52 protein-coding genes, 2 tRNA genes and 1 pseudogene (2 of these 55 cut by a window edge) are annotated in these 57671 nt (G+C 31.3%); 30 read left to right on the plus strand and 25 right to left on the minus strand.

Annotated features, from left to right (window positions below; translation table 11 throughout):
- The 3 genes in view from pseC to dcd are tightly spaced (at most 50 nt apart) and all read right to left on the minus strand, a layout consistent with a single transcriptional unit that may run on beyond the window.
- A protein-coding gene (gene pseC, locus ACOTU8_RS00280) for a UDP-4-amino-4,6-dideoxy-N-acetyl-beta-L-altrosamine transaminase (RefSeq protein WP_422341285.1) crosses the window boundary here: on the minus strand, nucleotides 1–1060 show its 5' portion. Its footprint begins 71 nt before the window's first position; only the first 1060 of its 1131 coding nucleotides appear in the window; the start codon lies at nucleotides 1058–1060; the stop codon falls past the left edge of the window.
- 1 nt (nucleotide 1061) lies between these two features.
- The gene (gene pseB / locus ACOTU8_RS00285; protein ID WP_422341286.1) at nucleotides 1062–2066 is read right to left on the minus strand and encodes a UDP-N-acetylglucosamine 4,6-dehydratase (inverting); all 1005 of its coding nucleotides are present in this window, start codon (nucleotides 2064–2066) and stop codon (nucleotides 1062–1064) included.
- 50 nt (nucleotides 2067–2116) lie between these two features.
- Nucleotides 2117–2677: a dCTP deaminase gene (dcd, locus tag ACOTU8_RS00290; protein ID WP_422341287.1), complete on the minus strand. Its 561-nt coding sequence runs from the start codon at nucleotides 2675–2677 to the stop codon at nucleotides 2117–2119.
- 145 nt (nucleotides 2678–2822) lie between these two features.
- Between dcd and accB the strand changes: the two genes are divergently transcribed.
- Nucleotides 2823–3272, plus strand: a complete 450-nt coding sequence (gene accB / locus ACOTU8_RS00295; RefSeq protein ID WP_038401555.1) for an acetyl-CoA carboxylase biotin carboxyl carrier protein — start codon at nucleotides 2823–2825, stop codon at nucleotides 3270–3272.
- 1 nt (nucleotide 3273) lies between these two features.
- Complete coding sequence (gene accC, locus ACOTU8_RS00300; protein WP_422341288.1) at nucleotides 3274–4605, plus strand: acetyl-CoA carboxylase biotin carboxylase subunit; 1332 nt, start codon at nucleotides 3274–3276, stop codon at nucleotides 4603–4605.
- Between the two features lie 26 nt (nucleotides 4606–4631).
- Here the strand turns inward: accC and salC are convergent, their stop codons facing one another.
- On the minus strand, nucleotides 4632–5447 hold the full coding sequence (gene salC, locus ACOTU8_RS00305; protein WP_422341289.1) for a peptidylprolyl isomerase SalC: 816 nt from the start codon (nucleotides 5445–5447) through the stop codon (nucleotides 4632–4634).
- 64 nt (nucleotides 5448–5511) lie between these two features.
- Between salC and gltX the strand changes: the two genes are divergently transcribed.
- The 4 genes from gltX to ACOTU8_RS00325 are packed head-to-tail and all read left to right on the plus strand — an operon-like array spanning nucleotide 5512 to nucleotide 9440.
- Complete coding sequence (gene gltX, locus ACOTU8_RS00310) at nucleotides 5512–6903, plus strand: glutamate--tRNA ligase (protein WP_422341290.1); 1392 nt, start codon at nucleotides 5512–5514, stop codon at nucleotides 6901–6903.
- 1 nt (nucleotide 6904) lies between these two features.
- Nucleotides 6905–8140 carry a malic enzyme-like NAD(P)-binding protein gene (locus ACOTU8_RS00315; protein WP_422341291.1) on the plus strand — a complete coding sequence of 412 codons (1236 nt, stop codon included), beginning with the start codon at nucleotides 6905–6907 and terminating at the stop codon, nucleotides 8138–8140.
- Nucleotides 8137–8763 (plus strand): uracil phosphoribosyltransferase, encoded by a 627-nt coding sequence (gene upp / locus ACOTU8_RS00320; RefSeq protein WP_422341292.1) that lies wholly within the window; start codon nucleotides 8137–8139, stop codon nucleotides 8761–8763. The genes ACOTU8_RS00315 and upp overlap by 4 nt, the downstream gene beginning before the upstream one ends.
- A 5-nt stretch (nucleotides 8764–8768) precedes the next feature.
- The gene (locus ACOTU8_RS00325; RefSeq protein ID WP_422341293.1) at nucleotides 8769–9440 is read left to right on the plus strand and encodes an MqnA/MqnD/SBP family protein; all 672 of its coding nucleotides are present in this window, start codon (nucleotides 8769–8771) and stop codon (nucleotides 9438–9440) included.
- On the opposite strand, the gene ktrA is transcribed toward ACOTU8_RS00325, so the two are convergent.
- Both ktrA and ktrB read right to left on the minus strand, forming a co-directional pair.
- The gene (gene ktrA / locus ACOTU8_RS00330; RefSeq protein WP_422341294.1) at nucleotides 9437–10087 is read right to left on the minus strand and encodes a potassium channel family protein; all 651 of its coding nucleotides are present in this window, start codon (nucleotides 10085–10087) and stop codon (nucleotides 9437–9439) included. The two genes, ACOTU8_RS00325 and ktrA, sit on opposite strands and share 4 nt — an antisense overlap.
- Before the next feature lie 10 nt (nucleotides 10088–10097).
- Nucleotides 10098–11441, minus strand: coding sequence for a TrkH family potassium uptake protein (ktrB, locus tag ACOTU8_RS00335; RefSeq protein ID WP_422341295.1), 1344 nt, complete (start codon nucleotides 11439–11441; stop codon nucleotides 10098–10100).
- 140 nt (nucleotides 11442–11581) lie between these two features.
- On the opposite strand from ktrB, the gene ACOTU8_RS00340 reads away from it, so the two are divergent.
- Nucleotides 11582–11657 (plus strand) — tRNA-Phe (locus ACOTU8_RS00340).
- Nucleotides 11658–11760: 103 nt separating this feature from the next.
- Here the strand turns inward: ACOTU8_RS00340 and ACOTU8_RS00345 are convergent.
- Nucleotides 11761–11837: transfer RNA gene (locus ACOTU8_RS00345), tRNA-Ile, on the minus strand.
- A gap of 53 nt (nucleotides 11838–11890) precedes the next feature.
- Nucleotides 11891–12991: an FtsW/RodA/SpoVE family cell cycle protein gene (mrdB, locus tag ACOTU8_RS00350; RefSeq protein ID WP_422341296.1), complete on the minus strand. Its 1101-nt coding sequence runs from the start codon at nucleotides 12989–12991 to the stop codon at nucleotides 11891–11893.
- 77 nt (nucleotides 12992–13068) lie between these two features.
- On the opposite strand from mrdB, the gene ACOTU8_RS00355 reads away from it, so the two are divergent.
- The 17 genes from ACOTU8_RS00355 (at nucleotide 13069) to hydD (ending at nucleotide 32623) form a co-directional block, all read left to right on the plus strand.
- A complete protein-coding gene (locus ACOTU8_RS00355) occupies nucleotides 13069–14037 on the plus strand; it encodes an RluA family pseudouridine synthase (RefSeq protein ID WP_422341297.1) in 969 nt (322 codons plus the stop codon).
- Entirely contained in the window at nucleotides 13982–15214 is a 1233-nt protein-coding gene (locus tag ACOTU8_RS00360) for a fibronectin type III domain-containing protein (RefSeq protein WP_422341298.1), read from the plus strand. Before ACOTU8_RS00355 ends, ACOTU8_RS00360 begins: the two co-directional genes overlap by 56 nt.
- Nucleotides 15214–16392 (plus strand): tRNA (guanosine(46)-N7)-methyltransferase TrmB, encoded by a 1179-nt coding sequence (trmB, locus tag ACOTU8_RS00365; protein WP_422341299.1) that lies wholly within the window; start codon nucleotides 15214–15216, stop codon nucleotides 16390–16392. Before ACOTU8_RS00360 ends, trmB begins: the two co-directional genes overlap by 1 nt.
- A gap of 69 nt (nucleotides 16393–16461) precedes the next feature.
- Nucleotides 16462–17127: a cell division ATP-binding protein FtsE gene (locus ACOTU8_RS00370; RefSeq protein ID WP_002856386.1), complete on the plus strand. Its 666-nt coding sequence runs from the start codon at nucleotides 16462–16464 to the stop codon at nucleotides 17125–17127.
- The gene (locus ACOTU8_RS00375; protein ID WP_422341300.1) at nucleotides 17114–17920 is read left to right on the plus strand and encodes an ABC transporter permease; all 807 of its coding nucleotides are present in this window, start codon (nucleotides 17114–17116) and stop codon (nucleotides 17918–17920) included. The genes ACOTU8_RS00370 and ACOTU8_RS00375 overlap by 14 nt, the downstream gene beginning before the upstream one ends.
- Complete coding sequence (locus ACOTU8_RS00380) at nucleotides 17917–19104, plus strand: murein hydrolase activator EnvC family protein (protein ID WP_422341301.1); 1188 nt, start codon at nucleotides 17917–17919, stop codon at nucleotides 19102–19104. Before ACOTU8_RS00375 ends, ACOTU8_RS00380 begins: the two co-directional genes overlap by 4 nt.
- Nucleotides 19105–19155: 51 nt before the next feature.
- Complete coding sequence (gene pyrH, locus ACOTU8_RS00385) at nucleotides 19156–19875, plus strand: UMP kinase (protein ID WP_422341302.1); 720 nt, start codon at nucleotides 19156–19158, stop codon at nucleotides 19873–19875.
- 10 nt (nucleotides 19876–19885) lie between these two features.
- Nucleotides 19886–20110 carry a DNA-directed RNA polymerase subunit omega gene (gene rpoZ / locus ACOTU8_RS00390; protein WP_422341303.1) on the plus strand — a complete coding sequence of 75 codons (225 nt, stop codon included), beginning with the start codon at nucleotides 19886–19888 and terminating at the stop codon, nucleotides 20108–20110.
- Nucleotides 20094–22289: a RelA/SpoT family protein gene (gene spoT, locus ACOTU8_RS00395; RefSeq protein ID WP_422341304.1), complete on the plus strand. Its 2196-nt coding sequence runs from the start codon at nucleotides 20094–20096 to the stop codon at nucleotides 22287–22289. Before rpoZ ends, spoT begins: the two co-directional genes overlap by 17 nt.
- Nucleotides 22290–22299: 10 nt before the next feature.
- Nucleotides 22300–23505: a tyrosine--tRNA ligase gene (gene tyrS / locus ACOTU8_RS00400; RefSeq protein ID WP_422341305.1), complete on the plus strand. Its 1206-nt coding sequence runs from the start codon at nucleotides 22300–22302 to the stop codon at nucleotides 23503–23505.
- On the plus strand, nucleotides 23502–24593 hold the full coding sequence (locus ACOTU8_RS00405; protein WP_422341306.1) for a nitronate monooxygenase: 1092 nt from the start codon (nucleotides 23502–23504) through the stop codon (nucleotides 24591–24593). The genes tyrS and ACOTU8_RS00405 overlap by 4 nt, the downstream gene beginning before the upstream one ends.
- A complete protein-coding gene (amiA, locus tag ACOTU8_RS00410; protein WP_422341307.1) occupies nucleotides 24593–26572 on the plus strand; it encodes an N-acetylmuramoyl-L-alanine amidase in 1980 nt (659 codons plus the stop codon). The genes ACOTU8_RS00405 and amiA overlap by 1 nt, the downstream gene beginning before the upstream one ends.
- Entirely contained in the window at nucleotides 26569–28410 is a 1842-nt protein-coding gene (gene mnmC / locus ACOTU8_RS00415) for a bifunctional tRNA (5-methylaminomethyl-2-thiouridine)(34)-methyltransferase MnmD/FAD-dependent 5-carboxymethylaminomethyl-2-thiouridine(34) oxidoreductase MnmC (RefSeq protein ID WP_422341308.1), read from the plus strand. Before amiA ends, mnmC begins: the two co-directional genes overlap by 4 nt.
- Before the next feature lie 119 nt (nucleotides 28411–28529).
- Nucleotides 28530–29669, plus strand: coding sequence for a hydrogenase small subunit (gene hydA / locus ACOTU8_RS00420; protein ID WP_422341309.1), 1140 nt, complete (start codon nucleotides 28530–28532; stop codon nucleotides 29667–29669).
- 2 nt (nucleotides 29670–29671) lie between these two features.
- Nucleotides 29672–31387, plus strand: a complete 1716-nt coding sequence (gene hydB, locus ACOTU8_RS00425; RefSeq protein ID WP_422341310.1) for a nickel-dependent hydrogenase large subunit — start codon at nucleotides 29672–29674, stop codon at nucleotides 31385–31387.
- 10 nt (nucleotides 31388–31397) lie between these two features.
- Nucleotides 31398–32090, plus strand: coding sequence for a Ni/Fe-hydrogenase, b-type cytochrome subunit (gene cybH, locus ACOTU8_RS00430; protein WP_422341311.1), 693 nt, complete (start codon nucleotides 31398–31400; stop codon nucleotides 32088–32090).
- Nucleotides 32087–32623 carry a HyaD/HybD family hydrogenase maturation endopeptidase gene (gene hydD, locus ACOTU8_RS00435; RefSeq protein WP_422341312.1) on the plus strand — a complete coding sequence of 179 codons (537 nt, stop codon included), beginning with the start codon at nucleotides 32087–32089 and terminating at the stop codon, nucleotides 32621–32623. The genes cybH and hydD overlap by 4 nt, the downstream gene beginning before the upstream one ends.
- Here hydD and recR read toward each other — a convergent pair.
- Genes recR through racR form a run of 3 tightly spaced genes read right to left on the minus strand, consistent with a single transcriptional unit; the run spans nucleotide 32620 to nucleotide 35095 of the window.
- The gene (recR, locus tag ACOTU8_RS00440; RefSeq protein ID WP_422341313.1) at nucleotides 32620–33192 is read right to left on the minus strand and encodes a recombination mediator RecR; all 573 of its coding nucleotides are present in this window, start codon (nucleotides 33190–33192) and stop codon (nucleotides 32620–32622) included. The two genes, hydD and recR, sit on opposite strands and share 4 nt — an antisense overlap.
- Complete coding sequence (gene racS / locus ACOTU8_RS00445; protein ID WP_422341314.1) at nucleotides 33192–34427, minus strand: ArsS family sensor histidine kinase; 1236 nt, start codon at nucleotides 34425–34427, stop codon at nucleotides 33192–33194. The genes recR and racS overlap by 1 nt, the downstream gene beginning before the upstream one ends.
- Nucleotides 34424–35095 carry a response regulator transcription factor gene (racR, locus tag ACOTU8_RS00450; RefSeq protein WP_422341315.1) on the minus strand — a complete coding sequence of 224 codons (672 nt, stop codon included), beginning with the start codon at nucleotides 35093–35095 and terminating at the stop codon, nucleotides 34424–34426. The genes racS and racR overlap by 4 nt, the downstream gene beginning before the upstream one ends.
- Before the next feature lie 154 nt (nucleotides 35096–35249).
- Here racR and dnaJ point away from each other — a divergent pair, with 154 nt between their 5' ends.
- A complete protein-coding gene (dnaJ, locus tag ACOTU8_RS00455) occupies nucleotides 35250–36374 on the plus strand; it encodes a molecular chaperone DnaJ (RefSeq protein ID WP_422341316.1) in 1125 nt (374 codons plus the stop codon).
- A gap of 114 nt (nucleotides 36375–36488) precedes the next feature.
- Here dnaJ and porA read toward each other — a convergent pair whose 3' ends face one another.
- Nucleotides 36489–37766 carry a major outer membrane protein gene (gene porA, locus ACOTU8_RS00460; RefSeq protein WP_422341317.1) on the minus strand — a complete coding sequence of 426 codons (1278 nt, stop codon included), beginning with the start codon at nucleotides 37764–37766 and terminating at the stop codon, nucleotides 36489–36491.
- A gap of 251 nt (nucleotides 37767–38017) precedes the next feature.
- Nucleotides 38018–38473: a low molecular weight protein-tyrosine-phosphatase gene (locus tag ACOTU8_RS00465; RefSeq protein ID WP_422341318.1), complete on the minus strand. Its 456-nt coding sequence runs from the start codon at nucleotides 38471–38473 to the stop codon at nucleotides 38018–38020.
- A 53-nt stretch (nucleotides 38474–38526) separates the two neighbouring features.
- Here ACOTU8_RS00465 and ACOTU8_RS00470 point away from each other — a divergent pair, with 53 nt between their 5' ends.
- Both ACOTU8_RS00470 and ACOTU8_RS00475 read left to right on the plus strand, forming a co-directional pair.
- Nucleotides 38527–39711: an MFS transporter gene (locus tag ACOTU8_RS00470; protein ID WP_422341319.1), complete on the plus strand. Its 1185-nt coding sequence runs from the start codon at nucleotides 38527–38529 to the stop codon at nucleotides 39709–39711.
- 17 nt (nucleotides 39712–39728) lie between these two features.
- Nucleotides 39729–40390: pseudogene (locus tag ACOTU8_RS00475) on the plus strand (DUF4230 domain-containing protein).
- A 36-nt stretch (nucleotides 40391–40426) separates the two neighbouring features.
- Here the strand turns inward: ACOTU8_RS00475 and ACOTU8_RS00480 are convergent.
- From ACOTU8_RS00480 to guaA, 7 genes are all read right to left on the minus strand, one after another.
- Nucleotides 40427–40909 carry a DNA-deoxyinosine glycosylase gene (locus ACOTU8_RS00480; RefSeq protein ID WP_422341320.1) on the minus strand — a complete coding sequence of 161 codons (483 nt, stop codon included), beginning with the start codon at nucleotides 40907–40909 and terminating at the stop codon, nucleotides 40427–40429.
- Nucleotides 40906–43065 (minus strand): polyribonucleotide nucleotidyltransferase, encoded by a 2160-nt coding sequence (pnp, locus tag ACOTU8_RS00485; RefSeq protein WP_422341321.1) that lies wholly within the window; start codon nucleotides 43063–43065, stop codon nucleotides 40906–40908. Before pnp ends, ACOTU8_RS00480 begins: the two co-directional genes overlap by 4 nt.
- Nucleotides 43066–43134: 69 nt before the next feature.
- A complete protein-coding gene (locus tag ACOTU8_RS00490; protein WP_422341322.1) occupies nucleotides 43135–45183 on the minus strand; it encodes an LPS-assembly protein LptD in 2049 nt (682 codons plus the stop codon).
- Nucleotides 45173–45625: an RDD family protein gene (locus ACOTU8_RS00495; protein ID WP_422341323.1), complete on the minus strand. Its 453-nt coding sequence runs from the start codon at nucleotides 45623–45625 to the stop codon at nucleotides 45173–45175. Before ACOTU8_RS00495 ends, ACOTU8_RS00490 begins: the two co-directional genes overlap by 11 nt.
- Entirely contained in the window at nucleotides 45622–46872 is a 1251-nt protein-coding gene (purD, locus tag ACOTU8_RS00500; protein WP_422341324.1) for a phosphoribosylamine--glycine ligase, read from the minus strand. The genes ACOTU8_RS00495 and purD overlap by 4 nt, the downstream gene beginning before the upstream one ends.
- Before the next feature lie 239 nt (nucleotides 46873–47111).
- Nucleotides 47112–48572, minus strand: a complete 1461-nt coding sequence (locus ACOTU8_RS00505; protein ID WP_422341325.1) for a hypothetical protein — start codon at nucleotides 48570–48572, stop codon at nucleotides 47112–47114.
- Between the two features lie 85 nt (nucleotides 48573–48657).
- Complete coding sequence (gene guaA / locus ACOTU8_RS00510; protein ID WP_422341326.1) at nucleotides 48658–50193, minus strand: glutamine-hydrolyzing GMP synthase; 1536 nt, start codon at nucleotides 50191–50193, stop codon at nucleotides 48658–48660.
- A 138-nt stretch (nucleotides 50194–50331) separates the two neighbouring features.
- Between guaA and ACOTU8_RS00515 the strand changes: the two genes are divergently transcribed.
- From ACOTU8_RS00515 to ACOTU8_RS00525, 3 genes are read left to right on the plus strand one after another with little or no spacing between them, the layout of a single operon-like run.
- On the plus strand, nucleotides 50332–50826 hold the full coding sequence (locus ACOTU8_RS00515; protein WP_422341327.1) for a hypothetical protein: 495 nt from the start codon (nucleotides 50332–50334) through the stop codon (nucleotides 50824–50826).
- Nucleotides 50819–52621, plus strand: coding sequence for an excinuclease ABC subunit UvrC (gene uvrC, locus ACOTU8_RS00520; RefSeq protein WP_422341328.1), 1803 nt, complete (start codon nucleotides 50819–50821; stop codon nucleotides 52619–52621). The genes ACOTU8_RS00515 and uvrC overlap by 8 nt, the downstream gene beginning before the upstream one ends.
- A gap of 1 nt (nucleotide 52622) precedes the next feature.
- The gene (locus tag ACOTU8_RS00525; protein ID WP_422341329.1) at nucleotides 52623–53819 is read left to right on the plus strand and encodes a hypothetical protein; all 1197 of its coding nucleotides are present in this window, start codon (nucleotides 52623–52625) and stop codon (nucleotides 53817–53819) included.
- Here ACOTU8_RS00525 and ACOTU8_RS00530 read toward each other — a convergent pair.
- The 5 genes from ACOTU8_RS00530 to pdxA all read right to left on the minus strand — a co-directional run.
- Nucleotides 53816–54718 carry a radical SAM protein gene (locus ACOTU8_RS00530; RefSeq protein ID WP_422341330.1) on the minus strand — a complete coding sequence of 301 codons (903 nt, stop codon included), beginning with the start codon at nucleotides 54716–54718 and terminating at the stop codon, nucleotides 53816–53818. The two genes, ACOTU8_RS00525 and ACOTU8_RS00530, sit on opposite strands and share 4 nt — an antisense overlap.
- On the minus strand, nucleotides 54715–55737 hold the full coding sequence (gene hemE, locus ACOTU8_RS00535; RefSeq protein ID WP_422341331.1) for a uroporphyrinogen decarboxylase: 1023 nt from the start codon (nucleotides 55735–55737) through the stop codon (nucleotides 54715–54717). Before hemE ends, ACOTU8_RS00530 begins: the two co-directional genes overlap by 4 nt.
- Nucleotides 55738–55921: 184 nt before the next feature.
- Nucleotides 55922–56242: a hypothetical protein gene (locus tag ACOTU8_RS00540; protein WP_422341332.1), complete on the minus strand. Its 321-nt coding sequence runs from the start codon at nucleotides 56240–56242 to the stop codon at nucleotides 55922–55924.
- Nucleotides 56243–56297: 55 nt separating this feature from the next.
- A complete protein-coding gene (locus tag ACOTU8_RS00545) occupies nucleotides 56298–57497 on the minus strand; it encodes an MFS transporter (RefSeq protein WP_422341333.1) in 1200 nt (399 codons plus the stop codon).
- Nucleotides 57498–57543: 46 nt separating this feature from the next.
- Nucleotides 57544–57671, minus strand: partial view of a 4-hydroxythreonine-4-phosphate dehydrogenase gene (pdxA, locus tag ACOTU8_RS00550; RefSeq protein ID WP_422341334.1) — the 3' portion only. 970 nt of this gene lie beyond the right edge of the window; 128 of the gene's 1098 nt are visible here — the last part of the coding sequence; its start codon lies beyond the right edge, outside the window; the stop codon is at nucleotides 57544–57546.

The raw sequence follows: 57671 nt of genomic DNA on the forward strand, positions 1-57671 counted from the left end.
TTAAACTCATTTCTTGGTGACAAGGTATGCTAAGCTCGGCTTTGTAAAAATTATCCGCATTTTGAAGTTTTATTTCTCCTAAGAGTTTTTTATAAAAACTAAACTCATAAGTTGGTTTATAATGTACCTGTACGCCAATTCCTGCATGAAGTAAGCTTTCAAAAAGTTCTTCTTTTTGACAATAAAACTCAGGAAAAAGCAAAATAGGATATAAATGTCTCGAGCTTTTTTTATAGTCTTTGATTTTTATCGTAGAAAAATAAGGATTTTTTTCAAATTCTTTATCGTAAAAACTTGCGATTTCTTCTCTTTTTTCAAGATTGTGATCGAGTTTTTTAAGCTGATTTATCCCTAAAGCACAAGCAACATCACTTAAGCGGTAATTATAGCCAAGTTCTACCATATCGCTATCCCAAAGCCTTTTTTTAACGATGCCATGACTTCTTAAAAGCTTGATTTTAGCTATAAGCTCTTCATTATCGCTTACCACAGCTCCACCTTCAAAGGTAGTGATAGGCTTAACAGGGTGAAAAGAAAAGATAGAAAGATCGGCTTTTTTTCCTACTTTTTCACTTTTATACAAAGCACCTAAAGCATGGCTTGCATCATCGATTAAAGGAATATTGTATTTTTTAGCAAGGTTTGAAATTTCATCCATTTCAACGCTATTGCCCGCAAAATCTACTACGCTAATAGCTCCTATATTTTTGCTATCTTTTAAAAGTCTTGCTTCTAGTTTTTTTTCATCGATATTGCCATTGTTTTTAATGTCGATAAACTCTATCTTAGCCCCAGTCATTAAGGCTGCATTAGCCGTAGCAGCGAAGGTTAAAGGAGTGGTTAAAACGATTTTTTCTTGGACACCTAGTACTGTGTAGGCAAGATGAAGGGCTGAAGTGGCTGAGTTTAATACACAAGCGTGTTTTACACCCACATATTCACAAAGGGCTTCTTCAAATTCATCTACCTTTTTACCTCCTGTTAAAATTTCATCTTTTAAAGCTTTTATAAGTGTATCTATATCGCTTTGATCGATGTTTTGATGAGAATAAGTAAGCATTTTAAAAACCTTCGGTGTGATTGATGATTTCTAAAAGTTCTTTTTCGCTTGCCCATAAAGGATTGTTATCCGAACTATAAGAAAAACCATCTTTTACTTTTTGTCCTTTTTCGCCTATGGCATTGATACTAAAGTCATTATCTTTATCTACAAATTTAATACTTGGGCTTATAGCATAGTAGTTTTCAAATTCATAGGTTAAATGACTATCATCGCTTGAAATCATGATTTCATGTAGTTTTTCTCCTGCTCTTATGCCTATGATTTTATGGCTTAAATTAGGAGCTAAAGCATGGGCTAGATCGGTGATTTTCATCGAAGGAATTTTAGGGATGAAAATTTCTCCTCCGTGCATTCTTTCAAAATTACTCAGTACAAATTTCACTCCATCTTCAAGGCTGATCCAAAAACGAGTCATTCTTGTATCGGTAATAGGAAGTTCTTTAGCTCCTTCGCTGATGAGTTTTTTAAAGAAAGGCACTACTGATCCTCTTGAGCCAACAACATTGCCATATCTTGTAACGCTAAAGCGTGTTTGTTTGTTACCCGCTATGTTGTTTGCAGCGACAAAAAGTTTATCACTTGCAAGTTTGGTTGCGCCGTATAAATTCACAGGATTGCAAGCTTTATCTGTACTTAAAGCAATGCATTTTTTAACCCCATTTTCAAAACACGCATCAATGACATTTTGTGCGCCATGGATGTTGGTTTTTATACATTCCATAGGGTTATACTCAGCAATAGGCACATGCTTCATCGCAGCAGCATGGATAACAAAATCCACATCACGCATAGCAGCACTTAAACGTTCTTTATCTCTTACATCTCCTATAAAATAACGCATACAAGGTTTATTAAAAATACTTGCCATTTCAAATTGTTTAAGCTCATCGCGAGAATAAATGATGATTTTATTAGGTTTATAGTTTTCTAGCAAAACCTTAGTATAGGTTTTTCCAAAAGAGCCTGTTCCGCCTGTGATTAAGATATTTTTTCCATTAAACATTTTGCTTTCCTTAATCTTAAGTTTTTTTAAAATTAAAGCAACAAGTGTTCCTATTTTAAAATTCTTGGCAAGGTTATGCCAGTTTGGGCCTGATACTTGCCTTTTTTGTCTTTATAGGTGGTGTCGCATTTTTCATCGCCTTGCAAAAACAACACTTGTGCTATGCCTTCATTGGCATAAATTTTTGCAGGTAATGGAGTGGTATTTGAAATTTCTATAGTGATATGCCCTTCAAAACCTGGTTCAAAAGGAGTAACATTGACGATGATACCGCATCTTGCATAAGTGCTTTTGCCAAGACAAATAGCTAAGACATCATCAGGCATTTTAAAATACTCTATAGTTCTAGCTAGGGCAAAAGAATTTGCAGGAACTATACATACATCGCCTTCAAAATCTATCACATTTTCTTCTACAAAATTTTTTGGATCTACCACGGTTGAATTAATATTAGTAAAAATTTTAAACTCACGTCCTACGCGTATATCATAACCATAGCTTGAAAGTCCATAACTTACTACACCTTTTCCTATATTTGCTTCGCAAAATGGTTCGATCATCTTGTGTTCTAGTGCCATTTTTCTTATCCAATTATCCGCTTTTAAGCCCATTTTTAACCTTTTAATATTTGTAATTTTTTATAAGGATTATAACCTAAAAAATCTATATTTTTTATGATTTTTTTCTTTTTTAAAGTTAAATTTTAAGTTTTTTTATATAATACAAGATTAAGTTCTTAAATTTTAGGAGAATTTTATGACAAAAGAAGAAATTAAAGAGTTAGTAAACCTTTTTGCTGAAGCAAATATTAGTAAAATTAAGATCAAAGAACAAGATGGTTTTGAAATAGAACTTGAAAGAGATATGTGTTGTGACGTTCCAGCTCCTGTTTGTCCTCCAGCTCCACAACCTATCAATGTAAGTGTTGTAAATGAAGCTCAACCTAGCCAAAGTGCAAAATCAAATAAACCAAGTATAAACAGCCCTATGGTAGGAACTTTCTATCAAGCTCCAAGCCCAGGTGCAGCACCTTTTGTAAAAGTGGGCAATACGGTTAAAAAAGGCGATACTATAGCTATTATCGAAGCGATGAAAATTATGAATGAAATTGAAGCAGAATTTGATTGTAGGATTGTTGAAATTTTAGTTGCTGATGGACAGCCTGTGGAATTTGGAATGCCTTTATTTGCGGTGGAGAAATTATAAAATGGAAATTAAAAGCATATTAATTGCTAATCGTGGAGAAATAGCACTACGCGCTTTAAGAACAATTAAAGAAATGGGCAAAAAAGCAATTTGTGTGTATTCTGAAGCAGATAAAGATGCTTTATATTTAAAATACGCTGATGCAAGTATTTGTATAGGTAAGGCAAGAAGTTCTGAAAGTTATTTAAATATCCCAGCTATCATCGCAGCAGCTGAAATAGCAGAAGCTGATGCGATTTTTCCAGGATATGGATTTTTAAGCGAAAATCAAAATTTTGTTGAAATTTGTGCTAAACATAACATTAAATTCATAGGTCCTTCTGTAGAAGCTATGAATTTAATGAGTGATAAATCAAAAGCTAAACAAGTAATGCAAAGAGCAGGCGTACCTGTAATCCCAGGAAGTGATGGAGCTTTAGCCGGAGCTGAAGCAGCTAAAAAACTTGCCAAAGAAATAGGCTATCCTGTGATTTTAAAAGCAGCCGCAGGTGGTGGCGGTCGTGGTATGCGTGTGGTTGAAAATGAAAAAGATCTTGAAAAAGCATATTGGTCGGCTGAAAGCGAGGCTATGACAGCATTTGGTGATGGAACTATGTATATGGAAAAATACATACAAAATCCACGTCATATAGAAGTGCAGGTTATAGGAGATAGTTTTGGTAATGTGATCCATGTTGGCGAAAGAGATTGTTCTATGCAAAGACGTCATCAAAAGCTTATTGAAGAATCCCCCGCGATTTTACTTGATGAAAAAACACGTACCAAACTTCATGAAACTGCTATTAAGGCAGCTAAAGCTATAGGATATGAGGGTGCGGGAACTTTTGAGTTTTTAGTAGATAAAAATTTGGATTTTTATTTTATAGAAATGAATACGCGTTTGCAAGTTGAACACTGTGTAAGTGAAATGGTAAGCGGGATTGATATCATAGAACAAATGATTAAGGTAGCAGAAGGCTATGCTTTGCCAGATCAAGAAAGTATTAAATTAAACGGGCATTCTATAGAATGTAGAATCACAGCTGAAGATTCTAAAACTTTCTTGCCAAGTCCAGGTAAGATTACTAAATACATTCCACCTGCAGGACGCAATGTCAGAATGGAAAGTCATTGTTATCAAGACTATAGCGTGCCACCTTATTATGATTCTATGATAGGTAAGCTTGTAGTTTGGGCAGAAGATCGCAATAAAGCTATTGCAAAAATGAAAGTAGCTTTAGATGAGTTGCTTATAAGTGGGATAAAAACAACTAAAGATTTTCATCTTTCTATGATGGAAAATGCTGATTTTATTAATAATAACTACGATACAAATTATCTTGCAAGACATTGAAATTTCCCTATTAAAGGGAAATTTCCTTATCTTAAATATTCTATATTGATCTTAGAGCGGAGTTTATCAAAATAATCCTGTATGAAATTTTGTCTTTGTTCGCTTACATAAGCGTTTAAAACTTCATTTTTAACTTGTTCATATTCAGGAGTTTGTGCTCCATCTTTGCCTTTAACTTCATAAAGTTCATAGCCATTTTTTCCATTTAAAACAGGGGAAAAGCCTCCAACAGGAATTTGCGATAAAAGCCCTAAAAGTCTTGGATCGGCATTGCTTGTGTTTAAAGATGCATTTTGTGGTTTAAGGATTGTTTTTTTTGTATTTTTGATATTTTCTAAAGTTTGAGGATTGTTTGATAAATAAATATTTGCATTAATTTGTGTATAAAAAGTGAATTTATCTTTATTCTGTTCGAAAAATTTTTTTGTTCCTTCATCACTAAAATCAGTTTTTGCTATACTTGCGATTTTTTCATAAAGCTTTCTTTTTTCTAAATCTTTTTTAAAATTTGCACGAAATTGTTCATAGCTTTGGTTTTTGGATTTTAAATTTGCTTTGAAAGCATTTAAGGTGGTTTTGTTTTGAGTAAGCATTTTATTTATAGCATCATCAAGCTCTAGATCATTGACCACAATACCCAGCTGTTTCATTTGTGAAATTTCCATTTTTTCATTGATGAGTATGCCTAAGGCTTCGTTTCTATCAATTTTAAGCGCTTTCATAGTTTGATCTATATCATAAGTTGTGATAGGCTCTTTGTCTACAACTACAGCTATAGCATTAATGGTATTTGCGCTAGCTAAACTTGCAAAAAATGCAAAACTTAATAAAATTTTTTTCATTTCAAACCTTTATTTAAGTATAAATATCGCATTATATCAATAAAAATTTAAGAAAAGGCAAAAAATGCACGAAAAACTTACAACGCGTTTTGCTCCAAGCCCAACAGGGTATTTGCACATAGGTGGACTTAGAACAGCTCTTTATAATTATTTATATGCTAGAAAAAATGGTGGAAATTTTTTACTTCGTATTGAAGATACGGATTTAAAAAGAAATTCCAAAGAAGCTACCAAAGCAATTATCGAAGCTTTTAAATGGTGTGGTTTAGAACATGATGGAGAAGTAACCTACCAATCAGAGCGTTTTGAACTTTATAAAGAATATGTGAAAAAGCTTTTAGATGAAGGTAAAGCGTATTATTGTTATATGAGTAAAGAAGAATTAGAAGAATTGCGTGTCAAGCAAGAAGCCGCTAAAGAGCGCCCAAGATATGATGGAAGATATAGAGAATTTACAGGTACGCCACCTCAGGATATAGAACCTGTTGTGCGTATTAAAGCACCTCAAAGCGGTGAGATTGTTTTTGAAGATGGGGTTAAAGGCGAGGTGAGATTTAAAGCAGAGGATATAATGGATGATTTTATCATTGCAAGAAGCGATGGAACCCCAACTTATAATTTTACTGTAGTAATTGATGATGCTTTAATGGGGGTAAGTGATGTGATTCGCGGGGATGATCACCTTTCAAATACTCCTAAGCAAATTGTACTTTATGAAGCATTGGGTTTTAAAATTCCTAAATTTTTTCATGTGGCTATGATACATGGAGAAGATGGTAAAAAGCTTTCAAAAAGACATGGAGCAACTGATGTTATGGAATACAAAGAAATGGGAATTTTGCCTCAAGCTTTGCTTAATTTTCTTGTGCGTTTAGGTTGGAGTCATGGTGATGATGAGATTTTTTCATTAGAAGAATTGAAAAAGCTTTTTGATCCTTATCATATTAATAAAAGCGCATCTTGTTATAATACTAAAAAGCTTGAATGGCTTAATGTCCATTATATTAAAACTTTGCCTTTTGAAGAGATTAATCGTCAACTTAAAGATCTTGGCTTTGATTTATCTGTTTATGAAAAGGCAGGATTTTTACTTGATTTATTAAGAGAACGTGCAAAAACCTTGTATGATATTATCAATGGTGCAAAAAGCATAGTTAATACGCCGCAAAATTATGATGAAAATGCAGTGCAAAAATTTGTTAACGAAAATAATTTAGAATTGCTCCAAGCATTTGCTAATACACTTAAAGATCAAAAAACAAGTAAAGATTTTGAAGATTTTACAAATGATTTTTTAGAAAAAAAAGAAGCAAAGTTAAAAGATTTGGCTCAACCTATACGCATAGCTTTAACAGGGAGTGCGGTAAGTCCTAGTATTTTTGAAGTATTAGAATTTTTAGGGGTTGATGAGTGTAAAAAAAGAATAGAAAATTTTTTAAAAGTTAGAGGAAAATAAAATGAATTTAAAAGAAGAAGCTTTAAAATACCATTTAGGTGGAAAAATTGATATTGTGCCAAGTAAGCCAATGGCTACAAGTTATGATCTATCTTTGGCGTATAGCCCAGGAGTTGCAGAACCTTGCCTTGAAATCGCTAAAGATAATGAGCTTGCTTATACTTATACAAATAAGGCTAATTTAGTAGCTATAGTTAGCGATGGTTCTGCTGTTTTAGGACTTGGAAACATAGGAGCACAGGCTTCAAAACCTGTTATGGAAGGTAAGGCTTGTTTGTTTAAAAAATTTGCAAATGTCAATGCTTATGATATAGAAATTGATGTTCATAGTATAGAAGAAATTGTAAAATTTTGCAAAGCTTTAGCTCCAACAGTAGGCGGGATAAATTTAGAAGATATTGCCGCGCCAAAATGTTTTGAAATCGAAGCGGCTTTGCAAGATTTAGGAATCCCTGTAATGCACGATGATCAGCACGGAACAGCTATTATTTCAACTGCAGGGCTTATGAATGCTATGGAAATAAGCGGTAAAAAATTTAAAGACATTAAAGTAGTTGTAAGTGGCGCAGGTGCCGCAGGTATAGCAAGTGCTAAGATGTATAGAAATTTAGGGGTTGAAAATATTATTTTAGTAGATAGCAAAGGAGTGATTTCTAAAGATAGAAATGATTTAACTCCTCAAAAGCTTGAATTTGCTATTGATTCTAAGGAAAAGACTTTAAAAGAAGTTTTAAAAGGAGCTGATGTTTTCCTAGGACTTAGTGCGCCAAAAATTCTTGATGATGAAATGATCTTAAGCATGGCAAAAGATCCTGTGATTTTTGCTTTAGCAAATCCTATCCCTGAAGTGATGCCTGAAGATGTGGCTAGACTTAGAAAAGATGCGATTATAGGAACAGGAAGAAGTGATTATCCAAATCAAATCAATAATGTTTTAGGTTTTCCTTTTATTTTCCGTGGAGCTTTAGATGTGCGTGCAAGTAAAATTACTGAAAATATGAAAGTAGCAGCTGCTAAAGCATTAGCAGATCTTGCAAAACTTCCTGTAAGTGATGCGGTTAAAAAGGCTTATAATTTAAACACCTTAGAATTTGGAAGAGCTTATGTTATACCAAAACCTTTTGATGAAAGAGTAAAAGCTGCAGTAAGTACAGCTGTAGCAGCAGCTGCGGTAAAAGATGGCGTTGCTAAGGTGAAAAATTTTGATGAGAAAGCTTATTTTGAAAGCTTAAAATGAAAAATATTTATTGTATCAATCATCCATTGATTGAACATAAGTTAGGAATTTTAAGGGCTAAAGAAACAAAGCCCTTTCAATTTCGTATGTTAATCGATGAAATTTCATCTTTTTTGCTTTTTGAAGCGAGTAAAGGTTTTTCTTTAAAAGAAATTGAAATTTCAACACCTATACAAAAAACTACAGTAAAAAAACTTGATGAAAAGATTATGATTTGTCCTATTTTAAGAGCTGCATTAGGAATGCTTGAAAGCGTTTTTAAGATGATTCCTGATGCAAGTGTTGGATTTTTAGGATTTGTGAGAAATGAAGAGACTTTAAAGGTGGATTTTTATTTTCAAAAACTTCCCAAAGATGCAAAAAAACGCACTGCTATTGTCATAGATCCTATGTTTGCTACAGGTGGGACTGCTATAGAGGCTTGTAATTTTTTAAAAAGCCAAGGAGTTAAAAAAATAAAATTTATATCCATACTTGCTGCTCCACAAGGTTTGCAAAAATTTAGCCAAATGCATGACGATGTAGAAGTTTTTGTGGCTTGTATTGATGAAGGTTTAAATGAAAAAGGTTATATTATCCCAGGGCTTGGAGATGCAGGAGATAGAGTGTTTAACACTCTATAAAAGAGATGATTTTTGGAAAAATTGATTATATTAATCTTTTACCTTTGCATATATATCTTAAGAAATACCCCTTACCTAATGGTTATAAAGCAAGTATGGAGTATAAAAAAGGAGTTCCAAGCAAGCTAAATAAAGATTTATTTTATAGAAGAATTGATGCAGCTATCATTTCAAGCATAGAAAGTGCTAGAAAAAAATATAAAAATTTAGATTTGGGTATTTGTGCTAATAAAAGAGTTTTAAGTGTTTTAGTAGAAAAAAATACATCAAATGCCAAGGATCCAAGTTCAGCAACTTCAAATGCTTTGGCTAAAGTTTTAAAACAAGATGGAAAAGTAATTATAGGTGATAAGGCTTTAAAACTTTATCTAAAAGATCCTTCTAAATATATCGATTTATGTGCAAAATGGCACGAAAAAACAGGATTACCTTTTGTTTTTGCTAGATTTTCTTGTGTGCAAAAAAAAGCTTTATATAAACAAATTTTGAAAAAATTTCCAAAAACAAAGATTAAAATTCCTTATTATATGCTTCAAAAATATGCCAAAACAAGGGATTTGGATATAAAAGATGTTAGATATTATTTAGATGAAGTTATATATCATAAAATTTCCACTAAAGAAAAAACAGCCTTAAAGCGTTTTGTAAAGGCTTGCAAGACTTTGAATCTTGCTTAGTGTTCAAATTCTCTAAGTTCTTTAACTGTTCCAAGGAGTATTACAACATCTCCACTATAAACAGTTGTAGTTTCTAAATCAGGAAGTATTTCCCAGTCGCTATTTAATTTTTTATAAGAAATCACTTTCATGTTTTGTGCTACATGTTTTAAAGAATTTCCTGCTAATTTTTCATCTATATTGATCTTAATAGCTCGTATAGTATTTGCTGAAAGATCAAAAACTTCATAATCAGCATCTTTAGCTAAAAATTCTTTTACTAGTCTTTTGGCACTTTCTTTTTCAGGATAAATAACCTTTGTTGCACCTAACTTAGAAAGAATTTGACCATGAATATTAGAAGTAGCTTTAGCGATAATATTTTTAACACCTATATCTTTAAGCGCCATAAGAGTAAGGATTGATTTTTCAACATTTTCTCCTATGCTAACAATGACTACTTCAACATCATGAAATCCTGCTTCTTTTAGGGCTGAAATATTTGTAGAATCTAAAATATAAGCATAGCTTGGAGGATTTTGTATACTTTTTAAAGCTTCTTCATCTTTATCCGCAACGATAACAGTATGACCTCCAGCAATGAGTTCATCTGCTACAACTGAGCCAAATTTTCCAAGTCCTATGATTCCGTAATTAAGATTTTTCATAATTTTACCTTTATAAATTTACTTTTCCTTCAGGGAATTTTAGATGTATGGCTTTATCTTGTTTAAATACGGAGAGTAAAAAGGCAAATACGCCTAATCTTCCGCTTAGCATCATAATGATAATAATTACCTTACTAGGATCGCTAAATAAAGCACATAAAGATAAAGTTTCACCATTTCCAACTGAAATTCCTACAGTTGCAAAAGCTGAAGAAGTTTCAAAAAGCAAAGCTATAAAATCAAATTTTGATTCTAATAAAGAAAGTAAAATAACAGCTATTATTATATAAACAGCTGAGCCTACAGCTATAATAAAAGCTTTGGATATAGTTTCTCTTGAAATTTCATATCCAAAAATTCTAACCCTTCCATCGCGGATACTCCAATAAGCATAGAGCAATAAAACCATTACAGTAGTTACTTTCATACCTCCAGCTGTTCCACCTGGTGCACCACCAATAACCATAAATAAAGATCCAAAAAATAAGCTCGCATCATGCAAATGCCCTATATCCAAGGTATTAAATCCTGCAGTACGGTAATTAATAGCGATAAAATATGAGCTTAAAATTTTATCAAAAAATGAAAAATGTCCTATAGTTTGAGGATTTGAGTATTCAAAAGTAAAAATAATAAGTGTTGAAGAAATTATAAGAAAAATACTTGCAACAACAACCATTTTTGTATGTAGGCTTAAATTTTGCAATTTTTTTCTTTGAAAAAAGTATAATTCAACTAAAACAAAATATCCAAGCCCTCCAATGATGATTAAAGAAGTGATAATAAGATTAATTGCTATATCATGTTTATAAGCTATAAGCCCATGCTCAAATATAGTAAATCCAGAATTATTAAAAGCACTAATAGAGTGAAAAATTCCAAACCATAAAGCTTTCTTAAAGTTCATTTCAAGGGCAAAACGCATGGTAAGAAGTATAGCACCTATCAATTCTATAGTAAAAATGAACAGCAAAACCTTTTTAAAAAATTTAAATAAACCATCCATAGATGGATAAAATAAAGACTCTTTTAGTAAATTTCTTGCACTAAAACCAACTTTTTTGCGTATGAGTATATAAACAAACAAACCTATACCCATATATCCCAAGCCTCCAATTTGCACCAAAGCTAAGATAATAATTTGCCCTACTAAGGTAAAATCAACCGCAGTGTTCTTAACTACTAATCCTGTCATACTAACAGCAGATGTGCTTGTAAAAAAGGCATCTAAAAAATCAATAGGAGTTGTATGTGCCCAGCTTGAATGTAGCAATAAAGCCCCAAACAATGCAATAATAATATAACCAGCTAGTAAAATTTTAAAAGTTCGTCTATCTAGTCCAAATTGTTTCAAAAAATTTCCATTTGATAATGATCTAAAGCGGGTATTCTATCTTATTAAAACTTTAAGGGAAATAAAATTTTATTTTTGTATTTAAACTTAAATTAAAGAAAAAAAGATACAATTACATTTTTACTTTAATTAAACATTGTGGTTGGATAGCTCAGTCGGTAGAGCAGCAGACTGAAAATCTGCGTGTCGGCAGTTCGATTCTGCCTCTAACCACCACTTTGTCTTTCAAAAAATCACATCACATGCTTTTTTATATAAGATTGAAATATTTAAAGAACTAAAAGTTATTATTTAAAAAAGTTGATAGTTTATAGTAGAATGGTGGATTTAGCAGGACTCGAACCTGCGACCAACCGGTTATGAGCCGGTTGCTCTAACCAACTGAGCTATAAATCCGTCTAAGTTGAATTAAAACGTAAAATTATATCTTATTAATGCTTAAAAATATTTTATTTAGCCTTTATATCCGTCCAAAAATATCTAAAAGTGATTAAATGCTGTAAAATTCCAAAAAAAATCATAAAAATAGTAAAAGAACTTCCACCATAACTAAAAAACGGCAAAGGGATTCCAACTACTGGTGCAAAACCTATAGTCATTGAGATATTTACTGCTGCATAAATAAAAATGAATAATGCAACACAATTGATAGCAACTCTGGCAAAATAATCATCTTTAAGTTTATAATTTAAACTAAGTAGATGAAAAATAAGTAAAATATAAAATATAATTAATGTTAACCCTCCAATAAATCCAAATCTTTCTATCATATAAGCAAAGATAAAATCGCTAGTTGAAATAGGTAAAAATTTAAAATGCGTTTGAGTGGCTTCATCTTGAGATTTTCCAGTTAAACCACCATTTCCAATAGCTATCATTGATTGAGCTACTTGATAACTTGGTTTTTCTGAAATAAAATCATGAATTCTTTGTTTTTGATATGGTTTTAAAAGGTGTGTGTAAATAATAGGAGAGCTAATGCTTATAACTATAGCAATACTAAGCCAAATTTTATAATGAACCCCCATAATAAAAAGTACTCCAAAACCAACAAGTAGTAAAACCATTGCACTTCCTAAGTCAGGCTCTTTTGCAATGAGTAAAAAGGGCAAAATGATGTAAAAGCTAAGTTTGATGAATTGTTTAAGTTTATATCCGTTTTTTGGCGGAGGATTTTGATAAATAAGATAGGCAAGCATTAAAATAAAACTAGGTTTAAAAATTTCAGAAGGTTGTATAGTAAAGTGAGTAAAAGGAATTTCAAGCCATCTTTTAGCACCTAATTTTTCAACCCCAAAAATATCTACGCTTAGCAATAAAAAAATATTAATCCAATAAGCAACAGGAATAATCCAAATAAATTTCCTTATAGGAAAGAAGAAAAAAATCATAAAAGCAAACAATCCTACACAGGCATAAACAAACTGTTTTTCTGCTAGAAAAGGATTGGCTTCAAAGATTAAGAAAAATGAAGTAAGAATTATAGGTAAAAATAAAATGGGTTGCATATAGTCAAAATGAGTTAAAATTCTTCTATCTAATCTAAACAAAATTTGCCTTCAGTTGGTAATATAAAGCTATAATTATAAACTAAAATTTTAAATTTTTAAAAACTTCTAAGGAAAAAATGCAAACTTTTTTAGTGGATGAAAATTTAAGACTTGATGTGTTTTTGGCTAAAAAATTAAACCAAAGTCGGAATCAAGTTACCTTGCTTATAGAAAAAGATTGTATACAGGTTAATGATAAAATTCAAGATAAAAATTCATTTAAGCTTAAAAATGGTGATATTGTATCTATTGCAAGTTTAAAACCTTATGATGAGACAAAACCTCAGTTTGAAGTGGATTTTGATATTGATGTGTTATATGAAGATGAGGATTTACTTGTATTAAATAAACCTTCAAATTTAGTCGTTCATGGAGCAAGTAGTGTTAAAAGTGCTACTTTGGTGGATTGGTTAATAGAAAAAAAATATACTTTATCAAATTTAGGAGGAGAGGTAAGAGCTGGTCTTGTTCATAGATTAGATAAAGATACAAGCGGAGCTATACTAATAGCGAAAAATAATTTCACCCATCAAAAATTAAGCGAACAGCTTGCAGATAAAAGCATGGGAAGAATTTATCTTGCGTTAATTGATTTGCCACTAAAAGAAGATAAAATTATAGTTGATAAATTTTTAATGCGTTCGCCTTCTAATGCTATTAAAAAAATAGCCATAGATAAGGAAAATAAATTCAGTAAAAACGCAAAATCAGCTTTCATAAATGTAGTAAAAACTGAAAATTTAGCTTTAATAGCAGCTAAGCTTTTTACAGGGAGAACTCATCAAATTAGAGCGCATTTGGCTAGTTTAAATCGCCATATTTTAGGCGATAGCTTGTATGGTTATAAGGGTAAGTATGATTGTAGGATAATGTTGCATGCTTATTTTTTGTATTTTATCCATCCAAAAACCAAAGAACAAATTTTTGTTAAAGCACCTTTGATGGAAGATTTTAAAAATATTATGTTTAAACAAATTAATTTAGGAGAGAATGATGAAAAGATTTCGCTTGAGTTTTTACTTGGGTTTTTTAACTCTTTTGCTTAGTGCTTGTAGTGTTTCACAAATGAATTCGCTAAGTTCAAGTAAAGAGCCTGCTGTAAATGAAAGCTTGCCAAAGGTTGAAAGTTTAAAAAGTCTTAGTGATATGAGTAATATTGCTTTTGAATGGGAGCCTTTATATAATGAAAATATCAAAGGATTTTATTTGTATCGTTCTAGTGATGAAAATCCTGATTTTAAACTTGTAGGCACTATTAAAGATAAGTTTCAAACTCATTATGTAGATACTAAATTAGAGCCTGGTACTAAATATCGTTATATGATGAAAAGTTTTAATGAGCAAGGACAAATTTCAGAAGATGGGAAGGTTATAGAAGTGAGCACAGCTCCAAGACTTGAAGCTGTTCCTTTTGTTCAAGCTATAACTTTGCCTAATCGTATTAAACTTATTTGGCGTCCACATCCTGATTTTAGGGTTGATTTTTATATTATTGAAAGAACCAAAGGTGATGATAAAGAATTTAAAAAAATTGCAGAAGTAAAAAATCGTTTAAACGCTGAATACATCGATAGTGATTTAAAACCTAATGAAAATTCAAGTTATAGAATTATTGCTGTGAGTTTTAATGGGATAAAGAGTGAGCCAAGTCAAGTTGTAAGTTCTACAAGTAAGGCTTTACCTCCTCAAGTTGAGCATTTAAGTGCTAGCACAGATGGTTCTAATAAAATCATTTTAACTTGGGATGCTCCTACGTATGAAGATTTTTCTTATTATAAAGTTTATTCTACGAGCTCAAGTTTCCTTCCTTTTAGTGTTTTAGCAAAAACTGATAAAAATTCTTATGAGGATATAGTAGAAGGATCAGGTAAAAGCAAGTATTATAAAGTAACAATGGTGGATAAAGATGGTCTTGAAAGTCCTATGCCAAAAGATAGTGTAGAAGGTAAAACTCTAGGTAATCCTTTAGCTCCTAGTATTATTTTGGCTCAAAGCACAAGCGAAGGGATAAATTTAGAATGGAGTGATAATGATACTAGAGCTGTTGAATATGAAGTAAGACGCTATGGCGGGGAGCAAAATGCAGTTTTTAAAGGCATTAAAGAAAAGCGATTAAAAGATGTAAAAGCTTTACCAGGAGTAGAATATAGTTATGAAGTTATTGCTATTGATTCAGCTGGACTTCGTTCAGAACCTTCAAGCAAAGTTAAGGCGGCTCAGTAGTGCCAAATTTTAAAAGCAAAAAGATCAAAGAAATAAATCTACCTTATAGCAAGGATGATGTTGAATTTCTTTGGCTTGCTAAGAATGATAATGTTAGTCTTATTTATACAAAGGTTCAAGAAGAGAGTTTTTTTCTGCAGATTAAAAAAGTACAAAATGGTTTTGTGATTAAAGGCGATAAACATACAAAACCTTCTAAAATAGGTTATTTACAAAAGGCTTTAAAAATCTTTAAAGAAGGTTTTTGCGAGAATATTATCAATGAAGCTTTTGGGCTTAAAAACAATGCTTTAATTGAAAAAACACCTTTTATTGTTAATAATTTTGATGAGCTTTTATCTAAGCTTCAAGGGAAAATTTATATAGAAATAGGTTTTGGTTCGGGAAGACATTTGCTTTACCAAGCAAAAGAAAATCCAAATGTTTTAATTTTAGGGGTGGAAATTTACAACCCAGCTTTAACTCAAGTAGCTAAACTTGCTAAGGCACAAAATGTAAATAATATTTTGCTAATCCAAAGTGATGCGAGATTGTTATTGAGTGTATTAAAATCAAAATCAGTTGAAAAGATTTTTTTACATTTTCCTGTTCCTTGGGATAAAAAGCCTCATAGGCGAGTTATTGGCAAAGATTTTTGTAAAGAGTGTGCTAGAGTTTTAACTCAAAATGGACGTTTTGAGCTTAGAACAGATAGTTTTGAATATTTTGATTTTACTTTAGATCAATTTTTGACTTTCCCAGCTCCAAAATTTAGTCTTAAAAAAAATGAAAATTTAGAAATTTCAAGTAAATATGAAGATAGATGGAAAAAACAAGAAAAAGATATATATGATCTTTGGGTATGGAATTTTGATGAGAAAGAGAGAGATTGCAAGTTAAACGAATTTAATTTCTCATCTATTAATTTTTCTAAAGAGAATTTAAAAAAAATAAAGCAGAATTTTAAAAATATTACTATAAAAAAAGATGATTTTTTCTTGCATTTTGAAAGTATTTATAAGCAAGATGAGAATTTACTTTTAAAAGTTGCTTTTGGAGCTTTTAATAAACCAGAGCATTGTTATTTGTATTTAGATAAAACGATTGGTTTTGTATTTAAAGAGCCATTTAAAATTCAAGAAAATATTAAAGCAATAAATGAATTAAAAGAAATTTTAAAAGTTCAGTTTAAAATATAATTTTTCTTGAAAATTAAGCAAAAATAAAGCATAATTTAAAAATTTAAAAAGGGAAGTTAAGGAAAAAGGATGCCTAATTTAATCCAAGCAAATAAACTTACTTTAGGTTATGATGAACTAGTTATTAAAGAAGCGAGTTTTGCTTTTAAGGATGATGATTTTGTTTTTATTACAGGTAAAAGTGGGAGTGGTAAGAGTACGCTTTTAAAGTCTTTTTATGGAGATTTAGAACCTATTTCTGGTAAGCTTGAAGTATGTGGATCTTTGATGAATAAAATCGGAAATTTAGAACTTTTAAAATTGCGTCAAAGAATAGGGATTATTTTTCAAGATTATAAACTTGTACAAGAATATAGTGTTGAAAAAAATGTTATGTTGCCTTTAATGATTAAAGGTTATAGCAAAAAAGTATGCCATGATCAAGCTGCTAAGCTTTTAAAGCATGTAAATTTAACTTTTAAAGCAGATAAATTGCCTAATCAACTTAGCGGTGGTGAGCAACAACGCGTTGCTATGGCTAGAGCCTTAGCTCATAATCCAAAGCTTTTACTTTGCGATGAGCCAACGGGAAATTTGGACGAGTATTCTTCTGATATTATATGGACTCTTTTAAAGTCTGCTAGAGAGCTTTTAGGAACTTGTGTTATAGTAGTAACGCATAGAATTCCTAGCAATTTAAGAGTGGATTATCGTCGTTTTAATATAGAAAATGGAAAAATGAATGAAATTTTTTAAAACACATTTATCTTTAATTTTACCTTTACTTTTTATGATGTTTGCTTTTGAATTTATTTTGATTACAAATGCAACTTTAAAGCATTATGAAGAACTTGTTAATAAAGATTATAATATTATAGTTGTCAGCAAAACTGAACTTGATCAGAATGTAGTAAAAACAAAAATACCATTTTTTGCTGGACTTGAATCTTTAGATCCTAAGGATTTAATCGATCGTTTGAAAAATGATGTTTCTGAAAAGAATTTGAAAATTTTAAAAGATTCTCTGCCAAAATTTTATACTTTAAAATTAAATTCTTTACCCGATCAAAATGAACTAAATTCGATTAAAAATCAACTTTTAAATATTGTAGGTGTTAGCAAGGTTGAAACTTTTTCCAAAACCCATGATAAGATATATTCTTTACTTATTTTGATGAAATTTGTTTTTTGGTTATTTTTATTTATCATTATTTTACTTGCCTTTGTTTTGTTTTTAAAACAGATGAGAATTTGGCTTTATGAACATACCGATCGTATTGAAATTATGTGTTTATTTGGAGCTCCGTTTTGGTTTAGATCTTTTATGCTTTATAAGGTAGTTGTGGTTGATTGTTTTATTTCTTTTATTATTTTACTTGCCTTTTTTACCCAAATTTTTGATCTTTCTATTATCCAAGAAAGCTTAAAGACCGTAGATATTATTTTTCCACCTATTAATTTTATTTTACATTTGACTTTAATTTTTTTAGCTACTTTGTTTATTTGCTTGTTGTGTGTAAATACAGTTATGTTTAAGGTTAAAAGATGAGAAAAAATATTCTTATCTTTTTTTGTTTTTTTTTGTTTGTTGATATAAGTTTAGCAAACGCTATAAATGAAAAAACAAAAAGTTTAGAAGAAAATAAACGCATACAAGAACAGCTAAATAAAAAACTTGAAGATTTGGCTAGTGATATTTTAAATGGTGAAAAAAGTTTGAAAGATCTAAGTTTGCAAATTGAAAGCTTAAATTCACAAACTTCTAAGCTTGAAGCAAGTGCCAAGGCTCAAAATCAAGAGTTAAACACCCTTACAAGCCAAAATGAAGTTTTGCTTAAAAGTAAATCAAATATGGAAGGTAAACTTATATCTTTAATGGCTAAAGATTTTGCTTATGATTTACCTATTCCTCAAGGCTATATTGAAAGTGAAGAAAGTTTTATGGCTTTTGAAATTTTAGGAAGCTTAAACAAAGTTTTAAATGAAGAAATTTTTAAAATTTCTAAAGATTATGAGGGAGTAAGCAGGCTTATTGATGATAAACAAGCTCAGATTAAGAAAATCAATGAAAGTCTTAAGGATTACAACGCTCAATTAGCCAAGCTTCAAAGTTTAAAACAAAAACAAATTAGCGAAATTAATAAACAAAAAACAGATCGAGCTATATATGCAAAAAAACTCGATGATTTGCAAGCTCAGCAAGAAGAGCTTAGAAAAACACTAAATCAACTTAAAATTATTAACGATAAAGACAATTCAAATAAAAATAACACTAAAATAGTAAAAAATAATCAACAAATAAGGCAATTAGGTTCAAGCTATCAAGGAAGTTCAGTCAAGCGTTACACAGGAAAAAAAACCATAGCTCCATTAGATTCTTTTACTGTGAAGCAAAAATTTGGAAATTATGTTGATCCTGTTTATAATCTTAAAATTTTTAACGAGAATGTAGTTTTAAGAAGCAATAAAAGCGATGCAGTTGTTAAAAATGTGCTAGATGGAAAAATAGTTTTTGCCAAAGATACTAGTATGTTAGCTCGAGTTGTTATTGTTGAGCATGATAATGGCATACATACAATATACGCACATTTAGATAAGATTGCTCCTAATATTAAAGTTGGTAAGAATATTAAAAAAGGTGCCGTAGTGGGTAGAATAAAAAATGATCTTACTTTTGAAGTAACTCAAAAAAATTTTCATATCAATCCTTTGGAACTCATTAGCTTAAATTAGCTAAATTTAATGGAATTTAAAATATAATTTCAAGTTAAATAAGGAGAAATAATGCAGGAGAGAAAAAGAGTTTTAGTAAAATTTTCAGGAGAGGCTTTAGCGGGTGAAAATGGCTTTGGTATAGAAAATTCTATTTTAAAATTCATAGCTTCAGAGATTAAAGAACTTATAAAAAATCAAATAGAAGTAGGTATAGTTATAGGCGGTGGTAATATTATTCGCGGAGTAAGTGCTGCTAAGGGCGGATTGATTAAAAGGACAAGTGGAGATCATATGGGAATGCTTGCTACGGTTATCAATGCTATTGCTATACAAGAAGCTTTGGAAAGCTCTGGACTTGAAGTTAGGGTTCAAAGCGCCATTCAGATGGAAGCATTTTGTGAAACTTATATTATGAGAAGAGCGCAAAGACACTTAGAAAAGGGTCGTGTTGTGGTTTTTGCCGCAGGTACTGGAAACCCTTATTTTACTACAGATACAACAGCAATTTTAAGAGCTGTGGAAATTGATGCAGATATGGTAATAAAAGCTACAAAAGTTAATGGAGTTTATGATAAAGATCCAAAACAATTTAATGATGCAGTATTTTTAAATACTTTAAGTTATGATGAAGCTATGCAAGATAATATTAAAGTGATGGACGATACAGCTATAGCTTTAGCTAAAGATAACAAACTTCCTATTGTGGTTTGTAATATGTTTGAAGAGGGTAATTTGCTTAAAATCATACAAGGTGATACTAGCCTTTGTTCAATCGTTAAAAATAATTAAGGAGAAAATTATGGATAAAAGAATAGAAGAAGTAGCGGCAAAAGCTTTAGAAAAAATGGGTAATGATAGATATCGCCTTTCTTTAGCGGTAGCAAAAAGAGCGGAACAATTGGCAAATGGAGCAACCCCTTTGGTAGACTTTGATAAAAATAAAAATAAACTTGCAGATATAGCTTTATATGAAATTGCAGAAAATAAAATTACTTTAGAGGGTTTAGTTGAAACCAATCGATGAAGAATTATTGCTTGAACAATTAATCGATAATGTAAAAAATTGTAAAGACTTAGAAACTGCTAAGGCTTTGCTTTTCGAAATTTGTGGCCATGATGCCATTCTTGAAAAAGCAGTAGATTACTGTATATTTTGCCATGAAGGGCAGTTTAGAAAAAGTGGAGAGCCTTATGCGGTACATCCTATTTTGGTAGCAACACTGGTTGGATTTTTAAGTGAAAATAAAAGCAATATTTTAGCTGCTTTATTGCATGATGTGATCGAAGATACAAACTGCACCGAAGAAGAACTTAGAGAGCAGTTTGGTTCTGAAGTCTTAAAACTTGTTTTAGGGCTTACTAAAATTATAGAAATTAGAGAAGATAATCTCATTTCATCAAAATCTAAAAAAAGTTTAACTAAATCAGCCTTGACTTTCAGAAATATGCTTTTAGCAAGCATTGAAGATGTTGGGGTTTTGATTGTGAAGTTATGTGATAGACTGCATAATATGCTTACTCTTGATATTCTAAGAGAAGATAAGCAAAAAAGAATTAGCGAAGAAACTTTAGTTGTATATGCTCCAATAGCCCATAGACTTGGTATTTCAAGCATAAAAAATTATTTGGAAGATCTTAGTTTTAAATATCTTATGCCAGATGAGTATAAGCTTATTGACAATTATATCAATTCCAATAACCAAGAAATGCAATTAGGTTTAAATGAATTTATTTCCAAAATCGAACTTTTATTTTTGAGCAATGGCTTTAGACAAGGTAGTTTTGAAATTCAAAAACGCATTAAACATAGCTATTCTATTTATCTTAAAATGCAAAGAAAAGGCATTGGTATTGAAGAAGTACTTGATTTGCTTGGGGTAAGAATTTTGGTTGAAAAAGTAAGTGATTGTTACTTAGCTTTGGGAATTTTACATACACATTTTAATCCCTTGGTTTCGCGTTTTAAGGATTATATAGCCTTGCCTAAACAAAATGGTTATCAAACCATACATACCACACTTTTTGATACTAAAAGTATTATAGAGGCGCAAATTCGAACTTTTGATATGCATAAAATTGCTGAATTTGGTATAGCAGCACATTGGAAATATAAAGAAGATGGTAGTGTGGTTGCACCTCGTCTTGATTGGCTTACAGATATTTCAATGCAAAGTATAAACAATCTTGAAAATGCAGAAGATTACAATGCTATTGAACTTTATGAATATGCTAAAGATAGTCTTTATGTTGAGGATGTTGCAGTTTATTCTCCTAAAGGAGAGATTTTTACTTTACCTCGTGGGGCAACGGTTCTTGATTTTGCCTATGAAGTGCATACTAAAGTAGGACTTCATGCAAAAAGTGCTTATGTAAATCGTATTAAAGTACCTTTGTTAACCGAGCTTAAAAATGGCGATATTGTGCGAGTGGTTACTAGCAATGATAAATTTTATCGTTGTTCTTGGATAGATAGTGTTAAAACAGGAAAAGCAAAAGCAAGTATAAAGGAATTTTGCAAGCAAAAAATCAGAGAGATTAATCTAGCAAGTTCTATTAGTATGTTAAGTTTTATTTTTGGAGTTGATAAAAACAGAATTGAAACTTGGATAGAAAAAGAAAATTTAGCCAGACGCATTAGACAAGTAGCAACAGATAGTGCTTATTTGAAAGATATAGTTAATGGTCTTAAAAAATACGCCAAGAAATCATATTGGTTTGATAAATATGAGATTAAAGAACAAAAAATAGGGAATTTCACCCTATACTGCAACCATAAAATTGCTAATGTGGATTTTGATTTTTGCTGCCATCCAAAAAGAGGTGATGCTGTTTTAGCTTTTGTTAAAGGTGGTAACGCTATTGTCCATCATAAGCTTTGCGATAGAGCTGATAAAATGATAGATAATAATCAAGATATGGTATTTATAAAATGGGATTCTAACATCCCTAAATCTTATAAATTGATTTTTTCTTTGGAAAATAAAAAAGGTGTTTTAGCGGAATTTTTGGCATTTTTAGCTAAAATACAGATAAATCTATTAACAATTAATTTATCAAGTGATTTAAATTCGGCGGTAGATTACTTCGAGATTACAATGGAAATTCCTGATAATATCAACCCAGATAGCGTCAAGGATAGGTTAAAATCTCGTTGTAAGATTTTAGATTTTACATCTTTAAATGATGCTTATAAAGAAGGTTAAAAGGTTTATTATGGATATAAAAAAAATATTAGCAGAAGTTAAGCGTGGCTGTGCAGAGCTTATTGATGAAGAAAGAATAGAAAATTTAATTAAAAATTATTATGAAAAGGGTGAAAATTTCTTTATAAAAGCAGGATTTGATCCTACAGCACCTGATTTACATTTAGGCCATAGCGTGGTTTTAACAAAAATGGCTTTTTTACAAAAACATGGAGCTATTGTACAGTTTTTGATTGGAGATTTTACGGGACAAATTGGTGATCCAAGTGGAAAAAGTGTAACGCGTAAAAAGCTGGATAAAGAGCAAGTTTTAATCAATGCTAAAACTTACGAAACACAGGTTTTTAAGGTTTTGGATAAAGAAAAAACACAGATTAAGTTTAATTCTACTTGGCTTAATGAACTTGGAGCTGCGGGTATAGTAGAGCTTACTTCAACTTTTAGTGTAGCTAGAATGCTTGAGCGTGACGATTTTACCAAGAGATTTAAAGAGCAAAGCCCTATTTCAATCTGCGAGTTTTTATATCCTTTACTTCAAGGATATGATAGCGTGGCTTTAAAAAGCGATATTGAAATGGGTGGAACGGATCAAAAATTTAATCTTTTAATGGGAAGACAGCTTCAAAGAGTTTATAGCATAGGAAAAGAACAAGCTGTGATTATGATGCCTTTACTCGAAGGTTTAGATGGTATCAATAAAATGAGTAAAAGTTTAAATAATTACATTGGCGTTACAGAAAAAGCTAATGATATGTATGCTAAAATTTTAAGTATTAGCGATGAATTGATGTTTAGATATTATGAACTTTTAAGTCGAAAAAGCCTAGAAGAAATCGCGCAAATAAAAAAAGATATAGAACAAGGCAATTTACATCCTAAAAAAGCTAAAGAAAATTTAGCTTTAGAGATTACGGAGCGTTTTCACTCCAAAGAAGAGGCTAATAATGCTAAGTCTGAATTTGATAGAATTCATTCACAAAATGCTTTGCCAAGTGATATGGCTGAGTTTGAAATACAAGGAAAAATTTGGCTTGCCAAGGCTTTGGTTGAATGTGGTTTGGAAAGTTCTACTTCTGCGGCAAGAAGAAGCATCAGCGCTAATGCAGTAAGTGTAAATTCTCAAAAAGTTAGTGACGAACAAATGTATTTAGAACAAGGAGAATACATCTTACAAATAGGTAGAAGAAAATTTGCAAAATTAAAGGTAAAAGAATGAAATTACAATCCTTACAAATAGGCAAACATACTATAAAATATCCCATATTTCAAGGAGGAATGGGACTAGGCATAAGCTGGGATAGATTAGCTTCTGCAGTTTCTTTAAATGGGGGACTTGGGATTATTTCTTCTGTGGGAACAGGATATTATAAAGAAAGAAAGTATGCAAGTAAAGAATTAAACGCTAAACCTTATGGAAGTGAAAATTTTTACTCACGCAAGGGTTTGCAAGCTTTGATTAATAATGCAAGAAAAGTTTGTGGCGATGCGCCTTTGGGGTGTAATATCCTATGTGCAAGTAATGATTATGCAAGAATAGCACGCGATGCTTGTGAAGTTGGTTTTAATGTAATTGTTTCAGGTGCTGGACTTCCTACAAATTTACCTGAATTTACAGCCGATTTTCCTGATGTGGCTTTAGTGCCTATCATTTCATCGCCAAAGGCTTTAAAAATTATTTGCAAAAGATGGCAAAGCCGTTACAATCGCTTGCCTGATGCAGTGGTTTTAGAAGGGCCAAAAAGTGGAGGTCATCAAGGTTTTACTTATGAGCAGTGTTTAGATCCAAATTATCAATTAGAAAAATTAATCGCTCCTGTGGTAGAAGAGGCTAAAAATTGGGGATCTTTTCCTGTGATTGCTGCAGGTGGAATTTGGGATAAAAAAGATATAGAAAATGCTATTTCTTTAGGTGCTAGTGGTGTTCAAATGGGAACACGTTTTATAGGAACTTTTGAGTGTGATGCAAGTGAAGAGTTTAAAAACGTTTTGCTAGCTTCTAAAGAAGAAGATATAGAGCTTATTAAATCTCCTGTGGGCTATCCTGCTCGTGGGGTTAGAACCAATCTTTTAAATTTGGTAGATAAAAGAATGGGTCCTAAGATTAATTGTATAAGCAATTGTGTAGCACCTTGTGGACGCGGAAAAGAAGCAACTAAAGTAGGGTATTGTATAGCAGATAGGCTTTTTGATGCGTGGTCAGGTAAAAAAGAAACAGGGCTTTTTTTTACAGGTGCAAATGGATATCGTTTAGATAAGCTTATCAGTGTTAAAGAACTTATGGAAAAATTGGTTAATGGTGAATAATGGCTAAAATTTTTGTATTTTTAGTATTTGTTTTCACAACTCTTTTTGGAGCTTATGAAAATGAACTTGCAAATTTCGATAAAAATTTTATCGGTTCTAAAAGTGAAGTGCAAGTAAAATTTCATCATCAGCTCAAAAGTCTTTATATACAAAGTGTTATCAATGAAGATGAAAAAACTAAAATTGAAATTTTAAAAAGATTGATCATCAGTTCAAATACTTTAAATTTAGATGACAAGTCATATGCTAATGAATTAAAAGAAAGTGGTATAAGTGAAGCAAGTATCAATGCTTTAAGAAAGGCTGTTATTAAAGATATTAAGGTTCAAAATATTTCTCAAGACACTGAAAAATCAACTTTTAAACCTATAAAAACAGTTCAAAAAAATGAAAAAAAATCATCCAACGAACAGGTAAAAAATACAGAAAAAACAAATTCTAAAACTTCACAAGTATCAAAGAGTAGTATCGTTTCTAAAGCAAAAAGCGATGATAAAATTTATGTTTTAAAGTCAAGTAAAACAAATCAAGGCGTAGAGTTTGAGCTAAGTGCAGATTTGAGTAAGGATCAATTAAAAAGTTTTGCTTTAGATGAAAAAGGAAACTATCGTTTTATTAGTGATTTTGATGGGGTTTTAGAAGGGGGTAAAAAAGAGTTTAAATTTGATGACTATCGTTTAGTGATTTCACAATTTAATCCCAAAACCATACGCATAGTGGTTTATGCTAAAGAAAAAATTCCTATTGATATATCTTTTAAAGAAGAAAAATTAATTTTTTTAAAAGAAACTACTAGCCAAAAAAAGACTAAGCAAGTTAGTAAAATTTCAGAGAAAAAGCAAGATCAAAAAACAGAAATTAAAACCAAAGTTTTAGAAACAAAAAAACAAGATAAAAAAACCAATAACGAAAAAGAAAATCAAGAGTCTTTATATGTTTTAGATGCGGATAAAATTTCTAATGCTGTGGTGCTAAATTTAAGCGGTGATTTAGATGAAAAAGAAATAGCAGTGTTTGATATCAAAGATCAAAAATTCCGATATATTGTAAGTTTTAAGGGTGTGTTAGAAGGTAATAGAAAAAGTTTTACTTTTGGACAAAATGTGATTACAGTTACTCAATATAATCCAAAAACTGTTCGTGTGGTTTTGAGTGCTCCTAAAGAATTTAAACTTTTAAAGAAATTAGATAATAAAAATCTCATTTTAGGTTTTTATACACAAACTACAAATCAAAATGTAAACAAAAAAGCAACCCAAAGTTCTAGTAAAGCTTTAAATACAAATTACAAATCAGGAAAACTTGTAGTTATTGATGCAGGACATGGTGGAAAAGATAGTGGTGCTTTAAGTGATAAAAAAGGAAGTTTAAAAGAAAAAGATATAGTTTTAAGCACGGCTTTAAAACTTGGAAATGAACTTAAAAAACGCGATTATAAAGTGCTTTATACTAGAAGTTCGGATAAATTTATCAATCTTCGTGATAGAACTAAATATGCTAATGATAAAAGAGCGGATTTGTTTATTTCTATACATGCTAATGCAGCACCAAATGCCACAAAAGCCAAAAGTAGCGAAGGCGTGGAAACTTTCTTTTTAAGTCCTGCAAGAAGTGAAAGAAGTAAAAAGGCAGCAGAAAAAGAAAATCAAGGGGATTTTGAAGAGATTAATTATTTCTCAAAACAAAGTATTTTAAATTTCTTAAATCGTGAAAAAATCGTTGCTTCAAATAAACTAGCCATTGATGTACAAAAAAATATACTCACTCAAACACGCAAAAAGTATAAAATTGTAGATGGCGGTGTAAGAGAAGCACCTTTTTGGGTTTTAGTAGGTGCACAAATGCCTGCAATTTTGATTGAAATTGGCTATATCACACATCCAAACGAAGGCAAAAGAATTGCTAGTAAAGCTTTTCAAGATTTATTGGTTAAAGGCATTGCTGATGGAGTTGAGAGTTATTTTTATAACAACCGATGAAAAAAGCTAAGCTAATCTTTAAGGATAATACTCCTTTTTCTTTGGATTTTGATGATTTTTATTTCAATTCCAAAGATGGCTTAAATGAAAGCAAATTTGTTTACACTCATTCTTTTGAATGGAAAGATCAAGAAAATTTCATTATCGCAGAGAGTGGTTTTGGTATAGGTTTAAATTTTTTTCTTACTTTGAAACGCTTTTTAGAAACCACTTCTTCTAAGCGTCCTAAAAAACTTTTTTATATTAGCGTAGAAGCTTTTTATATCCAAAAAGAACAATTAAGAGAAATTTATCAAAAACTAGGATTTTATGAAGAGTTTAAAGAGCTTTTAGAGCAATTTTTAAAATTTTATCCTAAGGCTAAAGAAGGAATTTATCGTTTTTATTTTGAAGATTGTTTTTTAGATCTTGTTTTTGAAGATATTACTATTTTAAAAGAATTAGATTTTAAAGCTGATGTTTGGTATTTAGATGGATTTTCTCCAAATAAAAACTCGCAAATGTTTGATGAAAATTTAATTTTTGAAGTGGCAAGACTTTCTAAAAAAAATACACAAATTTGCACCTTTTCTTCGGCAAGTTTTTTACAAAAAAATTTAAAAAAATATGGTTTTAGAGTAGAAAAAACCAAAGGTTTTAGAAAAAGAGAAATGATTAAAGCTTATTTGGGAAATGAATTAGATTTTAAAGACAAAGAAGCGTATTTTTCAAGAATATTTTCATCTTTAAAAAATAAAAAAGTGGCTATTATTGGTGCAGGTATATCAAGTGCTGTTTTAGCTTATGAGCTTAGTTTAAGAGGTTTTGAAATAGATGTTTTTGAAAAACATTTAGAATTAGGCAAGGGTGCAAGTGGAAATGAAAGTGGAATTTTAAGCTCTTTAATCTTAAAGCCTAAGGTAAATTTAGGGGAGTTTTCAGAGCTTTCTTTTATAGAGGCAAGTCGTTTTTATAGACAAATTTTAGATTTAGAATTTAAGGGTGTGGTGGAGTTTGCACATAATGATTTGATGCAAGAAAGATTTGACACACAAAGAGAAAATGTTTTGTTTAAAATTTCAAAAAATCAAGCTTTTTTAGAAGAGGGTGGAGTGATTTTTCCAAAAAATTTGGTTAAAAATCTTTTTGAAAAAAGCAAAGCTTGTATATATTTTAATCATGAGTTTCAGTCTTATAATTTTGAAAATGAGTGTTTTACTTTAAAATTTAAAAATGATATTGTTAAAAGTGATTATGCGGTTTTAATTTATGCTATGGGCGCAGATACAAAAGACTTTGTTTTTTATGATGAGATGAAATTAAGTAAAGTAAGAGGTCAAGTTACACATCTAAAACCTTTTTTAGACACCCCATTTCCTTTATCTTCTAAGGCTTATATTTGCCCTATAAAAGATGATTTGCAAGTAATTGGTGCAAGTTATGATAGGCTTGATACAAGTTTAGAATCAAAAGAAGAAGATGATAAACAAAATATAAAAAATATAGCCGAATTTATAGATAAAAATATAAAATTAGAAATCATAGGTTCTAAGGTAGGCTTTAGATCTTATTCGAGCGATCGCTTTATGATAGTTGGGAATGCTTATGATGAAGTGTTTTATAAAGAAGAATATAAAGCTTTATTATGGACAAAAAACAAGGAGCAAAAACCAGCTAAAATGTCTTGTAATTTATATTTTAATTTTGCTCATGGATCAAGGGGTTTTAGCACAAGTGTTTTAGCGGCAAGGTATTTGTGTGCATTGATCAATAATGAACCCTTGTGTTTAGAAAAAAAATACATCCACGCTATTCACCCTGCAAGATTTTTGGTTCGTAAACTCAAAAAAGGCTTATGATTAAGCTTTAATTAAGAGTGATGCTAATATTTGCTTATGAGAGTAAGTTTTTAACTTTATTTTAACTTCCTTTATTTTATTATTATAGAGAATAAATTTCATGTTATAAAGGAAATATAATGATTGATTATCATCAAATAGAGTCGCGTTTATCGGCTCTTGAAAAACTTCCTTCTTTAAAAGATAATGATAGCATTGCAAAGGCATTAGAAAAATCAGGTTTTTCTAGAAGGGATTTTATGAAATGGGCAGGTGCTATGACAGCTTTTTTAGCTTTACCTGCAAGTTTTACTCCTATGGTAGCAAAAGCTGCTGAACTTGCTGATAGACTTCCTGTTGTGTGGCTTCATATGGCTGAGTGTACAGGCTGTAGTGAGAGTTTGTTAAGAAGTGATACTCCAACGATTGATAGTTTGATTTTTGATTATATTTCTTTAGAATATCACGAAACAGTAATGGCTGCAGCGGGTTGGCAAGCTGAAGAAAATTTAGAAAGCGCCATTCAAAAACATAAAAATAAATATATTTTAATGGTTGAAGGCGGTATTCCTATGGGTGATACTGAGTATTTTTTAACCATAGGAGCACATGGAAGAACAGGTTATGAACTTTCAAAGATGGCAAGTGAAAATGCTTTGGCTATTTTTGCTATAGGAACTTGTTCTAGCTTTGGTGGGATTCAGGCTGCAAGACCAAACCCAAGCAATGCACAACCTTTAAGCAAGGTAACAAGTAAAACCGTTATTAATGTTCCAGGCTGTCCTCCAAGTGAAAAAAATATAGTAGGTAATGTACTTCATTATTTATTATTTGGTGAATTGCCAGCACTTGATGTGTATAATAGACCAAAATGGGCTTATGGTTTAAGGATTCATGATCTTTGTGAAAGACGAGGGCATTTTGATGCAGGTGAGTTTGTGCATACTTTTGGAGATGAGGGAGCAAAGCAAGGCTTTTGTCTTTATAAAGTAGGCTGTAAAGGACCTTATACTTTTAATAACTGCTCAAGAGAGAGATTTAACCAGCATACTTCTTGGCCTATCCAAGCAGGACATGGTTGTATAGGTTGTTCTGAACCTGATTTTTGGGACACTATGGGACCTTTTGAAGAACCTATGGCTAGTCGTAAATTTGATACTGTTTTTGGACTGGGTGCAGATAGTGTTTCGGATAAAATTGGTATAGGCGTACTTACGCTCACAGGTGTTGCTATAGCAGCACACGCAGTTATATCTTCCATGCAAAAAGATAAGGAATAAAAATGAGTCAAAAAATAATTGTTGATCCTATTACAAGAATTGAAGGACATTTAAGAGTTGAAGTTGTTGTTGATGATAACAATGTGGTAAAAGAAGCTTATGCGGGCTCTACTTTATGGCGTGGTATTGAAACCATAGTAAAAGGGCGTGATCCAAGAGATGCTGGATTTATGACACAAAGAATTTGTGGGGTTTGTACTTTTTCGCATTATAAAGCAGGCATAGTTGCTGTTGAAAATGCTTTAGGTATTACTCCACCTTTAAATGCACTTTTGACAAGAACTTTAATGAATGCAGCTTTATTTTTACATGATCATATCGTGCATTTTTATCAACTTCATGGGCTTGATTGGGCTGATGTGGTAAGTGCTTTAAGTGCGGATGTTAAAAAAGCAAGTGATGAGGCTTTTAAATATACTCCAAATCCTTATGCAACAGGTGCAGATAAGCTTCTTGAAGTACAACAAAGACTTAAAACTTTCGTAGATAAAGGAAATTTAGGACCTTTTGCTAATGCATACTATGGTCATCCAACTTATCGTTTAAGTCCAGAGCAAAATTTAATCGTTCTTTCTCACTATCTAGAATGCTTAAGAATTCAAAGAATCATTGCTCAATGTATGGCAATTTTTGGAGCTAAAAATCCACATCCACAAAGTTTAACCGTTGGCGGCGTAACTTGTGTTATGGATTTGCTTAATCCTTCAAGAATGGGCGAATATATGGTTAAATTTCAAGAAGTACAAGACTTTGTTAATCGCGCATATTATCCTGATCTTGTGATGGCAGGAAAAGCTTATGCAGATGAAGCCAGTGTTTTAAATGACATAGGAGTAAATAATCTTTATACTTTTAAAGAATTCCAAATCGGAAGGGATGAATGGCTTTTTGAAAGTGGTATTATCAAAAATGGAGATTTAAGTAAGGTTTATGAAGTAGAAGAAGATAAGATTACTGAAGAAGCAACTCATTCTTGGTATGCAGACAATGAACCTTTACATCCTTATGATGGCAAAACAAATCCAAATTATACAGGACTTGTAGATGGAGAAAGCGTAGATCATCATGGTAATAATGTCCATTCTAAAGTGTTTGATACCAAGGGTAAATATAGCTGGATCAAGGCTCCACGCTATGAAGGAAACCCTATGCAAGTAGGACCTTTGGCAAATATCGTTGTAAATTATGCTAAAGGTAATCAAAATGTTGTTCCTGTGGTAGATGAGTTCTTAAAGGAAACAAAACTTCCTTTAAATGCTGTATTTAGCACACTTGGAAGAACAGCTGCACGCTGTATAGAAGCAAAAATCGTTGCAAACAATGCTTTAAAAGCGTTTAATAATTTAGTTGAAAATTTAAAAGTAGATCAGAGTACTTGTGCCCCTTATGTGATCGATAATTCTAAGGAATACAAAGGACGCTATATGGGTCATGTGCCACGCGGAACATTAAGTCATTGGTGTAGAATTAAAAATGGCGTCATTGAAAACTGGCAAGCTGTAGTGCCTTCTACTTGGAATGCAAGTCCAAAAGATGCTAATGGCGTAGGTGGAAGTTATGAGCAATGTTTGATAGGGCTTAAAATTGCCGATGTAAAACAACCTCTTGAAATCATTAGAAAAATTCACTCTTATGATCCTTGTATTGCTTGTGCAGTGCATGTAATGGACACTAAGGGCAATAATCTAAGCGAATATAAAGTGAATGTCAATTTATAAGGAGGCTTTCATGCAAAACAAAGAAGAAAAATTGCAAAGAAAAGCTGAATATGAATTTAGCATAGGTTTGCGTTTAACACACTGGGTAAGAGCTATTGCTATAGTGATTCTTATTGGTACAGGGTATTATCTTTCTTATGTGTTTCAAAGTCCTATTAGTAACGGCGAACCTGTAAATTTTATGCAAGCAAAATATCGTTTAGTACATCAAGCGGTGGGTTTTGTTTTAATCGCTTGTATTATTTTTAAAGTGTATTTGTTTTTCTGCGATAAGATAAGCGCAAAAGAACGCGCAAGTGTATGGGATATTTTTAATATTAAATTATGGATAGAACAAATAAAATTTTACATTTTCCTAGGAAAACACCCGCATTTAAAAGGGGTTTATAATCCTTTGCAATTTGTAACTTATTTTTTCTTTTATCTTGTGATGTTAGGTATCATTCTTACAGGGCTTATTCTTTATACTCATACTTATCATGAGGGTTTAGGCGGGCTTTTATATCATATTTTAAGACCACTTGAAGCTGCAATGGGTGGTTTGGCTGGTGTAAGAACTTATCATAGAATTTTGATGTGGGTGATTATGATTTTTGTACCAGTGCATATTTACATGGCGATTTTTAATGCAGTAAAAGGTAAAGATGGTGCTATGGATGCTATCATTAGTGGATATAAATTTATAAAAGAAGAAAAGCGTTGAAATTCTTAGTCCTTGGAATAGGCAATATCATGTTTGCAGATGAAGGCTTAGGCGTTCATCTTTGCAAACAACTTGAAAAAAACTACAAATTCAATCATCCTGAATTTACTTTAGATTTTGTTGATGGTGGAACTTTGGCTTTGCAACTTAGCTATATCATCGCTCGGTATGATAGACTTATCGTTTTAGACTGCATAGAAGCGCAAGATGCGAGTATAGGAGATGTATTTTTCTTTCCTTATGATGCCATGCCTAATAAAATTAGCTGGAGTGGAAGTGCCCATGAAATAGAAATGCTTCAAACCTTGCAATACATGGAGCTTGCAGGCGATTTGCCTAAAACCCACATTTTAGCTTGTGTGCCAAAGCGTATTGAAGCAATGAGTTTTAAGCTCTCAGATGAGCTTATACAAGGAGCTAAAATCATGGAAAAAACTTTACTTGATTTTTTAAGCAAGGAGGGTTTTGTTTATGAAAAGATTGCGGATTTTTCTTTGCAAGAATTAGCCGATATTTCTTATAAAAATTACTAAATTTTAGTTCTAAAATTCATAGCTTTATTTAAAGAGATTAAATCTACATTTTCTAAATTTACACCACTTGGAATTCCTTGAGCGATTTTGCTAAAACTTAGGTTTAAGCCTTTAAATTTATCTTCTATAAAAAAGATAGTTGCATCAGAATTAATGCTATGTGTTAATGCAAAAATGAGTTCAGAGATATTTAGTTTAAGTATGATTTGCTTTAGTTTTTCAAGTTTTTCTTCATTTAAGTTATCTAAAACAAAATAAAGCCCATTGTAACTTTGACTCTCTTCGAGTGTTAGTATATCTTTTGGACTTTCAACTATACATAAAATGTTTTTATTTCTTTCTTCATCGCTACAAATTTCACAAAGCTCATTTTCGCTTAAAGCACCGCATTGCTCACAAGGTTTTATAAAGCGGATAGCATTTTCTATATTGTGTGCGAGTTTCATACCATCGATTTGATTGTTTATGCAAAGGTGATAAGCAAGTCTTATGGCGGTTTTTTTTCCTATGGTAGGTAAATTTGCAAAACTTTCAACAAGTTCGTTGAATTTTTCTAGGCCTTTTGGCATCATTTTTCTTTATCTCCAAAGAAAATTTTAAAGCAATGCTTTCCATCATCATAAAAATAAATCAAATCAAAATTATGCAGTTTGCATACTTCTGAAACTATATAAAGTCCTAGTCCCATACCTTTGACTTGATTATGCTTTTCTCTTGTAAAAGCTTCAAGATAATGTTCTATAGGCTCTGCTAAAGGTTTACCTGGATTTTTAATGGTAAAACATTCTTTACAACAAAAAACTTCACAAGTGCCATTGTTTGAGTATTTTAAGGCATTATCGATAAGATTTTTTAAAATAATGGAGAAAATTTCCATATCAACATTGATTAAAGCATCGTGTTTTATATCAACTTTTACAACTTTGTTAAAATCATCTCTCATAAGATGTTTTTTAGCTTCTTCAAGTATAGCGCTAAAATAACTAAGTTTAAAATGTAAATTATAGTTTTTTGAAAATAAATTTTCGATTTTGGCAAATTCATTGATTAAAGAATCCATGCGCAAAAATATAGCGATAAGTCTTTCTTTTTGTTTATCTTCTTTGATCATTTCAGAAATAATCCTCCCTTTTCCTATGGGAGTTTTAAGTTCATGCATAATGGTTCTTAGGAAAAGTTGTCTAGATTGGATTAGCTCTTGATTTTTCTCGAAAGCTTTTTGAAATTCAAAGGCGATTTTGCCTACTTCATCTTCTTGATAGTCTAAAAAATCAGGTTGTTCCCCATTTGTAACTTTAGCAACTTGCCTTCTTAACTTTTTTAAAGGTTCTAAGGATTTTAATACCGAAAAATACATAAAAACAACCAACAAAGAAAAAGAAAAAAATCCTATCAATAAAAGATTATAAACCCTATCGCTAGTATTTCCTTCATACAAGCCATCAAAATCTTTACATTGAACATCAAAATAAAGATTGCTATGATATTTCAAAGAAGAAAGGGTGCAAAGTTCTCCATTTGCTTTAAAAAGTGAGTCTCCATTATTTCTTATAGTTTTTACAAGATAGGAATTTTGTATAGCGTTAAAACCGCTATTTTCAAGATAGGATCCTATTTTAGCACCTGAAGTGTTTTCATAGGAGGTGAGTAAATTTTTTATAAGATTTTCTTGTTTTAAACTTTCTTCTTCGTTGTAAGCACTTCCTTCTATTTTCAAAAGAACGATAAAAAGCACACAAACTAAGAAAAAAGTAACAACAAATAAAATAATTAGTTTAGTATAAATAGAATAATTTTTTGTCATCCTATTAGTTTATATCCTATACCTCTAACAGAAAAAATATGTTTTGGAGATTTTGAACTATCTCCTATTTTTACTCTTAAGCGACCGATGATAACATCAAGACTTTTAGAATCTTTATCTTTTAGATTTTTACAGCGACTTACAAGCTGTTCTCTTGAAACGCTATATCCGTGCTGTTGGATAAGGTATTCCAAAATTTCAAACTCAGCAGGTGTAAGTGTTAAAACCTTATCTTCATAGCTGATCTCATGCCTTCTTTCATCGATCTTGAAAGCGGAATTAATATTTTCATTATTTACGTGTTCAACTCTTTTTGTGCGACGAATAAGACTCATAATCCTTGCATACATTTCTTTTGGATCGTAAGGCTTTGGTAGATAATCATCAGCACCGATTTGAAGCCCTACAACCTTATCGCTTAAGTCACCTCTAGCTGATGATATAATAATAGGAATATTGCTTTTTTGTCTGATTTCTCTACAAACTTCAAGACCATCAATTCCTGGTAAAGTTAAATCTAAAATTAGACAATCATAGCCTTGAATGCCTACATTTAAGGCACTTTTAGGATTTTCAAAATTTGTGATTTTAATATTAAATTGCGCTAAATACTCAGATAATAATTGCGCAAAATCAGGATCATCTTCTATCATCAACACATTAATCATTTTGGTATCCTTTAAATTTTTATCTAAGATTTATATATTTGCATAATTTTATTTAAAATTTGATAAATTATTGATTTTATTTTTGCTAAAATTATATTTTCGAATTTTTAAGATTAAAATTCTAGCAAAATTTTAAATTTGTTAAAGGAATAATGTGGAAATAAGTTATTATGAAATTCTTGAAATCACGCAAAATGCTGATAAAGAGACTATAAAAAAAGCCTATAGAAAAATGGCTTTAAAATACCATCCCGATAGAAATCAAGGTGATAAAGAAGCAGAAAATAAATTCAAGCTCGTTAATGAAGCCTATGAGGTTTTAAGCAATGATGAAAAACGTGCTATTTACGATAGATACGGAAAAGATGCCTTAAAGGGTGGTGGATTTGGTTCTAGTAGTTCAGGTTTTGGTGGTTTTGAAGATTTAGGAGATATATTTTCTAGTTTTTTTGGAGAAGGCTTTGGTTCATCATCGCGTCATAGAAAAAATTCAAATGATGAAAAAATTCCTTCAGATTTTATAATTAATTTAAAATTAAGTTTTAAAGAAGCGGTTTTTGGTTGTAAGAAAAATATAGATTTTACCTATAAGTGTTCTTGTAAAACTTGCAATGGAACAGGAGCAAAAGATGGAAAACTTCAAACTTGTCCAAAGTGTAAAGGTAGAGGACAAGTTGGAATTTCTCAAGGGTTTATCACTTTTGCACAAACTTGTCCTGATTGCCAAGGAAGTGGAGAAAAGGCTAGTGAAAGATGTAGTGATTGCAAAGGTTTAGGTTATAATGAAAGCAAAGATAGTGTCGAACTTACTATCCCAGAAGGTGTAGATACAGGTATGAAACTTCGTGTCAATGCTAAAGGCAATATCTTAAAAAATGGCACTAGAGGGGATATGTATGTTAAGATCATCGCCACTGAAGATGATACTTTTATCAGAGATGATGATGATATATATATAGAATTTCCAGTGTTTTTTACTCAGGCTATCTTAGGAGAGAGTATAAAAGTGCCTACCATACGCGGTGAAGCGACTTTAAATTTGCCAAAGGGTGCTAAAGATGGACAAAGATTTGTTCTTGAAAAAGAAGGGGTTAAAGATGTTCATAGTTCTCGCATAGGAAATCAAATCGTTCAAATTTCTATCAAATTCCCAACTTCTTTAAACGATGAACAAAAAGAACTTTTAGAAAAACTAAGTGAAAGTTTTGGTATCAAAGATGGTATGCATCAAGAGCAAAAAGGGCTTTTTGAAAAAATCGCTAATTGGTTTAAGTCTTAATTTTCCTAAAGCTTTTTAGCTTGGGAAAATTTTTTATATAAATTTAAGTTTTAAAAATCAGGTATAAAAAAAGGCGGAGTAAAACCCCGCCTTAAAGTTAGACTTGAAAACTTCTTAGAATTTATAAAGAGCTTGAAGTCTTACAGTGCTATGATCAGCACTTTCTTTAGTGTTTACACCTTCATCTAGGTTCACATAAGAATAGAATGCTGAGAAGTTAAGTTTTGGAGAGTATTTGTAATCTACTCTTGCAACAGCTTCAAGTTTTTTACCGCCACCTAAATGATTAGCAGCTTCTGTTTTTGTTCCACCGTATACGAAGTCAGCACCAACGCGAACTGTTTCGTTGAAAGTATATCCACCAGTTACATAACCAAAAATATTTCTACCAGTGTCGCCATTTAGTCTTGAACCAGTAGTATAGAAAATTTCCTCACCTGCAAGTAAAGAGTCAAGATTACCTTGATCTTCGATTACAACTGTAGAAGCTTTTTCTTTGTCACCGTAGTATAAACCACCAAGGCTAGCATCCCAGCCATTTACTTCAACACTACCTCTTAAAGCAAATAAGTTACCATTAGCGTGTGTTTTATCATCAAGTTCGCTATCAATGCTATTTCCTAAGTAAGCACCTTCAAGTGTCCAGTTGATTCCATCAAAGATGGTAGTGCTATAAGCTGCATCTACAGCATAAAAGAATGCTACTTGATCCCAATAAGCTAACCATAATTGTGGGTTGAATTGTCCACCTAAGAATTCATAAGAACCTACAGCAGCACCACCATAAAGATTTCCAATTGAATCTAATTTAAAAGGAGCTATTTTAGGTGTAGCAGATGATACATTACTAGATCCTAATAAATCCGCACCTTGTTCATCAGCCATAAAGCTATCTACAGCAAAAGCAGCTAGAGTTAAACCATCAATGCTGTTGTTTACTACTTTAACACCTGTTCCAACTAAACCATCGATACCATTGTCTGTCCAGATAGTGTTTAGTTGTTGTTTACCAGCGATTACGCTTGTAGCAACATCTTCATTTGTATAAGTTAAGTATAATTGACGAACAAAAAGTCCTTTTTGATCATTTTTTATTCCATTAGCACCATAACCACCATCAGCAGCGTTGTAGTCGAACTGAACGAAAGCTTTGAAGTTATCAGCTATAGCAGCACTGAAGTTAACTTGTGCTCTATATTTGTGATCTTGTTTGCTGTTGTTTAAATTTGAGTTGTTAATGAAATTTTTATCAAAATTACCTGTATCGTATCTGTATCTTAATACACCCGATACATCAACATCTTTAATCGCTTCTTCAAGTGGAGTAGCGTTAGCTGCTGAAAAAGCACCTGCAGCAAGAGCTGCAACTAAACTAAGTTTAACTAGTTTCATGAGAATTCTCCTTGTCAAAATTAATAAAACATCGTAATTGTAGCACATAAATTTGGAGTTTTTTCTTAAGAAGCGCTTAAAATAGTAAAAATTTTAAATCCGAAGGATAAAAACATCTAAAGAAAAACCTAGCTAATAGGGACTTAAGCTAGGCGTATAATTTTAAGGAGTTTTTCTTATGAATGTTTTTCGGTTCGTTTAGAAGTATAAGCCTAAAAAGTAAACGAGAAGTAATATATAGTTGTTTTAAATTATTTTGATAAAAAAACAAGTAAATTTTTACAAGCTAGGGATAAAATTTTATAAGTTTCATCAAAATTCCTGCTATACCAAGGATCGGGCACTTCATCATAGTTTAGAGTAGGGCTAAAATCAGTGATTTTTAAAACTTTGTTTTGAGTGTTGGTGAAGTTTTTCAAAACATTTTTGAAGTTGGAACTGTCCATGGTGATTAAAAAATCGCTTTCATCACAAAGTTTTTGAGTGAGTTTTTTGCTTGTGAAGTTTTTGTGCTCTATGTTAAGTTGAGCAAGCTTGTTTTTGGTGCCATAGTGCATACCTTCTCCATCGTGTTCTCCTGAAGTTCCAGCACTGCTTATAAAAAATTCTTTTTCTAAATTTGCTTTTTTGACAAGATCTTTCATGATAAATTCTGCCATAGGCGAACGGCATATATTGCCTAAGCATATAAAGAGTATTTTTTTCATTTTTATCCTTGAGTTTTAATTAAAAATTATAAAAAATATCATACAATAAATCCATGGAAAATTTCAATAGAACTTTGCTTGTGTGTTGGTTTGGTGTTTTTACCACAAGTATGGGGCTTAGTCAAATCGCTCCGATTTTGCCTTTTTATATCAAAGAACTAGGACATGTTGATACGAGTGAAATAGCGTTTTATTCAGGGCTTGCTTTTGGGATCACTCCGCTTTTTATGGCTGTTTTTTCACCTTTGTGGGCTTTTTTGGGTGCAAAGTATGGTTATAAAAATATGCTTCTTCGTGCAAGTTTTGGGATGTCGGTTTTAACCTTATGGCTTAGTTTTGCTCATAGTGCTTTAGAAGTGGTTTTTGTGCGGGGTTTAACAGGGGTAATTTCGGGTTTTACTTCTGCTGCTATTGTGTTTATCGCTGTGATAGCACCTAAAGAAAAAGTGGCTTATGCTTTAGGAACTCTTTCTACGGCTTCTATAAGTGGAAGTTTGCTTGGGCCTTTGTTTGGTGGCTTTGTGGCTGAATTTTTTAGCATTAGTGCGGTTTTTGATGTGGTGGCTTTTTTGATCGCTTGTTCTTTTGTGACGATTTATTTTTTCATCCATGAGAGAAAAATTCAAAAAGAGGCGAAGAAAAATACTCAAAAAGTGGAAGAAAACAAAACCCTTATCATCGTTCTTTTTATCACTACTTTTGTGATACAATTTGGTACTTTTGGAGTGATGCCGATTTTAAGTATTTATGCTGAGCAAATTCATCAAGGTGGAAATTTGGCTCTTTGGGCGGGTATAGTGGTGGCTGCAAGTGGGATTAGCAATCTTTTTTTCGCGCCAAAACTTGGAAAAATTGCTGATAAGATAGGGCCTAGTAAGATTATTTTGATAGCTTTGATATTTTGTGGAATTTGCTTTTATTTACAGGCTGTAGCAAGTAATGTTTATACGCTTATTTTCGTGCGTTTACTTATAGGTATAGGACTTGGAGGGCTTTTGCCTTGTGTGAATGCCTTGCTTAAAAAAAGTGTGAGTGCTAAAAATTTAAGTGTGATTTTTGGTTTTAATCAAACTTGTCAATTTTTGGGAAATTTTTGCGGTGCTTTTGGCGGAGGGCTTATGGCTTCGCATTTTAGCGTGGAATTTGTTTTTGCTTTTGTGTGTTTGATTTTTATCATTAATGCTTTTATTTTCTTAGCGTTTGAGAAAAAATATATCTTTTCAAATCAAGGTTTATAAATTTAGAAAGGTTTAAAATGGAAATGATTTTATTTGCTTTAGTGATGATTTTGCTTGTGTTTTTATTTATAGTACTTTTTAGGCAATATAAAAGCTCTAAAATAGAAAAAAAAGCACGCAAAGCTTTAGTGATATCATGCAGCTTAAATCCATAGGAGAGTTAAGTGTTTTTCAAGTTTTTAGTAAAGAGATTGTTACTAAAAAAGATAGTGCTTTTAATGGAATTTGGAAAAATCTTTTAGGATGGTCTTTGAGTGAAAGACAGATTGCATTGATTTTTGAATTTGAGATCACTTTTTTGTATGATTTAAGAGATAAAAACTTTGATATTTTGTCTTTAGGGGACGATGCTTATAAGATCATCATGCCAGAGTGTAGATATAAACACAGCATCATAGATATGAAATTTTATGATGAAAAAAATGCTAAATTTTTACCTTTTTTACTGCCTGATTCTATCAATAGTACGGGGATTAGTTTTAGCGAAAGTGATAAAAACAAACTCATAAAAGAAGCTAAAGATGAGGTTAAAGACTTGTCTTTAAATCTTATCCAAAATTTAGAAAGCAAAATTCATAAAAGTGCTAAGGATACTTTAGAGGCAATTGCTAAAGGTTTTGGAGCTAAGAGAGTGGAATTTGAATTTAAGGATAACACGCAAAAGCTAGATGTAAACTAGCTTTTTTCTTTTCTTGCTTGGGTGATGCTTAGTTTGTTATTTTATAAATTTTTTGATTATTTCATAGTTTTGTAAAAGCTGCTCAAAAGAAAAATTTAAATTTGCAGGAGAAGTTGAGGGTAGGGCTATGGCTTTTAAATGAGAGTGAAATTTAGTAAAAAATTTATAAGCACTTTGTCCAGTGGTAAAAATGGCTTGGATTTTGGCTTGAGAAAGGATTAGGCTTAAATCATTAGCTTTTGCATAACTTATAGTTTTATCATCTGAATTTTTTATCTTGCAACTTTGAAGTACATCCCAAAGGGCAATATGCTTTTTTCTTAAAAAGGCTTGTTGTTTTGTGATATTTTCTAATTTCACATCAAAAAGTGTTTCTAGTATAGGCCAAAAACGATTTCTTGGGTGTTGATAATAAAAGCCGTCTTGTCTTGATTTTACCGAAGGAAAAGATCCCAAAATTAAGATTTTAGAATCTTTGTCAAAAAAAGGCTCAAAAGGATGAGTTAGAAATTCACTCACTCACACAAATCCACAGAAATTTTTCCGTTTTTAATTTCGCTAATTTTAACTTTTAAGTTTTGGTTTTCACTTAAATTAAGATGCTTGATTTTTGAACTATGCAATAAACCATCAACACCATTTTTAAGTTCCACAAAGGCTCCAAAAGGAGCGATTTTTTTAACAATACCTTGAAATTCTTGCCCAAGTTCAAAGCCTGATATATCTTTGTCTTTAGAGCCTTTTTTAGTTCCTTTTTGAGAGCTTGTGATGTTTATGATGTAGTCTTTTGCGGCTTTGATTTGCTCGTTTTGACTACCTGCTATTTTTACTTCACCTTTTTCGCGATCTAAGTCTATAGAAACGCCAAATTTTTCTACGATTTCTTTGATGGTTTTTCCAGCTTGTCCTATAATATCAACGATTTTTGAAGGATCGACACTAAAAAGTTCAAGTTTAGGTAAAACTTCTTCATTGACTACGATTTTTTTTGCGGCTTCTTCCATGATATTTAGAATATGAATTCTTCCTTCTTTGGCTTGGTATAAAGCTTGTTTTAGTGTTTTTTGATCGATTCCGCCTAGTTTTATATCCATTTGAAGGGCAGTAACGCCGTCTTTGCTTCCTGCTACTTTAAAGTCCATATCCCCATCATGATCTTCAAGTCCTATGATATCTGTTAAAACAGCATGCTTGTTATCTTCAAAGATAAGCCCCATGGCTACTCCTGCAACAAGTTTTAAGCTTGGCACTCCTGCTGCTTTTAAGGCCAAAGATCCACCGCAAACCGTTGCCATAGAACTTGAGCCATTGCTTTCTAAAATTTCACTGACCAAGCGGATTACATAAGGATAATTTTCATCTACGCTTGGATAAAGTGCTCTTTTGGCTAAATTTCCATGTCCTAGTTCTCTTCTTCCTGGAGCTTTGATAGGACTTGCTTCGCCTACTGAAAAACCTGGAAAATTATAATTTACCATAAAGCGTTCACTTATAGGATTTTTTTCTGTAAGCAAGTCTATCATTTGAGCATCATTTTCTCCACCTAAGGTTGCAACCACTAGGGCTTGAGTTTGTCCACGAGTGAAAAGACAAGAACCATGAGCGTTTGGTAAGATATTGGTTTCTATGCTGATAGGACGAACCTCGTTTAAACTTCTACCATCAGCTCTTTTGCCTTCATTTAAAATTTGCTCACGAATAAGTTTGCGTTTGGCTTTAGCTAAGGCATCTAAGACACTTTCTTCGCTCCAGTCTTTAGCGATTTCAAGATTTAAAATTTCTTTAGCGATTTTATTTAGTTCGCTTGCTCTTTCGCTTTTTGCCATTTGATTGATGGCTTCTTTGATTTGTTTTTGGAAATTATTTTCTATAAAAGCTAAAATTTCAGGATGTTCAATCTCATTTTTTAGTTCGATTTGAGAATTTTTTTTGTGTTTACTAAAGGCTTCTTCATAAGCATTTGAACCATTTAATATAGCTTTTTGAGCTAAATTTAGAGCTTCTAAAATTTCATCTTCGCTAAGTTCATTCATATTTTGCGAAGTGGTTTGAGTTAAAACATCAGCATAAGGAGCTTCGATAAAGATTTCATTTTCTTTTTGATCAGGTAAAGCTCTCATTTCTATCATCAAAAGCTCATCTTTTACACCTGCTACATAGAGATCTAGAGTGCTATTTTGAAGCTCTTCATTGTTTGGATTGAGTATGAAATTTCCATCTATCTTTCCTATGCGAACACCACATACTGGAGCTTTCATAGGTATATCACTAAGATAAAGTGCCACGCTTGCGGCATTTAAGCTCATTACTTGCAAATCTACTTTAGGATCAGCTGAGAGAACCATCACAACGATTTGAGTTGGATAAGCATAGCCTTTTGGAAAAAGAGGGCGTAAGCTTCTATCAATAATGCGCGCTGTTAAGGTTTCTGCATCGCTTGGCTTGGTTTCTCTTTTGACATAACCACCAGGGATTTTTCCTGCGGCATAAGCTTTTTCGATGTATTGGACGGTTAGAGGTAAAAAATCTTCTTCAACTTGTTTTTCTTCTCTTGCAATCGTAGCTAAAACAACGCTTTTGCCTTGTCTCATTAAAACAGCACCGGCAGCTTGTTTGGCGACTTTATCTATATCAAATATTTCTGTATTTTTGTTAATCTCTATGCTGTATTGCATTATTTTTCCTTTTTTACCAGATAATAAATTCGTAAAATTTTTTAAAATATTTAGCAAATTTCATCCTTTTTAAATTTTGTTTTCACTTTCTGCTAAAGAGAAATCGTATTTTACTCCTCCTAAAGGATAGAAGTTGAAAATAAAATAAACTCCACTTTGATTTTTAGCTGTGATACCACCACTTGTGAGTTGTGGATCGATTCTTTCTCTATACATTAAAGAATAGTTCCAACATTTTCTTTGGTAGGTGTAGCCAAGTTCCCACATGTTTACATGAGCTCTTTGAGTATCAAACCAAATTCCACCAAATAAATTGTAATTAGGTGTAGCAATATAATTTGCTCTTGTACCAATAAAGCTATATTTTCCATACTCATCGTTTTGATAAGCATGAGAAAATGTCCAGTTAAATTTTGAATTTGTATCGACTTCTATTTGGCTGATGATATTGGTAAAGCGACTTTGCTCATAAGAGTAAAGCATTTCACTATTAAAATTAATGTTTTCATTAAAATAATAAGTTAGAAGGTTTTCAAGTTCATAGAATTCATTTTGTTTATTGAGATAGTCAAGTGAAATTCTGTGTTTGATTTTTTTTTGTCCTTCATCATTATAAAAATATTGAACGGCATAAAAACTTGTATGTTCGTTTTCTTGATCGTATTCTTCAAGATAATCTTGCGTGATTTTACCTGATTTTGCTCCTGGTAAAACGTAATTCACCCCTAAATTTAAAGTATGAAAGAAATTTTCATAAGCTTTTGAAAGATCGGTGTAGAGATTAAAATCATGAGTGTTTCTGAAATAATGCTCATGGTTTCTTTCGGGATCGTTGTTATAATTTACAAAAGAAGCATAAAATCTTTCTGTAAAAGTAAAGTGTAAAAAGTCTCCAAAAAAAGCGCTGTGATACGAGATAGGTAAGTCTAAATTTAGCTCATTTGCATAAGAACCAGCAGGTCGGTAAAAATTATGAAATGAAGCATCAAATGAATAACGCAAGCGTTCATCAAAAAGGTTATTTAAAAATCTATGATATTGAAAGCTTGGATATTCTTGCAAGGTTGTATTGTTGCTAAGTTTAGATGTGTCGATATAATATCTTACATAAGCTCCATAAAAATTGTTTTCATCGGCTAAAAAATAATTGATTTTGGAGGTTACAAGCGAGTTAAGATCTCGATAATCCCTACTTCCTAAATTTAAATAATCCACATCGTTGAGATAGGTTGCATCTATCCATAGACCTTCTTGAAAATTATCGCTGAGTAAAGATTTGATTAAATCATCTCTTGAGTATTTTAATTCTATTCCATAGTGGGTTTGATTTTTCAAATTTTCATCGTGAAAATAGGAGTTGTTTTCTCTAAAAGTACCAAAATTTAATTCTCCTGTTGAATATGGAGAATCAAGAAATCTTAAAGTAGAATAAAGTCCAAAACCACGGTTTGTTCGAATTTGTGGATCAAGTTCTAAATCCCAATTTTCTTGAGTGGCTATATAAATAGGCTGTTCATAATATAAGCCTTCGCTACTTTTTAAAACGATTTTTGGGATTAAAAGCCCGCTTTGTCTATGAGTATCAGCGCTAAATCCAAAATAAGGTAGATAAAAAATTGGGGTATTTTTAACATATAATTTTGCGTTGTAGAGATGAACAAAATTAGTTTCCCGGTTAAGCCAGCCTTTTGAAAAACGAATTTCCCAATCAGGATCTTCAACATTGCAGCTTGAAACTGCTGAAATTTTACTTTCAAAGACTTTATCATTTAGATGACTTGTTTTGCTTTGAAACCATACTTCAAGATTGTTATTGGAAAAGAAAAAATTACTAAAATCAGCTTGATTGGAATTTAGGTTGATTTTAGCATAATCAGAATGTGATCTTTCGTTTTGTCCCCTTAGGATGTTAACATTGCCAAAAAGCTCAACATCTCCGGTTTTTTCATTGTAAATTGCTTTATTGGCAGTGATGAAATAAAAATCAGAAAAAATAATAACATCATTGTTCGCAGTAAGAATATCACCTTCTTTTTTTGCATCAAGAGCGTAAATATCAACTTGTGCTGCATTTAAAGCTATGCTAGTTCCTAGCAATAGGGAAAATTTACGCCACATTGACTACTATTGTCCTTGCTAGATAATCCTCCCAAGCTTTGCGCAAATCATTGCTTAAAGCCCAAGCAAATCCAAGCATAAATGCCATAGCGCTAACTTGTCTTATAGCAGATCTGATACAACTTTGGATGAGATTGGGTTTGTCAAGAAGATTTTCATCCAAGATGATAATTTTGCATAATATTTTTCCCAAACTTGCCCCATAAAGATAAGTAAAAATTGTTTGATAACTAAAATGAAGCAAGATGAAGCCAAGATAAAAATTTCCTATAATTTGAGTCGTTTCAAATAAATCTTTTGCTTGGATTAGACGATCATAAAAAATGATGAATACAATCAAAGAAATAATCATATCATCGATTAAAAAAGCTAGAACTCTTTTTCCAAAACTTGCTATTTTTAGATTTTCTCGCTCTAAGCGGTCTTGTAAATTTTCTTTCATTTAAGAACCTGATGAGCGATGTCTTTTCTGTATTGTTTTCCTTTGAAATTTACATTATCACAAAGTTTATAAGCATTTTGTTGCGCTTCTTCTATGCTTTTTCCTGTGCCAACGCAAACTAAAACTCTTCCACCATCAGCCATTAATTTGCCATCTTCTAGGCTTACTCCAGCATAAGAAATATGAGAGTTTTCAGGAATGTTATTTACGGTAATTTCACTTTTTGGTGAACTTTTGTAAGGATAGTTTTCACTCGCGCATACAACCCCTACTGCAAATTCTTTTTTGATTTTGATTTTTGTGTGTCTTAAGCGTCTTTGAGTAGCAGCTAAAATAAGTTCTAAAGGATCTTCGATTAAAGGCATTAAAACTTCACATTCAGGATCTCCAAAACGAACATTAAATTCTAATACATAAGGTTTATTTCCAACGATCATAGCGCCTATAAATAAAACACCACAAAATTCCGCTCCTTCTTTTTTCATACCTGCTAAAGTCGGTAAAATAATATCTTTTTGAACTTTTCTAAGCAAGCTTTCATTCGCCAAAGAGCTAGGGGCGTAAGCACCCATTCCACCAGTATTTGGACCTTGATCATTATCGAGTAATTTTTTGTGATCTTGTGCTGTAGGAAGTAAAACAAAATCATTGCCATCACATACTGCAAAAATACTTAATTCATAACCATCTAAAAATTCTTCAATTACAACGAGTTTTCCAGCATCTCCAAAGCTTTCTCCACTCAGCATTTTAGCTGTTTCTTCTATGGCTTCTTCATGAGTCTTAGCTATGATAACACCTTTTCCTGCACAAAGTCCATCGGCTTTTACTACTATAGGAGGGGTTAAACTATATATAAAATTTTTTGCTTTTTCAATGTCATTTGTGTTTAAAAATTTGGCTGTTTTAATGCGGTATTTTTTAAGAAAGCTTTTCATAAAAGATTTTGAGGTTTCAAGCATTGCAGCAGCTTTACTTGGCCCAAAAATAGCAAGTCCTTGTTGTTTAAAAATATCTACAACCCCTTCAGCTAAAAAACTTTCACTTCCTACTATGCAAAGATCAAAACCTTTTTCTTTTGCATAGGTTGCTAAAACTACTGGATCTTTTAGGTTTAAATTTGTTCCAAGACTTTCGGTAGCGCCATTTCCAGGAGCAAAATAAAACTCTAAATTTTTGTCTACTCTTCTTAAGGCTAAAGCAATAGAATATTCTCTTGCACCACTACCCAAAATCATTATTTTCATCTATATCTCCTTTTAAACCCAAACAGCCGTTTAACAAAGATTGACCCCAAAAAGTCAAAGAAAACCGCTAGGTAATTTTTAAAGGCTGCAACTTCTCGCTTTTTTCAAAGCTCAAACGATGCCACAGAACACGGTAAATTACACAATCGCAGTTAATAAAAATGTGTTGGATCACTTTAAATACCACAAACTGTTTAGGCAAGGAAATTATAACTTAATTTAGCTTAAATTTCTATGTCTTAAATCAGTTTAAATTTGGTTTTTCCTGATTTATCAAAATACTTTCCTTGTAAAATAATATCGGCAATATTTTCCCAAACATGTTTTTCATCAATATAGACTATATCAAAGGTATTATCACGCATTAAAGACTGATAATTTACTTTTTTAGGTGCGTATTTTACTAAATAATACGGATTTTGTGAAAAGTTTTCAATCTTTAATTTACATAATAAATCTAAATCCGATGTGACAACTAAAAATTTTTTTCTTTGTTCTTTTGTGATTTTTTGAATATACACTAAAAGTTTTTGATCAAAAGGATTTAGAGCAGATTTATTTAAGCGACTTAAGTAATGTTCTGCAAAAGAAAGAGAACAGAAAGAATTTTCTATATTGCTCATAGTAAAATAAGAATTTTTAACCCCTGATGATTTTAACGATAAGTGCCAAATTTTAATATCCATTATAGTTGCACATAGATTTAAACCTGTAACAATTTTTTTAAAGAGCTTTTCTCGCGAAAGCTTAAAAGCATTTTCGAAAATATTGTAATTTTTCTTATAAAAATCTTCTCTTATAGCATCAAGTCTTTTTAATGTTGTTCTGTAGTATTCTGCTTCTTTTTGTAGTTTAGCCAATCTTTCTTGTCGTGCTTTAAGTTTTTCAGGGTCTGCATTGACTGCATTGCTTTTAAGATTTATTTCAGATTGTAAAGTTTTCATTTGTGCTTCAAGTGAGGCTAGACGATTTTTTCTCGTATCTATGGTGGCTACTAAAGCTTGGTAATGACACTGCAAAGATAAAAAAGTTTCGTTAAAAATTTTAGTGATATTTGGTTTTTGATCAGCTATCATTTGTTTATATGAATTTTCTAAATGCATCATGATGCTTTTTAATGCGCTAAATTGGGTTTGGTCTATGCTATTATCCATAAAAATTAAAGTATCATAAGCTTTAAATAAAAATCTTTTAAGTATAAGATAATCAAGTATGCAAGGAATTTCCTTTTCGTCTTGTAGATTGGCTTGAAGCGTTTCTACGGATAAAATTTCATGGGCAAAATATTTTTGTATAGCTTGAGGTATAGTAAAAGAAAGAGGAATTTTTTCTATAGTGTCAAAGTCTGTTGTTCTATAGAGTTCTGTTATATAAGCACTTCTTCTTGAGTTTTGTAAGTCTTCTAATTCATCATCATTATCAGTTTTCCAAAAATCATGCTCAGTGATAAAATCCCCTTCTTTAAATTCTTGAAATTTTGAAGGTTTTATACCCGTTATGGTTTTGCTTGTTTGAACGGGCTTACCATCTTCTGCTTTTTTTTCGCTAGAAAGAGTTCTAAATTCCACAAGCATACCAACACTTGGCATACTTTTTTTATCATTCCAAATTTGGCGATTAAAGTCAAAAAAGGTATTTGCTGAGTTTGTAACGGTTCCACGTCCTGTAGAATCCATATAAATAGCTATTTTTCCATGCATATTTCTTCCTTGAAATTTCTTGAATAAATTCTAGCCTTATTTTTATAAAAATTTTATAATAAAAATAAGAACTAGAAAAAATGGATTATTCCCATTCTATGGTTGCAGGTGGTTTGCTTGAGATATCATAAACAACGCGGTTTATACCTTCTACTTCATTGATGATACGGCGACTTATATTTTCTAAAACTTCGTAAGGTAAATGCGAGAAAGTAGCTGTCATACCATCACTTGCATCTACAACGCGTATGCAAACTGCATTATCATAAGTGCGGTTATCCCCCATAACCCCAACACTTTTAACATTTAAAAGCACGCAAAATGCTTGCCAAGTTTTATCATACCAACCTGTACTTTTAAGTTCTTCAAGTAAAATCACATCAGCCTTGCGCAATAGTTCTAAGCTAGGACGATTTACTTCTCCCATAATGCGTATAGCAAGCCCTGGTCCAGGGAAAGGATGACGATAAACTACTTCTTTGCTAAGTCCAAGCTCAAGTCCTAAGGCACGCACTTCATCTTTAAAAATTTCTTTTAAAGGCTCTATGAGTTTAAGATTCATTTTTTCAGGTAAGCCTCCTACATTATGATGACTTTTAATGGTTTTGCTTGCACCTACAACAGAACTTTCTATGATATCAGTATAAAGTGTACCTTGAGCGAGATATTTTACATCTTTATGTTTTTTTGCTTCTTCTTCAAAAACTTCTATAAAGGTATTTCCTATGATTTTTCTTTTTTGCTCAGGATCTCTAACATTAGCTAAGCGACTTAAGAAAATTTCACTTGCATCAATGCTGATAAGATCAATACCTAAAGTATTTTTAAACATAAATTCAACTTGTTCTTTTTCTCCGCTTCTTAAAAGTCCATTATCTACAAAAACTACTATAACTTGTTCTTTTATAGCACTAGCTAAAAGTGCAGCAACTACACTACTATCTACTCCGCCACTTACAGCACAAAGCACTTTATCACTGCCTACTTCTTCACGGATTTTTTCTGCTTGAGTTTTTGCAAAAGAACCCATATTCCAAACGCTTTCACAATTACAAGCGTATTTAGCAAAATTTTTTAAGATATTTTTGCCAAATTCACTGTGTTGCACTTCTGGGTGAAATTGCAGAGCAAAAAATTTCTTATTTTCATTTCCAAAAACACAAAAAGGGCTATTTTCACTTGTGGCTAAAACTTCAAAACCTTGAGGTAAATTTTCTACTTTATCAGAATGACTCATCCAAACGGTTTGCTTTTTTGGAAGATTTTTAAATAAAGCACTATCTTTTTTAACTTCTATGTTTGCTTTGCCGTATTCTTTATGTCCTGCAGGTGCTACTGTAGCTTTGTAATGATGTGCCATCAGTTGCATACCATAACAAATTCCAAGAATAGGCAATCCTAAATCAAACACACCTTTATCGCAAAAATATGCATCAGTTGCATACACGCTTGCAGGACCTCCGCTTAAAATAATACCTTTTGGTTCTTTGGTTTTAATATCGGCTAAGCTTACATTAAAAGGTAAAATTTCAGTATAAACCCCCTGTTCTCTTAAGCGTCTTGCTATAAGTTGAGTGTATTGAGAGCCAAAATCTAAAACCAAAATATCTGCTTTTTTCATTATTTACCACCTACGTAATTGTTCATATTTTTTAATAGTTTTTACTGAACCATTTTGTTCATAGCTTGTGTATTGAGGATTGCCTTTATAGCCGCAAGCACAGAAGAAAATTAAGAAAAGAAATGCTAAAATCATCTTATGAGAAAAAGAAATAATATTAAGATGATTAAAAACGCTAGTGCTGTTATTAATGAATTGATGGATAAACCTCATTATAAGCCTTTAAAAACCTTATTTTTTTGCAAAGATTTTTTAAGTTCTTTTCCGCTTGCTAAGCAACGTTTGATTGCTAAAATTTATGTAAAAAATCATATTTTAAATATAATAACCTTACATCCAGCAGCTTATCAAGAATTAAATCATGATGATAGCAAAATTTATATTAAATTTCTCATAAAAGCATATGGACAAAAATATCCTTTAAGTGGATTTGTTGATATAAAAGATATAAAAATCTTTTCTCAAAAATACACTTATGCGGTAAATAAAAACAAAAATGATGAAAAACTCTCTAAAAATTCTTATTTGGAGCTTTCTAAGGGTGAATTTAAAAATTGCTTTAAAGATGAAAAATTATTTAAGAATTTTGAAGATTTAAGAGAACTTATAAAAAAAGGTTCTAATCTTGACTAAAGAGAATTTAGAAAATGAGTTAAAAACTCTTCCTAACAGTGCCGGAGTGTATCAATACTTTAATCAAGAAGGAAAACTTTTATATGTAGGTAAGGCTAAAAATCTTAAAAATCGTGTCAAATCTTATTTTGCTTTTACTCCAAATTTACATGCAAATCCAAGAAATTCTTTAAGAATTCAAAAAATGATTGAAGAAACAGTGCATTTAGAATTTATCACTACTAATTCAGAAGCCGATGCTTTGATTTTAGAAAATTCTTTTATCAAACAATTGCATCCAAAATATAATATTTTGCTAAGAGATGATAAAACTTATCCTTATATTTATGTGGATTTTGAAGAAGAATTTCCACGCTTTGAGATCACTAGAAAATTGGTAAAAAAAAGCAAAATTAAATATTTTGGCCCTTTTTTTAAAGGTGCTAGAGAGCTTTTAGATGCGCTTTATTTATACTATCCTTTAAAGCAAAAAGCAAGCTGTAAATCCCCTTGTATTTTTTATCAAATTTCTCGTTGTCTTGCGCCTTGTGATAAACGCATTAGCAAGGAAAAATACCTTGAAATTTTAGATGAGGCTATACACGCACTTTTAAATCCTAGTATTTTAATAAAAAATTTAGAAAAACAAATGTTTGTTTTAGCACAAAATGAAAATTACGAAGAAGCAGCTAAAGTAAGGGATCAGATTGCAACGATTAAAGATTTGGAAGTTAAAGTTGAAATAGATATTGCAAAATTAGAAGATTTTGAAGTATTTGCTTTAGCTTTTGAAAATTCCATGCTTTCAACCTTGCGTTTTGTAGTGCAAAATGGAAAAATTATCAGCGCAAATTCTAAGATTACTCCTATAAAAAATGATATACAATGGGATAAAAATGAAATTTACAAGCAACTGATTTTAGAAAATTTTAGCATGGATATTCCTTTGCTTGCAAATATTATTTATGTTTATGAAGAATTTGAAGATAGAATGCTTTTAGAAAAAATTTTAAGCCAAAGGTTTGATAAAAAAATCAGTATTAAAATCCCTAAAATAGGAGAAAAAAGAAGAATTTGTGATTTGGCTTTTCAAAATGCCCTTTTAAATATAGAAAAAGAGCAAAAAAATCATGATTTTACTATACAAAAAGAATTAAAGTCTTATTTTGAGCTTGAAAATTTACCAAATGATATAGAAATTTTTGATAATTCTCATTTACAAGGCGTGGCAAATGTTGGAGCTATGGTAACTTATAGAATAAATTCTTGGGATAAGTCAAAATATCGAAAATTTCATTTAAAACATAAAAATGACTACGATCAAATGCGTGAAGTTTTAACGCGTAGGGCTTTGGATTTTGATAAAATACCACCTCCTGATTTATGGCTTATAGATGGAGGCAAGGCCTTACTTGATTTAGCTAAAGAAATCATTGTAAGTAGTGGAGCTAATGTTGATATTTTAGCTATTTCAAAAGAAAAAATCGATGCAAAAGCACATAGGGCTAAAGGAGGTGTTAAGGATAAAATTCATTCCTTAAAAGGAGAATTTAGCCTAAGTATTAACGATAAAAAACTACAATTCTTACAGAAATTAAGAGATGAAGCACACCGTTTTGCTATCAGCTTTCATCAAAATACTAAGAAAAAACAAGACTTGAAAAGTTCTAAGCTTGCAAATTTAGGACTTAGTTCAGGGGTTATACAAAAACTTTTAGCGTATTATGGAAATTTTGAATCTATATATAAGGCTGATTTTAAAGATCTTGCAATGCTTGTAGGCAAGAAAGCGGCGCAAAAGATAAAGGAAAATTGATTTGATATTAGCAGGGATAATTTTTATTTTTAATCTAATTTTAGCGTATTTAAGTATTGATATCTCGAAACTTGATAGTGTTACTGAGCAACTGAAAATAGGTATATTTTCTAGCATTTTTGTTTTATCTTTAACACTTTTTATTTTTGCTTTTAGACAAAATAGAAATATAAATAAAATACATCAAAAAATTTTTTGCATGCAAAATGATTTTTTAAATTTTCAAAAAAAGATTGATGTTGATAGTGTGCTTGATTTGTTAAAGGAAAAATTTGAAACTACGGAGCAAAATTTAACTAAAATATCCCATGAAAAAGACAGATATTTGCATTTATTGGAGGAAAATTTATATCAGCTTGGAAATATATCCAATGCAATGCGTTGCTTAAATGAAGGATATAATAAAGAAATTAATTCTTTGATTTTAAATGCCTTAAATTCTCAAAAAGATCAAATTAGATTGGAATTAAATGAGGCTTTAGAGCATCATAAAAGCATTATAGGGACATCTCATGGAAAGGTTTTGCAGTTTGAAGCAAGTGTGGCTATAGTTAATAATGATGAACTTGAGAATTTTTTACTTGCAAATTTGCTTTCGTATTTTGGCATAGAAAGTACTTGTTTTAAAAATTTAAGTTTTGATGTTAATGATTTCCATTTGATTTTTATCAAGGATAAAATTTTAAATGAAAATGTAAAGAAAAACTATGATTTTATAGTGATGGGTCGCCGTAAAAATACACATTATGAGTATTTTTTAACTTTACCTTTTGAAAAAAAAGATCTTGAAAATATTTTGCAAAACAAGCTTGATAAGGTTTGCACTTTAAAATTTAAAACCCCTTATCAAAACAATGTATTGCTTTTTAAACAAAATGATTTTGATGCAACCTTATTTTTTAATATAATAGAAAAACAATGCGATAAAAATATATGTATAAATTCTTTTAGTCAATTAAAACAAGAATTAAGTAAAGAAACTTATCGTTTAGTTTTACTTGATTATGAATTGATTAAATTTGATCTTGAACAAATGAGAAATTTGCTAAGTGCTTATAAAAAACAGCATCCGCAAAGCCATATCATCTTTTTTTCAAAGGAAAAAGTTAGGGATTTTGATTGTGTGAGCGAAGTTTTAAGTGATGTAAGTAAAAATGACCTTGTAACTTTGCTTAGGAAGTATTTGCCAAAGGCCTAAAATTTATAAAATTTAACTCCAGCTAAATCGAGAATTTTTACCTTTTTTTCTTTGATAAGTTGATTTAAGAGAGTTTTGGATTGTTCATCAAATTTCGCTTCTATGTCTATTTCGCTTTGTGAGCGTAAATGAAGCATTTTTAATAATTCTTCTTCATTGAAGCTTAGTTTTTTACCTTCATAATGTCTTTTGGCTAAGAGTACGGGAGTGGAATCTATAAGTTTAGAAAGTTCTAAAAGTTTTTCTTCGCTTACTTTTTTAACAGCATAAGCAGGAGGTCTATCTATGGTGCTTAGATCAACTCTTAAAGGCATGATTTTTTTTAAAGCTTGATTGAGCGCTTTAAATTCTTCTTCGTTATCATTAAGATCTTTAACGACTAAAATTTCCATAATCAAATCTCCATTAAACCTAGCTCTAAAATCTGCCATTTTTTCTATCATTTTTTCCAAATCAATGTTTTTTAAAGCTCTATCAATACGATAAAAAGTTTTAGCAACTGCACTATCTAGGCTAAATTTGACCACATTTAGTTTTAACAAAGCATTGAATTTGTTTTCATCTAATACAGCTGTACCATTACTTAAAATAAGCAATTTTTTATCTTTAGCAATGCTGCGTAAAGATAAAATAAGCTCATTCAAATAAGGATAAAGACTAGGCTCTCCGTTGGCAGTAAGGGTAAGAAAATCAAATTCAACATTTTTTTTAAGCATAGCTTTAACTTCAGAAATAATTTTGTCTATGCTGATAATTTCATCTTGTTTTTCTTGGGCTTTTTTTGGATCAAGCTCGCAATAAACACAATCAAAATTGCATTGTTTTTTACTAGGGCTTAAATCTATACCCAAAGATCTTCCAAAACGCCTTGAGCTAACAGGACCAAAGAGTATTTTCATTTAGCTGAACTTTCTTGTACAAGCTTGATAAAATATTTTGCATTTTCAACAGGAATATCAGGCAAGATCCCATGTCCTAGGTTAAAAATATGAGCTTTACTTTGCATGGTTTTTAGTATTTTTTCTACTCCTTCTTTGATGGCATTTTTATCATAAAGTCTACAAGGCTCCATATTGCCTTGAAGAGTGTATTTATGAGATAATTTATCACTTGCTAAGTCAAGTGGAGTACTCCAATCAACCCCAAAAACATCAAAATTACCATCGATTCTATCCAAATAACCGCTAATGCCTTTAGGGAATAAAATTACAGGTATATTTGGGTATTTGCTTTTAATAAAATTTGAAATTTCAAGCATATAATTAAAAGAGAATTCAAAAAACTTATCGTATTCTAAAGCACTTGCCCAGCTATCAAAAATTTGTATAGCATTAGCACCTGCTTTAATTTGCTCTTCTAAATAAAGTTTTAAAACTTGAGTTAGTTTGTTTAGAATTTTATGTAAAAGTTCTGGGTTTTGATAAAGCATTTTTTTACACTTTGCATAATTTTTACTTCCGCTTCCTTCTATCATATAGGTAGCTATAGTCCAAGGGCTTCCACAAAATCCTATTAAAGCTTTGTTTTGAGATAATTTTTCTCTAGTAAGCTTTAAGGCATCATAGACATAATTTAATTTTTTATACGCATTTTGATCGTCAAGTTTTTCTAAGTCTTTTAGGGTTGAAATAGGATTGTCAAAAACAGGCCCTTCTCCTTTTTCAAAACGTAAATTCATACCCATTTCAAGAGGAACAACTAAGATATCTGAAAAAATGATTGCTGCATCTACATCTAAAATATCAATGGGCTGTAAAGAAACTTCAGAAGCTTTTTTATAGTCTTTGCATAAAGAGAGAAAATCACCAGCTTGTTTTCTTACTTCCATATATTCTGGCAAATATCTTCCTGCTTGACGCATCATCCAAATAGGGGTGTAGGGTGTAGGTTTTTTAAAGCAAGCATCAACAAAAATCATTATTTTCCTTTGTTTTTAGCAAAATTATAACAGAATTTGATAAATTAAATTGGTCAATTTTTCTATATTTTCTTCATATGGAGGAAATAATAAATTTTTCATTATTATCCAGAGTTATTAGAAATTTTACGAGAATTATTTGGAATTCTCGTTTATGCAGTTTGAGTTTTGATTGATTTGTATATTAAGCCTTTGTATTGTTTGTAGTATTTCCTGCGTCAATTGTAGCAAAAAGCTTATTTAGCAAAGTCTCCTCATTTTTTTTGTATTGATCTTCTCTCATTTTTTGCCAAGCATAAGATTTAAAATCTTCTCTAACAGCACTAAGATCAATATCTTCGTTAGTAAATTTACTCGAGCTTGTTTTTTCTTCTTCTTTTTCTTTTTTGTTTTTTACTTCATTTAATGTGGCTTGAAATTCATCTGCTGAAGTATTTTTCTCTTTAACCTTTGTTGTGGTGCTAAAAATAGCATTTGATGTTTTTTGAGTATTATCTACTACCATTTTCTCCTCCTTTATTTAACTTTACATTAAACAAACAAGCAATTTCTATTCCAATTTATACCTTTTTAAAACTTTTTCTTTGAAATTTTTTATAATTTAATTTATCTTTAGCAAAAAGCAAGGCAAAAATCAAAGCAGGGCTTACAAAAAGTGCTGAAAATAAAGCATTAAATTCTATACCCAATCCTGCTAAAACAATCCCACCTAAAAAACTTGCTAAAGCTATGCCTACATTAAAAGCTGCTTCATTCACGCTTACTGTACTATCTATGACTTTATAAGTATGGCGTTTAGCTTTAGCAATGCTAAGCATTTTTAGTGCAGGTATGGTTGAAAAGGCAAAAAATCCTATCAAGGCTACGCTAAAAATGATTAAATTTTTAGAATGCATGGTGAGAAATACGCTTAAAAATACTAGAACTTGTATGCTTAAAATAAGACGTAAGGAAAAAATAGCACCTTTTTTATCTACTATTTTTCCGCCCCATAAATTCCCGCAAATTGCACAAATTCCATATAAAAGCAAGATATAAGCTGTATTTTGGACTTTAAAACCGCTTATTTCTACAAGTAATTTTTGCAAATAAGTATAAAGAACGAATTGAGCCCCGCAACTACAAATGGTTATAGTATAAGTTTTTAACAAATTTTGATGCGAAAAAGCAGGGATTAAATTTTTAAGACTTGTTGGGCTAGGATGTAAATTTTTGGGCATCATATGCCATACTCCAAAAAATGCCAAGCTTGTAATGATAAAAATGAGTAAAAAGATAAATTTAAAGCCAAAATAATGCCCTATGAAAGTTCCAAGCGGTACTCCAGTAACTAAGGCTACAGTAAGTCCTGTGGCCATTATAGCTAGAGCGCTTGATTTTTTATCCTCTGGGGTTATAGCGCTAACAACTAAAGTAGCGATGACAAAAAACACTCCATGTTGTGTTCCTGCTATAAAACGTGCAAATGCTGTAAGATAGAAATTTTGGCTAAAAAAGATAATGAAATTTGCTAGAGCAAAAATTCCAAGATTGATTAAAAGTTGCGTATGTCTATGAAAACGACTTAAAGGTATGGTAATAAGAGGAGCACCTATAACAACACCTATGGCATATAAGGTTGTAAGATATCCCGCAGTTTTTGCATCTACGCTAAAATACGCTTCAACATCAACCAAAACTCCTGCCATAACAAATTCGGTTACACCCATACAAAAAGCACTAAGAGCTAGTGCAAAAAGAGCTTTTTTATAATTTTGCATTTATAATCCTTGGTTAAGATATATTTTAAATTAATTTATTATAAAATTACACATGGTGATGAGAATTTTCTAAAGCAAATTTAGCTGCTTCAAAATAACTTTTAGTATTAATTTTAATTTTTTTATAAGCCTTATCAAAAGCGGTGCCATGATCAACGCTTACGCGTATGATAG

Origin of the sequence: Campylobacter jejuni (assembly GCF_049221745.1) — a bacterium.
GTDB classification, from domain to species: Bacteria; Campylobacterota; Campylobacteria; order Campylobacterales; family Campylobacteraceae; genus Campylobacter_D; species Campylobacter_D jejuni_E.

Coding starts and splice junctions, on each gene's coding strand:
- salC (WP_422341289.1), bottom strand. CDS start 5,447: ATGAAAAAAATTTTATTAAGTTTTGCATTTTTTGCAAGTTTAGCTAGC.
- ACOTU8_RS00465 (WP_422341318.1), bottom strand. CDS start 38,473: ATGAAAAAAATACTCTTTATATGCTTAGGCAATATATGCCGTTCGCCT.
- ACOTU8_RS00495 (WP_422341323.1), bottom strand. CDS start 45,625: ATGAAAGAAAATTTACAAGACCGCTTAGAGCGAGAAAATCTAAAAATA.
- upp (WP_422341292.1), top strand. CDS start 8,137: ATGAAAAATATTTATTGTATCAATCATCCATTGATTGAACATAAGTTA.
- mnmC (WP_422341308.1), top strand. CDS start 26,569: ATGAAAAAAGCTAAGCTAATCTTTAAGGATAATACTCCTTTTTCTTTG.
- purD (WP_422341324.1), bottom strand. CDS start 46,872: ATGAAAATAATGATTTTGGGTAGTGGTGCAAGAGAATATTCTATTGCT.
- ACOTU8_RS00530 (WP_422341330.1), bottom strand. CDS start 54,718: ATGAAAATACTCTTTGGTCCTGTTAGCTCAAGGCGTTTTGGAAGATCT.
- ACOTU8_RS00380 (WP_422341301.1), top strand. CDS start 17,917: ATGAGAAAAAATATTCTTATCTTTTTTTGTTTTTTTTTGTTTGTTGAT.
- gltX (WP_422341290.1), top strand. CDS start 5,512: ATGCACGAAAAACTTACAACGCGTTTTGCTCCAAGCCCAACAGGGTAT.
- amiA (WP_422341307.1), top strand. CDS start 24,593: ATGGCTAAAATTTTTGTATTTTTAGTATTTGTTTTCACAACTCTTTTT.
- tyrS (WP_422341305.1), top strand. CDS start 22,300: ATGGATATAAAAAAAATATTAGCAGAAGTTAAGCGTGGCTGTGCAGAG.
- ACOTU8_RS00490 (WP_422341322.1), bottom strand. CDS start 45,183: ATGTGGCGTAAATTTTCCCTATTGCTAGGAACTAGCATAGCTTTAAAT.
- hemE (WP_422341331.1), bottom strand. CDS start 55,737: ATGATTTTTGTTGATGCTTGCTTTAAAAAACCTACACCCTACACCCCT.
- pnp (WP_422341321.1), bottom strand. CDS start 43,065: ATGCAATACAGCATAGAGATTAACAAAAATACAGAAATATTTGATATA.
- porA (WP_422341317.1), bottom strand. CDS start 37,766: ATGAAACTAGTTAAACTTAGTTTAGTTGCAGCTCTTGCTGCAGGTGCT.
- ACOTU8_RS00325 (WP_422341293.1), top strand. CDS start 8,769: ATGATTTTTGGAAAAATTGATTATATTAATCTTTTACCTTTGCATATA.
- cybH (WP_422341311.1), top strand. CDS start 31,398: ATGCAAAACAAAGAAGAAAAATTGCAAAGAAAAGCTGAATATGAATTT.
- ACOTU8_RS00370 (WP_002856386.1), top strand. CDS start 16,462: ATGCCTAATTTAATCCAAGCAAATAAACTTACTTTAGGTTATGATGAA.
- pseB (WP_422341286.1), bottom strand. CDS start 2,066: ATGTTTAATGGAAAAAATATCTTAATCACAGGCGGAACAGGCTCTTTT.
- ACOTU8_RS00505 (WP_422341325.1), bottom strand. CDS start 48,572: ATGCATGGAAAAATAGCTATTTATATGGATTCTACAGGACGTGGAACC.
- accB (WP_038401555.1), top strand. CDS start 2,823: ATGACAAAAGAAGAAATTAAAGAGTTAGTAAACCTTTTTGCTGAAGCA.
- accC (WP_422341288.1), top strand. CDS start 3,274: ATGGAAATTAAAAGCATATTAATTGCTAATCGTGGAGAAATAGCACTA.
- ACOTU8_RS00405 (WP_422341306.1), top strand. CDS start 23,502: ATGAAATTACAATCCTTACAAATAGGCAAACATACTATAAAATATCCC.
- racS (WP_422341314.1), bottom strand. CDS start 34,427: ATGACAAAAAATTATTCTATTTATACTAAACTAATTATTTTATTTGTT.
- ACOTU8_RS00360 (WP_422341298.1), top strand. CDS start 13,982: ATGATGAAAAGATTTCGCTTGAGTTTTTACTTGGGTTTTTTAACTCTT.
- hydA (WP_422341309.1), top strand. CDS start 28,530: ATGATTGATTATCATCAAATAGAGTCGCGTTTATCGGCTCTTGAAAAA.
- ACOTU8_RS00375 (WP_422341300.1), top strand. CDS start 17,114: ATGAAATTTTTTAAAACACATTTATCTTTAATTTTACCTTTACTTTTT.
- recR (WP_422341313.1), bottom strand. CDS start 33,192: ATGCCAAAAGGCCTAGAAAAATTCAACGAACTTGTTGAAAGTTTTGCA.
- ACOTU8_RS00545 (WP_422341333.1), bottom strand. CDS start 57,497: ATGCAAAATTATAAAAAAGCTCTTTTTGCACTAGCTCTTAGTGCTTTT.
- racR (WP_422341315.1), bottom strand. CDS start 35,095: ATGATTAATGTGTTGATGATAGAAGATGATCCTGATTTTGCGCAATTA.
- ACOTU8_RS00540 (WP_422341332.1), bottom strand. CDS start 56,242: ATGGTAGTAGATAATACTCAAAAAACATCAAATGCTATTTTTAGCACC.
- ACOTU8_RS00470 (WP_422341319.1), top strand. CDS start 38,527: ATGGAAAATTTCAATAGAACTTTGCTTGTGTGTTGGTTTGGTGTTTTT.
- ACOTU8_RS00515 (WP_422341327.1), top strand. CDS start 50,332: ATGAGAAAAAGAAATAATATTAAGATGATTAAAAACGCTAGTGCTGTT.
- ktrA (WP_422341294.1), bottom strand. CDS start 10,087: ATGAAAAATCTTAATTACGGAATCATAGGACTTGGAAAATTTGGCTCA.
- rpoZ (WP_422341303.1), top strand. CDS start 19,886: ATGGATAAAAGAATAGAAGAAGTAGCGGCAAAAGCTTTAGAAAAAATG.
- guaA (WP_422341326.1), bottom strand. CDS start 50,193: ATGAAAAAAGCAGATATTTTGGTTTTAGATTTTGGCTCTCAATACACT.
- ACOTU8_RS00315 (WP_422341291.1), top strand. CDS start 6,905: ATGAATTTAAAAGAAGAAGCTTTAAAATACCATTTAGGTGGAAAAATT.
- pyrH (WP_422341302.1), top strand. CDS start 19,156: ATGCAGGAGAGAAAAAGAGTTTTAGTAAAATTTTCAGGAGAGGCTTTA.
- dcd (WP_422341287.1), bottom strand. CDS start 2,677: ATGGGCTTAAAAGCGGATAATTGGATAAGAAAAATGGCACTAGAACAC.
- hydB (WP_422341310.1), top strand. CDS start 29,672: ATGAGTCAAAAAATAATTGTTGATCCTATTACAAGAATTGAAGGACAT.
- ACOTU8_RS00355 (WP_422341297.1), top strand. CDS start 13,069: ATGCAAACTTTTTTAGTGGATGAAAATTTAAGACTTGATGTGTTTTTG.